The following is a 56,368-nucleotide window of genomic DNA, read 5'->3' on the forward strand; positions in this document are numbered from 1 at the left end:
CGGCGCCGGCCGGCGGCGTGCGGGCGGCGAACCTATCAAGAAAGCAGGAGGCATGACCGCAGTGCAGAAGATCAAAGTGTTGTGCGTCGACGATTCGGCGCTGATCCGCAGCCTGATGACCGAGATCATCAACAGCCAGCCCGACATGACGGTGGTCGCGACCGCGCCCGATCCGCTCGTCGCGCGCGAGCTCATCAAGCAGCACAACCCCGACGTGCTCACGCTCGACGTCGAAATGCCGCGCATGGACGGGCTCGACTTCCTCGAGAAGCTGATGCGCCTGCGGCCGATGCCGGTCGTGATGGTGTCGTCGCTGACCGAGCGCGGCTCGGAAATCACGCTGCGCGCGCTCGAACTCGGCGCGGTCGATTTCGTCACGAAGCCGCGCGTCGGGATTCGCGACGGGATGCTCGACTATGCGGAAAAGCTCGCCGACAAGATCCGCGCGGCGTCGCGTGCGCGCGTGCGCCAGGCGCCGCAGCCACAGGCCGTCGCGCGCGCGGCGGACAGCCACCCGGCCGCGCCGATGATCAACAACCCGCTCGTCAGTACCGAGAAGCTGATCATCATCGGCGCGTCGACGGGCGGCACCGAGGCGATCCGCGAAGTGCTGACGCCGCTGCCGCCGGATGCGCCGGCCGTGCTGATCGCGCAGCACATGCCGCCCGGCTTCACGAAGTCGTTCGCGCAGCGGCTGAACGGCCTGTGCCGGATCGCGGTGAAGGAAGCGGAGCACGGCGAGCGCGTGCTGCCGGGCCATGCGTATATCGCGCCGGGCCACGCGCACCTGTTGCTTGCGAGAAGCGGGGCGAACTATATTGCGCAACTGTCGGACGAGCCGCCGGTGAACCGGCACCGCCCGTCGGTCGACGTGCTGTTTCGCTCGGCGGCGACGCACGCGGGCAAGAACGCGATCGGGGTGATCCTGACCGGGATGGGCCGCGACGGCGCGGCCGGCCTGCTGGAAATGAAACGCGCGGGCGCCCACACGTTCGCGCAGGATGAAGCAAGCTGCATCGTGTTCGGGATGCCGCGCGAGGCGATCGCGCTCGGCGGCGCGGACGAGATCGTGTCGCTCGCCGAGATGAGCCGCCGCGTGATGGCGCGCCTGGCGACGATGGGCGACCGTGTGCAGCGCGTTTGAATGGAATGCCACGGGGCGCGTGCCACGATACGCGTCCTGACGGAAACGAATCTGGAAAGGAACGACGATGGACAAGAGCATGAAAATCCTGGTGGTGGACGATTTCCCGACGATGCGCCGGATCGTCCGCAACCTGCTCAAGGAACTGGGCTACTCGAACGTCGACGAGGCCGAGGACGGCGCGGCCGGCCTTGCGCGGCTGCGCGGCGGCGGTTTCGACTTCGTGATCTCCGACTGGAACATGCCGAACCTCGACGGCCTCGCGATGCTGAAGGAAATCCGCGCGGACGCGACGCTCACGCACCTGCCGGTGCTGATGGTCACGGCCGAGTCGAAGAAGGAGAACATCATCGCGGCCGCGCAGGCCGGCGCGAGCGGCTACGTCGTGAAACCGTTCACGGCGGCAACGCTCGACGAGAAGCTGAACAAGATCATCGACAAGATGGCGAAGGCCGGGAGCTGACGTGAACGAGCCGATCCATGCCGCGCTGACGGGTGCGGGGTTCAGCGCCGACGGCCACGCCGAAGGCGCCGATTTCGCAAGCGACCGCATCCTCGCGCGTATCGGCCATGTCACGCGCACGCTGCGCGATTCGATGCGTGAGCTCGGGCTCGACAAGCACGTCGAGCGGGCGGCGGAAGCCGTACCCGATGCGCGCGACCGGCTGCGCTATGTCGCGACGATGACCGAGCAGGCCGCCGTGCGCGTGCTGAACGCGATCGAGGTCGCGAAGCCGATGCAGGCGCGCATCCAGAACGAGGCCGAGGCGCTCGACGCGCGCTGGGCGCAGTGGTACGCGGCACCAATCGAGCACGCGGAAGTGCGCGCGCTGATGGACGATACGCGCACGTTCCTGCGCACGCTGCCCGAATCGACGTCGGCGACCAGCGCGCAACTGCTCGAGATCATGCTCGCGCAGGATTTTCAGGACCTGACCGGGCAGGTGATCAAGAAGATCATGGACATGGTCTACCTGATCGAGCAGCAGCTCCTCACCGTGCTCGTCGAGAACATCGCGCCTGAGCGGCGCGAGCAGTTCGCGGCTACCGCGGCTGCGTTCGCGGCCGAGCAGATGAGTTCGACCGGGAGCCCCGAGTCGCTGCTGAACGGCCCGCAGATCGCGCCGGAAGGCAAGACCGACGTGGTCCAGGACCAGGGGCAGGTCGACGACCTGCTCGCCAGCCTGGGCTTCTGAGCCTGCCGCATGCATCGGCGCGCCGCGTGTCGCGGCGGCGCACGATGCATGCGTCCCATGTTCCCCGCACCCCATTCCCGCGCGCGTCTCACCCGTGAGGCCGAGGGTCGTCCTGCGTCAAATTGACACTTCGACACACGCAGCAGGCATACTACGCGTCAGTAGCAACGTAGCGTCATTCGTACGATTTCATATGTTTGCTGGTGGCGCGGGCCCGATGGCCGCACCACCGGCAACGAAGCCAGTCCCTTGGGGGGGAACGTGAAGCTGAAACGCTTGGGCTGGGCTGTCGCGCACGCGACGGCTGCAATGGGTGTGCTGTGGAGCGTCCACGCATACGCGGAACTGGGCGGCGCGCCGATGTCGCCGCCGGCGGACGATCAGGCCGCAACCGTGCGCGCGTTGCAGCGCGCAATGCGTTCGGCAGACGGCGTGCAGACGAGCACGGCCGCCTATACCGTCCGCGAGATCACGCTCGGATCGGGCACCGTCATCCACGAATACACGTCGGCCGCCGGCAGCGTGTTCGGCCTCGCGTGGCAAGGGCCGACGATGCCGGATCTCGCTTCGCTGCTCGGCAGCTATTTCCCGCAGTACACCGCAGGCGTCCAGGCGGCACACAAGGCGCGCGGCTGGCGCGCGCCCGTGTCCGTCGACACGAGCGGCCTCGTGATCCGGACAGGCGGCCACATGGGCGCCTTCTCGGGCCAAGCGTGGCTGCCGGCGGCGCTGCCTGCCGGCCTGACCGGCACCGACATCCAGTGACAGCGGGAGAGCGATCTTGAGCATTCCTCGTACATTCAAGCGCTGGCTCGGCGTGCTGGGCCTCGCGGCGGCGACGGCCGTCCTCGTGACGGCATGCGGCGGCGGCGACGGTGGCGGCAGCAGTTCGGGCAATAACGGCAACAATGGCAACAACGGTAACGGCGGCTCGGACGGCAATTCCGGGAACACGGCCGTCATCACCGTCAACGCCGGCGTCGCGAACGTGATCAACATCCCGACCATCAGCCTGAAGGTCTGTGCGCCGGGCACGTCGAACTGCCAGGTGGTCAACAACGTGCTCGTCGATACCGCGTCCTACGGGCTGCGGCTCGTCGGCAGCGCCGTGTCGGGCGTGCTCGGCAGCCTTCCGCAGGTGACGAGCGGCGGCGCGCCGGTTGCCGAGTGCGGCAAGTTCGTGTCGAGCTATACGTGGGGTTCGGTGCGCACGGTCGACCTGTCGATCGGCTCCGAGCAGGCGAGCTCGCTGCCCGTGCAGATCATCGGCGACCTCGGCACGACGAACGTGCCGAGCTCGTGCACGAACGGCGGCGCGTCGGCCAACACGGCGAGCGCGCTCGGCGCGAACGGGATCCTCGGCATCGGGCCGGCGCCGGTCGACTGCGGGACGACCTGCGCGACGTCCACGTCGACGAACAACAACTACTACGCATGCCCGAACGGCGACAACGCGAACTGCACGATTGCGCTCGTGCCGGTGGCGCAGCAGGTGGCCAACCCCGTGCATCATTTCGCCGACAGCAGCGGGGTGAGCGTGAGCATGCCGACCATCTCGAGCAACGGACAGGCGAGCGCAACCGGGACGCTGACGTTCGGCCTGCCCGACCTGACCGGGAAGACCGTGATGACGTCGACCACGACGGGCGACGTCAACGCGGCGTTCCTCGGGCGCAACGTGACGGCGTTCTTCGATACGGGTTCGAATGCGTACTTCTTCAACGATTCGTCGCAGACGGTCTGTTCGAAGAACACGCAGTTCTACTGCCCGACGGCGTCGGCCACCTATTCGGCGACGCTGACGGGCCAGAACGGCGTGAGCGGCACGGTATCGATGCCCGTCGTGAACGCGGATTCGCTGTTCTCGAACCCGTCGACGTTCGCGTTCAACGACATCGCGGGGCCGTTCGGTTCGTCCAGCTGGCTCGATATCGGCATGCCGCATTTCTACGGCAAGACGATCTACTTCGGGATGGACAAGACCGCGAGCGGCGGCGCGGCGCCTTTCGTCGCGTTCTGACGCGGCACGGCGGGACGCAGGAACAAGGGGGCGAGCGATCGCCCCCTTTTTTTGTCCGGACGCGGTGCGTGGTGCGACGGGGCCGACTGGCGCGCCGCATACGCGCCCGGCGGCGGAGCCGGCGCGCCTGCGCAGCCGGCTATTGGCACGCAGGCGAGCGACAGCCACGGCACGAGCGGATGGCGGAGCATGGTGCGGTTCGACCGGAATCGGGAATCGGGAATGGCGAAGGGTAGCGCGCTTTGCACACCTGCGTCATGCCGGCCCGTTAATCGAATACGGCACACTTTCGCCGATTATCGATCGCACCCGGATTTCATTCTGATGTAATCAAATGCCGGATTATCCCGGGCTGCAGTTTCTGTCAGGTCTTCAAGATTATTGAAATGACGCGGCATGCAAGCCGATGGTGTCGCATTCCGCTGTTGCGGCCGCTCCCGCGCCGTTCGGGCGGCGTTCGAGCGGCAATACGGCCGGGCGCACGCACTACCCGGTATGTGAAAACAGATGGAGTCCGTCGAAATTCAAACATATAATGCCGGCGTTGTTTCCGGGGTCGTCTATATAAAACAGGAGGGTAATAAGATGAATTTTTCAGAAGCCGTTCGTTCCGCACTCAATAAATACGCAACATTCGAAGGCCGTGCGCGCCGTGCCGAATACTGGTATTTCGCGCTGCTGACCTGCGCGCTGTCGATCGCCGCGCAGATCATCGGCGCGGCGGGCCGCGACGCGGGCCTGATCACGCTGCTGCTGCTCGTCGTGATCGGCCTGGCTTCGCTGGCGCTGATCATCCCGAGCATCGCGGTCAGCGTGCGCCGGCTGCACGATACGGGCCGCTCGGGCTGGTTTCTGCTGCTCGCGCTGATTCCGATCGTCGGCGGCATCCTGCTGCTCGTGTGGATGTGCTCGCGCGGCACCGAAGGTCCGAACCGCTTCGGCGAGGATCCGGTCGCGGCAGCCTGACCGACGCCCGCTCCGACGCGCGATGCCGTCGCGTCGGGGCAGGGTTTCGCGTCGCACCCGCCAGGCCGTTTCACCGCTTCTCCCTTTCCGCGCTTCTTCCTCGCTTCACGCCGTCGCCGCTGGGTCCGGAGCCGACACCCCGCGAACGCACTGATCGGCGCGTTTTTCCGCCGCGCCGCACACCGTTCCGTCCCCCTTCCAGGCCCGTTCGCGCCGGCTCGCCCGATTCCCCGAAATACCCCCCTTTCCCGGCTTTGCTCGACCGATCGGCGTTTGACGCCTCCATGAATAATCGGTGTCACTGGAAAGCGGCATTCCGCCGTACCCGACTGGAGGCCACGTGGCAGACGAGAGCGATCTCGACAAGACCGAAGCCGCCACTCCCAGGCGCCGCGAGAAGGCGCGCGAGGAGGGGCAGGTCGCGCGTTCGCGCGAGCTGGCTTCGTTCGCGCTGCTCGCGGCCGGGTTCTATGGCGCCTGGCTGCTCGCGGGCCCGTCGGGCGGGCATCTGCAGGCGATGCTGCGCGGCGCGTTCACGTTCGATCGCGCGACCGCGTTCGACACGAACCGGATGCTGTCGGCGGCCGGCAGCGCGAGCCTCGAAGGGTTCGCCGCGCTGCTGCCGATCCTCGCGCTCACCGGCGTCGCCGCGCTGCTCGCGCCGATGGCGCTCGGCGGCTGGCTGATCTCGTCGAAGACCTTCGAGCTGAAGTTCGACCGCCTCAACCCGATCTCCGGCCTCGGCCGGATCTTCTCGATCCAGGGGCCGATCCAGCTCGGGATGTCGCTCGCGAAGACGCTGGTCGTCGGCGGGATCGGCGGCATCGCGATCTGGCGCAGCAAGGACGAACTGCTCGGCCTCGCGACGCAGCCGCTCGGCGCGGCGCTGCCCGATGCGCTGCACCTGGTCGCCGTGTGCTGCGGCACGACGGTCGCCGGGATGCTGGTGGTCGCCGCACTCGATGTGCCTTACCAAATCTGGCAGTACAACAAGAAGTTGCGCATGACGAAGGAAGAAGTGAAGCGCGAGCATCGCGAGAACGAAGGCGATCCGCACGTGAAGGGGCGCATCCGCCAGCAGCAGCGCGCGATCGCGCGCCGCCGGATGATGGCGGCCGTGCCGAAGGCCGACGTGGTCGTGACGAACCCGACGCACTTCGCCGTCGCGCTGCAATACACGGACGGCGAGATGCGCGCGCCGAAGGTCGTCGCGAAGGGGGTGAACCTCGTCGCCGCGCGCATCCGCGAACTCGCGGCCGAGCACAACGTGCCGCTGCTCGAAGCGCCGCCGCTCGCGCGTGCGCTGTATCACAACGTCGAACTGGAACGCGAGATTCCCGGCTCGTTGTACTCGGCCGTCGCCGAAGTGCTCGCGTGGGTCTACCAGCTCAAGCGCTTCCGCTCGGAAGGCGGCGCGTTCCCGGCGGCGCCGGTCGATCTGGTGGTGCCGGCCGACCTCGACAAGGGCGCGTCGGTGCCCGCCGAAGACGAGCGCGAAGAAGCCGAAGACACGCTCGGCAAGGCAGGTGCGGCATGAGCACCCCGACCGGCCTGTTCGCGAAGCGCCCGAACCCGTTCGCGGGCACCAACCTGCGCGCGCTCGCGGGCCCGATCCTCATCTGCATGATCCTGGGGATGATGATCCTGCCGCTGCCCCCGCTGCTGCTGGATCTGCTGTTCACGTTCAACATCGCGCTGTCGGTGATGGTGCTGCTCGTCAGCATGTACACGATGAAGCCGCTCGACTTCGCGGCGTTCCCGAGCGTGCTGCTGTTCTCGACGCTGCTGCGCCTGTCGCTGAACGTCGCGTCGACGCGCGTCGTGCTGCTCGAAGGCCACACGGGCCCGGACGCGGCCGGCCAGGTGATCGAGGCATTCGGCCACTTCCTCGTCGGCGGCAACTTCGCGGTCGGTATCGTCGTGTTCGTGATCCTGATGATCATCAACTTCATGGTGATCACGAAGGGCGCGGGGCGGATCGCCGAAGTGTCCGCGCGCTTCACGCTCGATGCGATGCCCGGCAAGCAGATGGCGATCGACGCCGACCTGAACGCGGGCCTCATCAACGAAGAGCAGGCCCGCAAGCGCCGCCTGGCCGTGTCGCAGGAAGCCGAGTTCTACGGGTCGATGGACGGCGCGTCGAAGTTCGTGCGCGGCGACGCGATCGCCGGCCTGATCATCATGGCGATCAACGTGATCGGCGGGCTGATCGTCGGGATGGTCCAGCACGACATGACGTTCGCCGCGGCCGGCACGAACTACACGCTGCTGACGATCGGCGACGGCCTCGTCGCGCAGATCCCGTCGCTCGTGATCTCGACCGCGGCGGGCGTGATCGTGTCGCGCGTCGCGACCGACGAGGACATCGGCACGCAGATCACCGGCCAGCTGTTCACGAACCCGCGCGTGCTGAACATCACCGGCGCGATCATCGGGCTGATGGGGCTGATCCCCGGCATGCCGCACTTCGCGTTCCTCGCGCTCGGCGGCGGCGCGATCTGGCTGGCCCGCACGCAGACCAAGCGCGCGGCGGCCCGCAAGGCGGCCGGCGACCTGACCGACATCGCGCCGCCCGCGGTGCTGCCGGCGGACAGCCACGAGGCGACCTGGGACGACGTGCAGCTGATCGACCCGCTCGGGCTGGAAGTCGGTTACCGGCTGATCCCGCTCGTCGACAAGAACAGCGACGGCGAACTGCTCAAGCGCATCAAGAGCATCCGCAAGAAATTCGCGCAGGAAATCGGCTTCCTGCCGCCGGTGATCCATATCCGCGACAACCTCGAGCTGCGGCCGAACGCGTACCGGATCGCGCTGAAGGGTGTCGAGATCGGTGTCGGCGAAGTGTTCCCGGGCCAGTGGCTCGCGATCAACCCCGGCCAGGTGACGGCCGCGCTGCCGGGCGCCGTCACGCAGGATCCCGCGTTCGGGCTGCCGGCCGTGTGGATCGACGTCGCGATGCGCGAACAGGCGCAGGTGTACGGCTACACGGTGGTCGACGCGAGCACGGTCGTCGCGACGCACCTGAATCATCTGGTCGTCCAGCACGCGGCCGAGCTGCTCGGCCGCCAGGAAGTGCAGTCGCTCGTCGAGCGCACCGGCAAGGACGCGCCGTCGCTCGTCGAGGACCTCATCCCGAAGACGATCTCGCTGACGACCCTGCAGAAGGTGCTGCAGAACCTGCTCGAGGAAGGCGTGCCGATCCGCGACATGCGCACGATCCTCGAGGCCGTGTCCGAACACGCGGGCCGCGGCGACGCGTTCGAGATCACGGCCGCCGTGCGGCTGGCGCTCGGCCGCGCGATCACGCAGCAGTGGTATCCGGGCGCAGGCGAGATGCAGGTGATGGGCCTCGACTCGAATCTCGAGCGCGTGCTGTCGCAGGCGCTCGCCACCGGCGCGAACCCGGGTCTCGAACCCGGCCTCGCGCACAACCTTCTGACCGGCACGCAACAGGCGATGCTGCGTCAACAGAATCTCGGGCTGCCGCCCGTGCTGCTGGTGCAGCACGCGCTGCGCGCGATGCTCGCGCGTTTCCTGCGCCGCAGCCTGCCGCAATTGAAAGTGCTGTCGTACGCCGAAGTGCCGGACACACGCACGATCAAAGTCGTTAACGTCATCGGGGGTTCCGCTTGAACATTCGCAAATTCACCGGCGCAACGAGCCGCGACGCACTTCGTCTCGTGCGCGAGGCGCTCGGCGCCGACGCGGTCGTGCTGTCGAACCGCACGCTCGATGACGGCAGCGTGGAAATCGTTGCGCTTGCTGATTCGGACCTGGCCGCCGTGACGCCGCCGGCTGCGGCGCGCCCGCGCATCGCCGCGCCGCGCGTGCCGGAATCCGTGCCGGCCGCCGCGGTGCCGGGCATCGTGTCGCGCCCGGGCGCGGCGCTGGCCCGCCCGACGGTCAATCCGTATGCGGCAGGTGAAGGCGGGCTGCCGGACGTGTTCTCGTCGGTGTTCGGCGCAAGCGCCGAGGCAGACGACTCGGCGGCGCAACCGTCGGCGATCGATGACGACGCGCTGGCTGCGGCAGCGCCGCCTGCCGCGGCCCCGGCCGCCGCCTCCGAACCCGCACCGTGGCTCGTCGAGCACGCGAAGCGCCTGACGCAGCAGCGTGACGCGCTGATGGCGCGTGCGCAGGCGGCGCCCGCCGCGCCGCAGGCGAGCGCGCCTGCCCCGCGGGCCGCCGCGAGCGCGACGCCGCCCGACTGGGCGCGCGACATCGTGCGCGACGCCGAACGCCGGATGCCGGCCGCCGCCCGCGCGCCCGACACGAACGCGAACGCGGCCTATGCTGCGAAGACGGCCGAGCGCACGCGCCTGTCCGACGACACCGCGGCCGCGGTGGCCGACGCAGTGAAGTCGCGCATCGAGCGGATCGTCAACGATACGGTGATGCAGGAGCTCGGCGAACTGCGCGGGATGATGGAAGAGCAGTTCGACAGCCTGTTGTGGCACGACCGCCAGCGTCGCAGCGCCGTGCATGGTGCGCTGACGAAGCACCTGTTCGCGGCCGGTTTCTCCGCGCAGCTCGTGCGGATGCTGGTCGACAACATGCCGGCCGGCGACGGCGCGCAGACCTTCGAACAGGCCGCCGCATGGGCGCAGTCGGTGCTCGCGTCGAACCTGCCGGTGCTCGAAAGCGAGGATGCGCTGATGGAGCGCGGCGGCGTGTTCGCGCTGATGGGGCCGACGGGCGTCGGCAAGACGACCACCACCGCGAAGCTGGCCGCACGCTGCGTGATGCGCTTCGGCGCGAGCAAGGTCGCGCTGCTGACCACCGACAGCTACCGGATCGGCGGCCACGAGCAGCTGCGCATCTTCGGCAAGATCCTCGGCGTGCCGGTGCACGCGGTGAAGGATGCGGGCGACCTCGCGCTCGCGCTGTCCGAGCTGCGCAACAAGCACATCGTGCTGATCGACACGATCGGCATGAGCCAGCGCGACCGCGCGGTATCCGACCAGATCGCGATGCTGCACGGGGCGAACGCGCCGGTGCAGCGCCTGCTGCTGCTCAACGCGACGAGCCACGGCGACACGCTCAACGAAGTCGTGCAGGCGTACCGCAGCGCGGGCGAGCATCCGGACCTGGCCGGCTGCATCCTCACGAAGCTCGACGAGGCGACCCACCTCGGCGGCGTGCTCGACACGGTGATCCGCTACAAGCTGCCGATCCATTACGTGTCGACCGGCCAGAAGGTGCCGGAGAACCTGTACGTCGCGTCGACCAAATTCCTGCTGAAGAGCGCGTTCTGTGTACCGCGCGACGGCTCGCCCTTCGTGCCGCAAGACGAGGACATGCCGACGCTGCTCTCCGCACTGACCGCACGTTCCACCGCCGAGCTGCACGAGGTGCGATTTGGATAAACGAAACATCGACCAGGCCGAAGGCCTGCGGCGCCTGCTGGCCGGGCGCGCGTCGCGCATCGTCGCGGTGACGGGCGGGCCGGCGGGTGTCGGCTGCACGTCCACCGTCGTGAACCTGGCGGCGGCGCTCGCGTCGCTCGGCAAGGATGTGCTCGTCGTCGACGAGCGTGCCGACGTGCATTCGGCCAGCGCGACGCTGGCGGGCGCGTGGCTGCGCGACGGCGAACGCACGCGGGTCGCGGCCGGCTTCGGCCTGTGCGGCGCGGCGCGGCTCGCACGCACCGGCTACACCGATGCGCAACTGAGCGATTTCATCGACGGGCCGGCCGACATCGTCCTCGTCGACGCGCAGCTCGGCGCCGACGGTTCGTTCTCGACGCTCGCACGTGAAGCGCACGACGTGCTGGTCGTCACGCGGGTCGCCGCGCAGGCGATCACCGAGGCGTACGCGTGCATGAAGCGGCTGCATTTCGCGCATGCGCTCGCGCAGTTCCGCGTGCTGACCAATCACGTCGGCAGCCACGCGGACGCGAAGGTCGCGTTCGACAACCTCGCGGGCGTCGCGAGCCGCTACCTGACGGTGTCGATCGCCGACGCGGGCTGCGTGAGCGCCGATCCGCTCGTCGAGCACGCACGCGAGCTGATGCGTGTCGTGGTCGACGCGTTCCCGTCGTCGGCTGCCGCGCGCGACTACCGGCAGATTGCCGCCGACCTGCTGTACTGGCCGATGCGCCCGCATTCGGGAGCGGGCCGCGCCGTGCACGCGGGCGGCAAGCCGTCGTATGAGGCGGGCGCGGCACACGCCGCGTGAGGGCCACCGGAAGGAGAGAGCCATGATGTACAACGCTCAAGGAAAGATGTCCCAGGCCGACGTGCTCGCGCAATATGCGCCGCTCGTGCGACGCCTCGGGCTGCAGCTCGTCGCGAAGATGCCGGCGAGCGTCGACCTCGACGACCTGATCCAGGCCGGCATGATCGGCCTGATGGACGCGGCCGGCCGCTACAAGGAAGACCAGGGCGCGCAGTTCGAGACCTACGCGACGCAGCGCATCCGCGGCGCGATGCTCGACGAGCTGCGCAGCAACGACTGGCTGCCGCGCAGCCTGCGCAAGACGTCGCGCGAGGTCGAGCACGCGGTGCACCAGGTCGAGCAGCATCTCGGCCGCTCGGCGAGCGAGACCGAGATCGCGCAGCACCTGAACATGCCGCTCGACGAATACCAGGGGATGCTGCAGGACCTGCACGGCAGCCAGCTGATCTACTACGAGGATTTCGACCGTGCGGCCGACGACGAGCCGTTCCTCGACCGCTACCGCGTCGATCACGCCGATCCGCTGTCGGCGCTGCTCGACGAGCACCTGCGCGAAGCGCTCGTCGAGGCGATCGAGCGGCTGCCGGAGCGCGAGAAGCTGCTGATGTCGCTGTACTACGAACGGGGTCTGAATCTGCGCGAGATCGGCGCGGTGCTCGAAGTGAGCGAATCGCGCGTGTGCCAGCTGCACAGCCAGGCCGTCGCGCGCCTGCGCGCGCGGCTGCGCGAACAGGCGTGGGTCGGCGCGGAGTCCTGACCCTTTCCTGACGGCCGCGCGCGACGGCGCCGCGCGCTTGCGTCGTGTGTGCGCCGCGCTTGCGCATTCTGCGCGCCGATTTGCTACAATCCTCTCCGCTTTCCGAGGAGCGTTGCGACGGACCATCCTGCGTCCGCCAGGCTCGGAAGGCTTCACCAAGCAGCCGCGCGGCACAACCGCGCCGGTTCCGCTTCCTGAACGGCGCTCACGTCACCAATCTAGAAACTTTTTAGAAAGGAGGGCGTGATGAACGCCATGATCGATTCCAAAGCTTCCAACGATTACGTCGTCGCCGACATGGCGCTGGCCGGCTGGGGCCGCAAGGAACTGAATATCGCCGAGACCGAAATGCCGGGCCTCGTGCAGATCCGTGACGAATACAAGGCACAGCAGCCGCTGAAGGGCGCGCGCATCGCCGGTTCGCTGCACATGACGATCCAGACGGGCGTGCTGATCGAGACGCTGAAGGCGCTCGGCGCGGACGTCCGCTGGGCCTCGTGCAACATCTTCTCGACGCAGGACCATGCCGCCGCCGCGATCGTCGAAGCCGGCACGCCGGTGTTCGCGTTCAAGGGCGAATCGCTCGACGAATACTGGGAGTTCTCGCACCGCATCTTCGAATGGCCGAACGGCGAATTCGCGAACATGATCCTGGACGACGGCGGCGACGCAACGCTGCTGCTGATCCTCGGCGCGAAGGCCGAGAAGGACCGTTCGGTGATCGCGAAGCCGACCAACGAGGAAGAAGTCGCGCTGTACAAGTCGATCGCGAAGCACCTCGACGCGGACCCGACCTGGTACTCGACGCGCCTCGCGCACATCAAGGGCGTGACCGAGGAAACCACGACCGGCGTGCACCGCCTGTACCAGATGGAAAAGGACGGCCGCCTGCCGTTCCCGGCGTTCAACGTGAACGATTCGGTCACGAAGTCGAAGTTCGACAACCTGTACGGCTGCCGCGAATCGCTGGTCGACGGCATCAAGCGCGCGACCGACGTGATGATCGCGGGCAAGGTCGCGGTCGTCGCGGGCTACGGCGACGTGGGCAAGGGCTGCGCGCAGTCGCTGCGCGGCCTGGGCGCGACCGTGTGGGTCACCGAAATCGACCCGATCTGCGCGCTGCAGGCGGCGATGGAAGGCTACCGCGTCGTGACGATGGAATACGCGGCCGACAAGGCCGACATCTTCGTGACGGCGACCGGCAACTACCACGTGATCAACCACGATCACATGAAGGCGATGCGCCACAACGCGATCGTCTGCAACATCGGTCACTTCGACTCGGAAATCGACGTCGCGTCGACCCGTCAGTACCAGTGGGAAAACATCAAGCCGCAGGTCGACCACATCATCTTCCCGGACGGCAAGCGCATCATCCTGCTGGCGGAAGGCCGCCTCGTGAACCTCGGCTGCGCGACCGGCCACCCGTCGTTCGTGATGTCGAACTCGTTCGCGAACCAGACGCTTGCGCAGATCGAGCTGTTCGTGCGCGGCGGCGAGTACGAGAACAAGGTGTACGTGCTGCCGAAGCACCTCGATGAAAAGGTCGCACGCCTGCACCTCGCGCGCATCGGCGCGAACCTGTCCGTGCTGTCGGACGAGCAGGCTTCGTACATCGGTGTGCAGAAGGATGGCCCGTTCAAGCCGAACCACTACCGCTACTGATCCGATGCGCCGCTGCCGCGGTGCCGTGCGCGCGTCGCCGACGTGCCCACGGTACGGCGGCACGGCGCCGGATCGCCGGCTGCCGCGGCGCGCCTTCGGGCACCCGCGGCAGCCGGCGGCGGCTACTGATCGTACCGATCGACAACCGAACCGGAGCACTCCATGAGCGTCATCCTCACCTGGGTCATCAACGCGCTCGCGCTGCTGATCATCACGTACCTCGTGCCGTCGATCCACATCAAGAGCTTCGGCACGGCGCTGATCGTGGCGGTCGTGCTCGGCCTGATCAACACGGTGATCCGCCCGGTGCTGATCCTGCTGACGCTGCCTGTCACGATCGTCACGCTCGGGGTGTTCATCCTCGTCGTGAACGCGTTGTGCTTCTGGTTCGCGTCGTCGCTGCTGAAGGGCTTCGAGGTGTCGGGCTTCTGGTCCGCGTTCTTCGGTTCGATCCTGTACAGCATCGTGTCGTGGCTGCTGTCCGCACTGATCTTCGGTCAGCGCGACATCGGCTGAGGCCTGAGCCTGTTCCCACCGAATCATGAAACCGATCGAACTCTCGTTTGAATTCTTCCCGCCGAAGACGGCGGAAGGCGTCGAGAAGCTGCGCGCCACGCGTGCGCAACTGCTGCCGCTGAAGCCGAAATTCGTCTCCGTGACGTTCGGCGCCGGCGGCTCGACGCAGCAGGGCACGCTCGATACCGTGCTCGACATGCAGAAGGACGGCCTCGAGGCCGCGCCGCACCTGTCGTGCATCGGCTCGTCGCGCGACAGCCTGCGTGCGATCCTCGACCAGTACCGCTCGTACGGCATCCGGCATATCGTCGCGCTGCGCGGCGACCTGCCGTCCGGGATGGGCGCGGTCGGCGAGCTGCGCTATGCGTCCGAGCTCGTCAGCTTCATCCGCGCCGAGCATGGCGACTGGTTCCACATCGAGGTCGCCGGCTATCCCGAGTACCATCCGCAAGCACGCTCGCCGAAGGCCGATCTCGAGAATTTCGCGCGCAAGGTGAAAGCCGGCGCGAATTCCGCGATCACGCAATACTTCTTCAACGCCGACGCGTATTTCCGCTTCGTCGACGATGCGCGCAAGCTGGGCGTGGACGTGCCGATCGTGCCGGGCATCATGCCGATCACGAACTTCTCGCAGCTGATGCGCTTCTCCGAGATGTGCGGCGCCGAAGTGCCGCGCTGGGTCGCGCGCCGGCTCGAGAGTTTCGGCGACGATCGCGAGTCGATCCGCGCGTTCGGCGCGGACGTCGTCACGAGCCTGTGCCAGCGTCTGGTCGACGCGGGCGTGCCCGGGCTGCACTTCTATACGCTGAACACGGCGGCCGCGACGCGGACGATCTGTGAACGGCTCGTCGTGTAAGCGCGCTCACGCGATTGCATAGGGAAAAGCCCCGCCGGTTTGTGCCGGCGGGGCTTTTTTTCGTGGCCTGCGGAGCGGGGCCGCGTGCGTCAGCGCTGCGCCTGCATCAGCGGCGGGCGGCGGTCGAACCACGGCCGCGCCAGTTCGAGCTGCCGGGCGAGCCTGAGCAGCAGCCCGTCGTCGGTGTGGCGCGCGGCGAACTGCACGCCGATCGGCAGCCCGCGCGCGTTCCAGTAGAGCGGCACCGACATTGCCGGCTGGCCGGTCAGGTTGAACAGCTCGGTGCAGCCGGCCCACTTGAACGCCTTTTCCGACGACTTCGCGAGCATTTCCTTCAGCAGCGGCTTCACCGGCAGCGCGGCGAGCACCTTCATCTGCGCCGATTCGAACGGCGTCGGCTGCAACTCGCCGATCTTCACCGGCGGGCCCGCGAGCGACGCGCACAGGATCGCGTCGTAGCGCGACACGAGGCCGGCCACCTGCACCGTGAGCTGGCGCTGCCATTCGAGCACGTCCGGCAGGCGCGTGCGCGCGAGGCGCCTGCCGACCACGGCCATCGCCCACGTCGCGGCCTCGAATTCGCCGCGCTTCGGCGTGCGGCCGGTCAGCGCGCGCGCGCCGAGCACCATCTCCTCGGCGATCGTCGCCCATAGCGTGAGGAAGGTTTCGGCCGCGCGCGCGTAGTTGACGTGCAGCGTCGCCGGCTCGACATGGTGGCCGAGCGATTCGAGCAGCGCGGCCGCGTCGTCGAGCGCCGCGCGCGTGTCGCCGGCGAGCGCCGGCGCGAGCATCGGGTCGAGCACGAGGCCGATCCGCAGCGGGCCGGGCGGCGTGTCGAGCTCGCCGAGGAACGTGCCGGGCGAGCCGGCCGGCAAGGTCTGGCCGGTCGTCACGTCGAGCAGCAGCGCGCTGTCGCGCACGCTGCGCGTGACCGCATGCTGGACGACCAGCTCGCCGTTCGAAGGCAGGTCGACGAGTACCGGGTTGCGGCTCGGCTTCAGTCCGAACAGCCCGCAGCACGATGCCGGAATGCGGATCGAGCCGCCGCCGTCGGACGCATGCGCGATCGGCACGATGCCGGCCGCGACGGCCGCCGCCGCGCCGCCGCTCGAGCCGCCGGGCGTGTGATCGAGACTCCACGGGTTGCGGCACGCGCCGAACAGCTCGGGTTCCGTGTACGGCATCTGGCCGATCTCCGACGTGTTGGTCTTGCCGAACACGTTGAGACCGGCCGCGCGGCTTCGCGCGATCACCGGCGAATCGTCGGCGGGCACGAAATACCGGTAGTGCCGGCTGCCCATCGACAGCGGCAGCCCGGCCACCGCCGCGCCGAGATCCTTCACGAGATAGGGGACGCCGGCGAACGGCGCGTCGGCGCCGCCGTCGGGTGTGGCGGCCGCACGCTGGCGTGCGGCTTCGTAGTCCTGCAGCACGATCGCGTTGATCGCGCTGTTGACCGCTTCGGCCTGGCGGATCGCGGCGTCGAGCAGTTCGCGCGGGCTCGCCTTGCGTTCGCGTACCAGCGTGGCGAGGCCGATCGCGTCATGCGCGAGATAGTCCGAGTGCATCGCAGTCACCCCCGTTGTGACCCGTGGCGATGACGGCAGCATAACGCGGGCCCGGTGCGCGGGCCCGCGGCCGGCCGTTTTTAGAGGTGCTCGGCGAGGAAGGTCAGCGTGCGGCCGTGCGCGAGCGCCGACGCGCGCTGGTTGTACGACGCGCGGTCCGTGCAGTTGAAGCCGTGCTCGGCGCCCGGATACACATGGAACGACGCATGGCCGTGGCCGGCGAATGCGGCCTTCACCTGTTCGACGGCCGTGAGCGGGATTCCATGGTCGTTTTCCGCGTAGTGGAACAGGATCGGCTGCGTGACCTTGCCGGCGAGGTCGAGCGCGTTCTGGATGCCGCCGCCGTAGTAAGCCACTGCCGCATCGATCTTGCCGGTCGCGGCCGCGCGGTACGCGAGCTGGCCACCGAAGCAGTAACCGATCGCGGCGATCTTGCCGGCCACTTCGGGGCGCGCGCGCAACGCATCGGCGGCCGCACCGATGTCCGCGACCGCGAGACCCACGTCGGTCTTTTTCATCAGCTCGATGCCTTTGTCGCGATCCGCGCCTTCGTAGGTCAGCTCGACGCGCGGCTGCGTGCGCCAGAACACGTCCGGCGCGAGCGCGACGAAGCCGTCGGAGGCGTACTGGTCGGCGACCGCGCGGATGTGCGAGTTCACGCCGAAGATCTCCTGGATGATGATGACGGCAGGGCCCTTGCCGCGCTTGGGCAGTGCGAGATAGCCGCCGAAGCTGTCGTTACCGGTGGGGATGTCGATCCATTGGGCAGTCACGTTCTGAACTCCTGGCGAACGGGGTGCGCGATGCGCCCCCCGGGGTGGAACAGGCCCTAGAGTGTGCCACCGATCCCGTGTCATTGCAGGGTACGCGCCCGCTTCTCGCGCAGCGATCGTTTCGATCTCGATTATTCATTTTTCGGCGCTGCGCCACTTCGATAGAGTCGATGTGCCGGCCTTTACAAAGCGCTTTCGCGCATCGTCATCGAAGGATTCGCCATGTCTGCCCGTCTGTTTTCCACGCCTTTTTCCGAACGCTTCGGCCTGCGCCTGCCGCTCGTGCAGGCGCCGATGGTCGGCGCGACCACGACCGCGATGGTCGCCGCCGCCTCGAATGCCGGCGCGCTAGGCAGTCTCGGCGCCGGCGCGTTCGCGCCCGAGCGCCTCGCGTCCGAAGTCGAAGCCATTCGCGCGGCGACCGATCGCCCGTTCGCGATCAACCTGTTCGTGCAGCCGGACGCCGCGCCCGACGCGGCGACCGTCACCCGCGCATTGGCCGCGATCGACCCGCTGAACGCGGCGCTCGGATTGCCGCCGGGCACCGCGCCCGCGCGCTACGCCCCCGACTTTCGCGCGCAGCTCGATGCACTCGTGGCGTTGCGCGTGCCCGTGGCGAGCTTCACGTTCGGCGTGCTCGATGCCGCCGACGTCGCGCGCCTGAAGGCCGCCGGCACCTACGTGATCGGCACGGCGACGCACGTGGCCGAGGGGCTCGCATGGCAGGCGGCCGGCGCCGACGCGCTGTCCGCGCAAGGCGCCGAGGCGGGCGGCCATCGCGGCACGTTCATCGGTTCCGCCGATGACGCGCTGATCGGTACGCTCGCGCTCGTGCCGCAACTGGTCGACGCGACCGGCCTGCCCGTGCTTGCCGCGGGCGGCATCATGGACGGCCGCGGGATCGCGGCCGCGCTCGCACTCGGCGCGCAGGGCGCACAGCTCGGCACCGCGTTTCTCACCTGCACGGAAAGCGCGATCGCGGCGGACTGGAAGGCGCGCCTGCTCGCGAGCGCAGATACGTCGACGCAGGTCACGCGCGCGATCACCGGCCGCCACGCGCGCGGGCTGCGCAACACGCTGATGGCGCGGCTCGGCGAGCGCATGGCCGACGTCGCGCCGTACCCGGTGCAGAACGCGCTGACGCAGCCGCTGCGCCAGGCCGCCGCACGCGCCAACAACGGCGACTACCTGTCGCTGTGGGCCGGGCAGGGCGCACCGCTCGCGCGACGGCGCGGCGACGCGCTGACGACATCGCAGCTCGTTGACGCGCTCGATGCCGAATGGCGTGCGGTGGCGGCCTGAATCGTTCATATCGGACGATGAAACGCGCGTTGTCACGCGCGTTTCACTCAATGATCACGGGCACAAAATACCGAATCGAAATGCCCCCGGAATGTTTTGAAACGACCTTTCGGCAGGCCGCCGATAATTAGCGGAAACCCTTATCAGGCGGGGCTTGCAGCGATGTTCGAGTCATCATTCCAAAGTACGCATATCGGTAGTGTTACCACTACCCCAAAAAAGTCCCACAAATTAATTTGATCACCTACACTTGCGCGCAAGTACGGACGGGCGGCTGCTAAAAGCGGCGGTTTTCACGTGCTTGATGCCAAGTGCATGAACGATGCAACCGGCGAATCGTCCAGTGATTGCAAACACAGGGATGGCAGCGGGGCACCGGGCGATGGCGTTTATTGGGACCGAAACTGGAGACTTACATGAATATCAAGATGCAAAAGCTGCTGCCGATCACCGCTGCGGCGATGCTGTGCGTTGCAGCTGCAAGCAACGCGGCCGCCGATCAAGTCGTCAAGATCGGCCACGTCGCGCCCTTGACGGGCGGCATTGCACACCTGGGCAAGGACAACGAGAACGGTGCGCGTCTTGCAGTCGAGGAGATCAACGCGAAGGGTCTCACGATCGGCGGCCAGAAAATCACGCTGCAACTCGACCCGCAGGATGACGCCGCTGACCCGCGGCAGGCCACGCAGGTCGCGCAGAAGCTCGTCGACGACAAGGTCGTCGCGGTGGTCGGCCACCTGAACTCGGGCACGTCGATCCCGGCCTCGAAGATCTACAGCGATGCGGGCATCGTGCAGATCTCGCCGTCGGCGACCAACCCGGCCTACACGCAGCAGGGCTTCAAGACCACGTACCGCGTGGTGGCCACCGATGCGCAGCAGGGCCCGGCACTCGCGAACTACGCGCACTCGAAGGGCATCAAGAGCGTGGCCGTGGTCGACGATTCGACCGCGTACGGCCAGGGTCTCGCGAACGAGTTCGAGAAGAAGGCCAAGGCGCTCGGCCTGAAGGTGATGTCGCATGACGCGACGAACGACAAGGCGGTCGACTTCCGCGCGATTCTGACCAAGATCAAGGGTGAGAATCCGGACGCGATCATGTACGGCGGCATGGACGCCACCGGCGGCCCGTTCGCGAAACAGGCGAAGCAGCTCGGCCTGCGCGCGAAGATCTTCGCGGGCGACGGCGTGTGCACGGAAAAGCTGGCCGACCTGGCCGGCGACGCGACCGACAACGTGGTGTGCTCGGAAGCCGGTGCTTCGCTCGAGAAGATGGCGGGCGGCGCAGCGTTCAAGGCGAAGTACGAGAAGCGCTTCGGCCAGCCGATCCAGATCTACGCACCGTTCACGTATGACGCCGTGTACATCATCGTCGATGCGATGAAGCGCGCGAACTCGACGGATCCGGCGAAGATCCTCGCCGCGATGCCGTCGACGAACTACTCGGGCGTGATCGGCACGACGACCTTCGACTCGAAGGGCGACCTGCAGCACGGCGTGATCTCGCTGTACAACTACAAGAACGGCAAGAAGTCGCTGCTCGACGAAGTGAAGATGTAACCCGACAAGCGGTCAACAGAAGGGGTGAAAGCGCGCATGCGGCAACGCATGCGCGCTTTCTTTTTGGGCCGGCGCCCGCCGCGCCCCGTCAGATCTTCAGCCGCGCGAGCACCTTCGGCGCGACGGCCGCGACGAGCGCCGCGCACAGCGCGACGACGGACAGGCCGATCGTCAGGTTCGCGGCCTGCGCGACGGCGCCGATCACGACCGGACCGAACAGCATGCCGAAATACGCGAGCCCGGCCACGTGCGCGAGCCCTTCGGCCGCGTGGATGCCTTTCACGCGCGCGGCGGCCGCGAACAGCACCGGCATCATGTTCGCGAGGCCGAGACCCATCAGCGTGAAGCCGATCAGCACCGTGGCCGGATACGGCAGCAGCAGCGCGCCGATCATCCCCGCGCAGGCGAGCGACGCGCTCGCGAACACGAGCTGCGGGGCGCCGAAGCGGGCGCGCACGGCGTCGCCCGCGAAGCGCGCGATGGCCATCCCGCCCGAGAACGCGGCATAGGCGGCGCTGGCGAGCGCGGGGCTCGCCGCGACGACGTCGCGCATGTAGACCGTCGCCCAGTCGTACATCGCGCCTTCGGCGATCAGCGCGACGAGCGCGATGCCGCCGAGCATCCACAACGCCGGCGAGCGCCAGCGGTTGCCGCCGCCGTGCGCGTGTTCGTGGTGCGGCACATGCGGCAGCACGGCCGGGCTGGCGACCACGAGCACCGTCGCGCTGGTCGCCGCCGCGAGCGCGAGATGCACGGCCGGCGCCATGCCGGCCGACAGCAGCGCGCCGCCGGCGGCCGCGCCTGCCATCCCGCCGATGCTGAACATGCCGTGCAGCGACGACATGATCGGCCTGCCGATCGCGATTTCGACCGCGCTGGCCTCGGCGTTCATCGCGACGTCGAGCGTCGCCATCGAGAAGCCGAACAGCGCAAGCACGGCGAGCAGCATCGGGTAGTCGGGCACGACGAGGATCAGCGCCGCGCAGGCCGACATCACGAGCCCGCCCGCGAGGCACGCGGTGCGCGAGCCGACGCGCGCGATCCAGCGCGCGATGGTCAGCATCGCGGCGATCGAGCCGACGGCGACCGCGAACAGCGCGATCGACAGCAGCCCGGGGCTCAGCGCGAACTTGTCGCGCACGGTCGGCACGTGCACGCCCCACGACGCGAACATCATGCCGGCGACGAAGAACAGCGCCATCGACGCCGCGCGCGCCCGCTGGCGGGCCGGAAGCGACAGCACGCGATGCGCGTCGGGCGGCATGGCGAACGGGGACGACGATTCGGGGGAGGAGGATTCGGACACGGCAACGCTCGTCAAAAGTCATGCACGGGCGCACGCGGCGCCCGTCGGATCCGTCCGATTCTATCGAACCGCTTACGATCGTGCCGGGCGATGGCCGTTTGGCCGATGATCCGGCGATTGCCCGGCGACCCGCGTTCGGCCGCATAGGCCGTTCGGACGATGCGCGGCGCGGCGCGCCCGCGGGTAACATCGAAGCGCATGGCGTGCCCGGCGCGCCACCCTTCGACCGCAGGAGTCCTCTTGAACATCGATCCCGCTCTCGCCGTGCATCTGCTGCACCGCTGCGCGCTCGGCACGCTCGCCACCCATTCGCGCGATCCGCAGGGTTTCCCGTATCCGACGGTCGTCCCGTTTGCACCCGATGCAAGCCATCGTCCCGTGATCCTCGTGAGCGGCCTCGCGGAGCACACGCGCAATCTGGCCGCCGATCCGCGCGCGGGCTTCCTCGTCGTCGACGCACCCGGCGGCGATGTGCTGAATGCCGAGCGCGCGACGCTGCTCGGCCGGTTCGTGCCGCTCGGCGACGATCCGCACGTCACCGCGCGCTACTGTCGTTATGAGCCGGACGCCGCGCGCTATCTCGCGCTCGGCGATTTCACGTTCTGGGCGCTCGACGTCGAGCGGCTGCGCTATATCGGCGGTTTCGGGCGCATGGGCTGGGTCGACGGCACGCATCTCGATGGGCTGCCGCCGCTCGCGTTCGACGAGGAACGGGCGTTATGGGACGCGTACGATGCTGGCGATGCGCGCCGCGACGGGCTCGAATTGCTCGGTGTCGATCGCCACGGCGCCGACTGGCGACATGACGGCCGCCGCGTGCGTACGCCGTTCGATACGCCATTGGCCGATGCGGGCGAATTGCGCGAGCGGCTGATTGCACGCGCGCGAGACGTGACCTGACGTCGCGGATGCCGGCTTGTCCGCGCCTTGTTCGTTTGGCGAGTCGCGCCATCCGATTTTCGCAAAGCTGTCGTCTGATGAAAGCTTCGATTTTTTTGAATGCAGGGTAATTGCGTATGTTGATAGACTTAATAGGAAATGGCTAATGTCCTAATCTCTGTGTAGGAACGTGAAAATTTGAGAAAAGGCCGCGACCGGTCAAAATGACACACGTGAATTTCAATTGAGCTCGGGATTTTCATGAATCTCGCTTCTATCAAATCTTTTTTGTGCTAATCTCTGCCTTCAAAAATCCGAGGCACATATATTTCATGAATGGTGAGCTGGCTGCAGACCGGCGCCATTGGTCAGATAGAAAGGGAAACTATGTCTTCTTACAAGGACCTGCTGGCCCAGCGGGAGAAGCTGGAGAAGCAAATCGAAGAAGCGAAGTCGCGTGAATACGCTGAAGTGCTGAATGACGTGAAGCAGAAAATCGCCGACTACGGCTTTTCGCTCGCCGAACTCGGTCTCAGCCGCGCGAAGGCAGGCAAGGTTGGCCGTCCGCGTGCAGGTGTTGCCGCGAAATACCGCGATCCGGAAACGGGCGCGACGTGGTCGGGCCGCGGCAAGCCGCCGCGCTGGATCGCGGGCAAGAACCGCGAGCAGTTCGCAATTTAAACGTTTGTTTAAATTACCTGCTCTTCAAAAGAGCCGCGTGTCCGTTAAGGAGCGCGGCTTTTTTGTTTTCGGCGGCCGCCACGCCCATCGCGCTGTCATGAAAATGTAATGATCCGCTGTGAATGGAAATGCGACCCGTTCGCATAAGCGATTGATTTAAATAAGAAATTTGTGGGTATTGGCACGGTTCACGGGGTGCCCTTGATAGAATTGGGTATCGCACACCGATATCCCATATTTCATGTCCACGTTTTCCGGCGACGCGCAGAGCGCAGATAAGCACGCGGTTGCACGCAAGAGCACGTTCGTCAGTATTGTGCTGAATGTCGTGCTTGCGACATTTCAGATCGTCGTCGGCGTGATTGCGCATTCGCAGGCGTTGATTGCTGACGGGGTACATTCGGTTTCAGATTTGATCTCGGATTTTGTCGTGCTGGTTGCGAATCGACATAGCGGCGCATCGCCGGATGCCGACCACAATTACGGACACAGCCGCTACGAGACCGTCGCATCGCTGTTTCTCGGCGCGATCCTGATTGCGGTCGGCGTCGGCATGCTCTGGCGGGCCGGCGACCGTCTCGTTAATCTTGAAAACATTCCGGCGATACATTTTTCCGCGCTGCTCGTCGCGCTGACGGTGCTCGTGTCGAAAGAGGCGCTGTTTCGCTACATGCTGCGCGAAGCGCGGCGCGTGCGCTCGGCGATGCTCGTCGCGAACGCGTGGCATGCGCGCTCGGATGCCGCATCGTCGCTCGTCGTCGCGATCGGCATCGTCGGCAGCCTGGCCGGCGTGAAACTGCTCGACCCGATCGCGGCGGCGATCGTCGGCTTCATGGTCGCGCGCATGGGCTGGACGTTCGGCTATGACGCGTTGCAGGACCTCTCCGACCGTGCGCTCGATACGACCGATACGGCCGAGATCCGCGCGCTGCTCGCGGCGACGCCCGGCGTGCGCGACGTGCACGACCTGCGCACGCGCAAGATGGGCGATGCCGCGCTCGTCGACGCGCACATCCTGGTCGATCCGAAAATCTCCGTCTCCGAAGGGCACTACATCGCCGAGACCGCGCGTGCGCGCGTGCTGACCGACTCGCGCGTGCTCGATGCGCTGATCCACGTCGACCCGGAGAACGACGCGGCGCGCCGTCCCGCGCTCGCGCTGCCGCCGCGCGGCGAGATCGCGGCACGGCTCGAGGCGGCGCTCGCGCAGCGCGGGTTGCGTGCGGCGGCAATCAACCTGCATTACCTGAGTACGGGGCTCGAGATCGACGTGACGCTTGCCTGCGATCCGCACGACACCGACGCGGCGCTGGCCGGCCGGCTCGACGCCGATGCGTTGAAGCGCGAGTTCGGCGCGCGCCGGATCGGCTTCACGCGCACGATGTCCGCGCAGGCGTGACCTGCCGCGGGCACGCGCGACGTTCGGCCGCCAGCGCGTGCCGGTGCGTTACAGCGGCAGTTGCGTGTCGAACTTGATTTCGCGTAGCACGACGCTCGTGCGCACCTGCGACACGGCAGGGATCTTGAAGATGCGTTCGTGCAGGAACACGTCGTAGGCCTTGATGTCCGGCGCGACGATCTTGAGGATGTAATCGGCTTCGCCGGTCGTGCTGTAGCACTCGGTGACTTCCGGGCAGGTCGCGATCTCGCGCTCGAACTGCTCGACGCCGCCTTCGTTGTGGCGGGTCAGGTGCACGTGCGCGAGCGCGCAGACGTGCAGGCCGAGCTTCTCGCGATCGAGCAGCGCCGTGTAGCGCTGGATCACGCCCGACTGTTCCATGTCCTTGATGCGGCGCCAGCACGGCGTGCTCGACAGGCCGACCTGGTCCGAGATTTCCTGGACCGAACGGCGCGCGTCGAGCTGCAACAGGCGAAGGATTTTTTGCGAAAAGGAATCGAGCGTCACCTGCGCCTCCATGCGGCAACTACAACACGCTGAATGTTAGAGGGCCGGGAAAGGAAAGGCAATCAGGCGTCGCGTTGTTGAGCAAGATTCGCTAATTTGCTCGCGGATCAGTGGGGTTTTGTCCCGCCCCTGCGTTTTCCGATCGATCGGTGTCCGATACCGCGAGGCCCGCGATCGCGGCCTGCTGGCGGCGCAGGTCGGCCAGCATGTTGCAGAACAGCGCGCCTTGCTCGATCGCGTCGTCGAGCGCGACGTGCGTGTGCGGATGGTCGTCGAACCAGTGCTTCGGAAAACGCGGCTTGATCGCCTTGCGGTACGGCAGGCCCGTCATCGCGAACGCGAGCGTCTTGATATCGAGCGCCGACCACGAGAACGGGCAGCGCCCGGCGAAGCGCATCATGTACCAGAACATGAACGTGAAATCGAAGCCGGCCGGCATCGCGACGAACACCGGCTTGCCGGGCAGCGCCTCGACCCAGTCGACGTACGCGACCAGCGCTGCGTCGGGCGCTTGCAAATCCTTCCGGCACGCGGCCCATGCTTCGGGCTCGGTCTTCCACCACGCTTCCTGCACCGGGTGCGCTTGCGCGCCCGGCAGCGTTTCGAGGTTGGCCGAGAACGTCGCGATCAGCTGCTTGTCCTCGGTGTAGGCGGCCGACGCGAAGCTCAGCATCGAGTGCGGGCCGGGAATCGGGCCGTCGGCCTCGACATCGGTGCTGACGTAGATTTCCTGGATGGCGGTCTGGTTCATCCGAACACCTTGTCGGACACGAACGGGTTCGTGCGGCGCTCGTCGCCGAACGTCGACACCGGGCCGTGGCCCGGCACGAACGTCACGTCGTCGCCGAGCGGCCACAGCTTCTCCTTGATCGAGCGGACGAGATCCTCGTGATTGCCGCGCGGGAAATCGGTACGGCCGATCGAGCCGGCGAACAGCACATCGCCGACGATGGCGACGCGATGCGCGCGGCTGAAGAACACGACATGGCCGGGCGTGTGGCCGGGGCAGTGATAGACCTCGAGCGTCTCGTCGCCGAACCGCACGGTGTCGCCGTCGTTCAGCCAGCGGTCGGGCTCGAAGGTGTCGGCGGCCGGAAAGCCGAAGCGTTCGCTTTGCATCGGCAGCTTCTCGATCCAGAAGCGCTCTTCTTCCTGCGGCCCCTCGATCGGTACGCCGTAATGCGTCGCGAGCGTCTTCGCGCCCGCGCAGTGATCGATGTGCCCGTGCGTGAGCAGCACCTTCTCGACCTGCACGTTCTGTCGCGCGACTTCCTGTTCGATCCGGTCGAGGTCGCCGCCCGGATCGACGACGGCGGCGCGGCCCGTCTTCTCGCAGACGAGCAGCGAGCAGTTCTGCTGGAACGGCGTGACCGGAATGAGCGTGACTTTCATGGAGGCACCGGCGGCTAAAAGGAGCGATTGTACCGGTCGCGCGTGCTGCCTGCCGCCCGCGTGGTGCATCGCGCGACGCGTGTCTCCGGGCAATCCCGGAGCATGTCGATTGTTACCGCCATAGAGAGAATCAATGGTCCGGCCGGGCCGCTTTTCGAGATGGCGTTTTGATTTATGTATAATGCGCCCCATTGCGCGTGAATTTCACGCAATTCGCTGGTGTTTCGGCCCCGTTAAAAAGGGGCGTCGAAATCACCGTCAAGCATCAGCCGCCGGGGAGTCCGGCGGTGTATCCAGCACCGAGCATTCGGTGCTCACGTCTTGTCCGGCCGGGTGCTGCGCGCCCGCCTGCGGCCCTGCTGCCGCGCCGCCGGATGAGGCCTGTGCCGCCGTTCCTGTGCGTTGGTCGTAGCGACGCGCGCGAACGTGAAGCCATGTTCGATGGCGGCATGTGGGGTCTGGTCAGGCTGTTGGGGACAGGTTGCGCCAGACGTGAAAGCTAATCAGGACGGTTGCGGCATAGACGAAAGCCGCGCCCATGCTAGCCGCCTGCTCGTATCCGAGCGGGGCGTGCACGCATTTGCCGTCCGGGCCGCGTATGTGCGCTGTGAAGCAGCGTCGTGAAGGAGCGGCCCGAACCAGAAGGCGACACGTCGATGAACGTACGATTTCCGAGTCGATTCGGGACCATTGCATTATTTTTTGCGTTGACGGGCTGTGCGGTGCCACCCAGCCAGACCACCGGTAGCGCGAACCAGAAGAACGCGGTCGACAAGACGGCCGCTGCCGCCAAGGCGGACAACGACAAGCAGCAACTGAATTTCGATTCCGCGCTGGCATCGATGCCGGCTGCCGACAGCAAGGACGCGAAGAAGCCGTCGCTGGCCGACGCCGAGCCGATCGACGGCAAGGATGTGTCCGACTTCCGCCAGACGGGGCGCGCCTCCTGGTACGGGCGGGATTTCCACGGTCGCCGCACCGCGAACGGCGAGCGTTTCAACATGAACGCGCTCACTGCCGCGCACCGCACGCTGCCGCTGTCGTCGTACATCAAGGTGACGAACGCGTCGACCGGCAAATGGGTCGTCGTGAAGGTCAACGATCGCGGGCCGTTCAAGCGCGGCCGCGTGCTCGACCTGTCGTATGCGGCCGCCAAGTTGATCGGCCTCGTGCACGCCGGCACGGGCCGCGTGAAGATCGAAGGGCTGTCGCCGCAGGAAGCGCGCGAGGCACGCGACGAGATGCTCGCGTCGGTCTCGACGAAGTAACGCGGCGGATCCGTCCGCTCATGCAAAAGGGCTGCCCTCGGGCAGCCCTTTGTCTTTCCAGCGACGCGCGATGCCGGCGCCGGTTTTCCGGTGCCGGCCGGCTCGCGCGTCAGCGCTCATCCTTCAGCGCAAGCGCTCGCGCATACAGTGTGTTGCGCGACGCGCCCGTCAGCGCGGCCGCGAGCTTGGCCGCGCTCTTCACCGGCACCTCTTCCAGCAGCAGCTTGAGCAGCGCGTCGTGCGCGGTGACGTCGGCTTCGCCGCTCGTCGCCGGCGCGCCTTCGACGACCAGCACGAACTCGCCGCGCTGCCGGTTCGCATCGCCGGCGAGCCAGGTCTGTCCTTCGGCCAGGGTGCCCTGGAACAACTGCTCGTGTAGCTTGGTGAGTTCGCGCGCGATCAGCAGCCGGCGCGCGGGGCCGAACACATCGGCAAGCGCGGCGACGGTTTCGGCGATCCGGTGGGGCGCTTCGTAGAACACCAGTGCATACGGGTGCGATACCAGCGCCTGCAGCGCGGTCGCGCGCTGCTTGGCCTTCGGCGGCAGGAAGCCCGCGAACGTGAACGCGCCGGCCCAGTCGCCGGCCACGCTCAGCGCGGTCACCGCCGCGCTCGCGCCCGGCAGCGGGATCACCGCGAAGCCGGCGGCGCGCACCGCGTCGACGAGCCGCGCGCCGGGGTCCGAGATGCCGGGCGTGCCGGCGTCCGACACGTAGGCCACGCGTTCGCCGGCGCGCAGCAGTTCGACCACGCGTTGCGCAGCTTCGCGTTCGTTGTGCTCGTGCACGGCGACGAGCGGCTTCGAGATCCCGTAGCGGGCGAGCAGCTGGCCCGTGTTGCGGGTGTCTTCGGCCGCGATGCGATCGGCGAGGCCGAGCACGTGCAGTGCGCGCAGCGTGATGTCGGCGGTGTTGCCGATCGGCGTGGCGACCACGTAGAGCGCGGCGCTCGGGTAGTGCTGCGTATGCGCGAGTTCGAGGAGGGCAGTCATGGCAGGCAATGCGCGCAATCGCGGCGCAGGCGGAACAAGGACGGCATTGTGCCACGCGGAGGCGGCGCGGCCGGATGACGGGCGCGGTTTGCCGCGCGCGGGCGACAACTTTTCCGGTGCGGCACGATCCAAACCGGTCGGCGCGGCATTCGAGCAGCGCGCGCGGCAGTTTCTCGAACGCCGTGGCCTCGTCTTCGTCGCGGCGAATGTGACGATGCGCGGCGGCGAGCTCGATCTCGTGATGCGCGAGCCCGACGGCATGCTCGTGTTCGTCGAGGTGCGCGCGCGGCGCAGCATCCGGCATGGCGGCGCGGCCGCGAGCGTCGGCTGGCGCAAGCGGCGGCGTCTGGTCGCGGCCGCGCTCCAGTTCTGGGCGCGGCACGGCGCCGGCGCCGCGTGCCGCTTCGACGTCGTCGCGTTCGAGGCCGGCCGGCTCGCGTGGCTGCGCGATGCATTTCGTGCCGACGATGCGTAGCGGCGAGCTGTGACGAGATGTAAAGAGTTCTTGCCGGACCCCCGGAGAGGGCGCCGGAGTACGGTAAACTCGCCGCACCCACGATGTCGCGCGATGCGTGCCACGCGCCCAGTTCACCAGGAATCGATGTCAGTCGAACGTATTCAGCAACATTTCCGCGACAGTGCCGCGCTTCACGCCGAAGCGGCCGACGCGCTGTCGCTGCCGATCGCAGCCGCGGTCGATGCGATGTTCGCCGCGCTGGCGAACGGCAACAAGATCGTCGCCTGCGGTGACGGCCCGTCGGCCGCCGCCGCGCACTACCTCGCCGTGTCGCTCGTCGGCGGCTTCGAGCGCGAGCGCCCGGGCCTGCCCGCGATCGCGCTGGCCACCGACGCGTCGCAGGGCGGCCTCGCGGGCGCGGTGTCCGCCGAGCAACTGTTCGCGCAGCAGGTGCGCGTGCTCGGCCAGACCGGCGACATCCTGCTGGTGCTCGATCCGGCCGGCGCGTCGCCGCGCGTGCTGGCGGCGATCGACGAAGCGCACGAGCGCGAGATGACCGTCGTCGCGCTGACGGGCGGCGACGGCCATGCGGTCGCGGCTGCGCTGCGTGATACCGATATTCCGATCAGCGTGCCCGCCGTTCGCGCGGCGCGCATCCACGAAGTCCATCTGCTGACCATCCACTGCCTGTGCGACGGCATCGACGCGATGCTGCTGGGTGAGGATTGAACGAAGGAGAGCCGTCGATGAATCAAAGCCGCGTCAAACAGACGCTCGTCAGAACCACGCTGCTGGCTGCGCTGACGGCGGGCCTCGCCGTGTCGCTGCAGGGTTGTGTGCTCGGGGTCGTGGGCGCAGCGGCCGGCGGCGGCGCGCTGATCGCGACCGATCGTCGTACGCTCGGCGCGCAGACGGAGGATCGCGAGATCCAGGTCAAGGCGCTCTCGCAGATCAACAGCGGGCTGCCCGACCAGTCGCACGTGAACGTGACGGTGTTCAACCGCCGCGTGCTGCTGACGGGCGAAGTGCCGAACGATGCGTCGAAGCAGCGCGCCGAGGAAATCGTGCGCGCCATCAACAACGTGAACGGCATCGTCAACGAGCTGTCGGTCGAGCCGGCGTCGTCGCTGTCGTCGCGCGCGAACGACTCGTATCTCGAAGGGCGCGTGAAGTCCGAGCTGATCGCGACGAAGGGCATCTCGGCGAACTACTACAAGGTCGTCAGCGAACGCGGCAACCTTTACCTGATGGGGCTCGTGACGGTCGACGAGGGCAATCGCGGCGCGGAAGCGGCCAGCCAGGTGCCGGGCGTGGAGAAGGTCGTGAAGGTGTTCCAGTACATCCAGCCGCAGGACGCGCAGGCACTGCAGAACGCATCGCCCGCGAGTGGCGCATCCGGCGCGCAGGCTGCCGCCGCGCCGGCGGATACCGCGACGGTGGGCGCCGTGCCCGACGCGTCGGTGCAATCCACGCCGTTGCAGTCGCCCGCGCCGATCTCGAATTCGTCGAGCGTGCATCCGGGTAACCCGAAGGCCCCGTCGCAATGAAGAGCATGCAGATGAAGCAGATGAAACAGTGGATGGTGCAGGGCGTCGCGGCCGCGGCGCTCGTGGTGGGTACGCTGGGCGCCGCGCACGCGGATGTCGGCGACGGCCTGAAGGTCGCGCGCGGCAACGCGTGCATGGGCTGCCACGCGGTCGACCGCAAGCTCGTCGGCCCGTCGTTCAAGGATATCGCCGCCCGCTACAAGGCCGATCCGCAGGCCGTGGCGAAGCTGTCGAAGAAGGTGAAGGAGGGCGGTTCGGGCGTCTGGGGCGCCATTCCGATGCCCGCGCACCCCCGCATGAGCGACGCCGACGTGCGTTCGGTGGTCGAATGGGTGCTGGCTGGCGCGCCGTCAAAGTAAGGTTTCAGGGGCGATTCAACCCCTATTGCCAAGCGCGGAAATGCGTGTGTATGATGGTTGACTGTTGGGGCGGTAGCTCAGCTGGGAGAGCGTCGCGTTCGCAATGCGAAGGTCGGGAGTTCGATCCTCCTCCGCTCCACCAATAGATCCGAAGGGCTCGATCGCAAGATCGAGCCTTTTTATTTTCCAGCATGCCGTGCGTAACGCGCTCGCATCGAGTATTGCCTTCGACGCGGCCCGTTCCTACTCGCGTCGCGATCGCGTGCCGGGGCGGCCGGCGCGCGCTTTGCCGCGCGGTAGTACCACCCTCACCCCCGCCCGAAACTCGGCCGCTTCGGATCGTACGTCCACCCCGGCACGAGGTAGCGCATCGCGACCGCGTCATCACGTGCGGTACCGCCCACCTCCTTGTACAGCGCATGTGCGGCCTCGACCTGCGCCATGTCGAGCTCGATCCCGAGCCCCGGCCGCTCCGGCACGGCGACCTGGCCGCCAACGATCGCGAGCGGCTCGCGCGTGAGCCGCGCGTCGCCTTCCTGCCAGATCCAGTGCGTGTCGATCGCGGTGATCGTGCCGGGCGCGGCCGCTGCCGCATGCGTGAACATCGCGAGCGACACGTCGAAGTGGTTGTTCGAGTGCGAGCCCCACGTGAGCCCCCAGTCGCGGCACAGCTGCGCGAGCCGCACCGACCCCTGCATTGTCCAGAAATGCGGATCGGCGAGCGGGATGTCGACCGCCTGCAGCCGTACCGCGTGATCCATCTGCCGCCAGTCGGTCGCGATCATGTTGGTCGCGGTCGGGATCCCCGTCGCGCGACGGAATTCGGCCATCACCTCGCGGCCCGAATAGCCGCCTTCCGGCCCGCACGGATCCTCCGCATAGGCGAGCAGGTGGCCCTGCCCGCGGCACAGCGCGACGGCCTCGTCGAGCGACCACGCGCCGTTCGGGTCGAGCGTCGCGCGCGCGTCCGGGAAACGTGCCTTGATCGCGGCGATCGCTTCCATCTCGTCGGCGCCGGCCATCACGCCGCCCTTCAGCTTGAAATCGGCGAAGCCGTAGCGATCGACCGCGGCTTCGGCCTGCCGCGCGATCGCGGCCGGCGTGAGCGCTTCCTCGTTGCGTAGCCGGAACCACGGGGTATGCGCCTGCGCTTCGTCACGATACGGCAGGTCGGTGCGGCCGCGATCGCCGATATAGAACAGATAAGCGAGCATCGGCACCGCGTCGCGCTGCTGGCCTTCGCCGAGCAGCGCGGCGACCGGCACGTCGAGGTGCTGGCCGAGCAGGTCGAGCAGCGCCGCCTCGATCGCGGTGATCACGTTGTCGAGCCGCAGGTTGATCTCATGTGGCTGGCGCAGCACCGCTGCTTCACCGGCCGACGTCACCTCGTGCCGGATCGTGCGGCCCGCGCCCGGGCCCGCGCCGGACAGCGCCGCGCGCACCGTGTTGAGCGTCGCCTGGTAGCGTCCGATCGACTGGCCGACCACGAGATCCGTCATGCGCTCGAGCGCATGACGGATGCCTTCGCCGCCCGGCACTTCGCCGACGCCCGTGCGTCCGCTGCTGTCGTCGAGGATCACGAGGTTGCGCGTGAAGTACGGTGCGTGCGCGCCGCACAGGTTGAGCAGCATGCTGTCGCGGCCGGCGACGGGAATCACCTGCATGCGCGTGACGTGCGGGGTGCCGGCACGGCGGGATTCGGACATCGGTTCGCTCCTGGTTCCGGTGGTGCGCGGGCCGCCGGCTGCGCCGTCGCGGCCCGTGCCGTTCATTGAAGCTCGACGCGGCGGATCTCGCCGACGACGAACAGGTAGCAGATCACGGCGACGAGCGCGTGCGCGACGACGTAGACCAGCGCGCCGTTGAACGAGCCGCTGCGGTCGACGATATAGCCGATCGCGATCGGCGTCGTGATGCTGGAGAGGTTGCCGCACGTGTTGAGCAGCGCGCCGCTCAAGCCCGCGATCTGGCGCGGCGCGGTGTCGGCGTTGACGGCCCAGCCGAGCGCGCCGAGTCCCTTGCCGAAGAACGACAGCGCCATGAACAGCACGACAAGCACGTGCGAATCGGTGTAGTTGCAGACGATCATCGACATCGACAGCAGCATGCCGAACACGATCGGCACCTTGCGCGCGACCGACAGCGAGCGGCCCTGCTTGAGCAGCCCGTCGGACACGACGCCGCCGAGAATCCCGCCGAGGAACCCGCACACGGCCGGGATCGACGCGACGAGCCCCGCGTTGAGGATCGACATCCCGCGCGCCTGCACGAGATAGACGGGAAACCAGGTGATGAAGAAATAGGTGAGCGCGTTGATGCAGTACTGCGCGACGTACACGCCGATCAGCATCCGGCTCTTCAGCAGTGCCTTCACGTGGCGCATCGACGGGCCGCCGTCGCGCCCGCCCGTCGCTTGATCGATGTTGACGAGCGCGCCGCCTTCGGCGAGGTAGTCGAGTTCCGCGCGGTTGATGTTCGGGTGGTCCTTCGGGTCGTACATCGTGCGGTTCCATACCAGGACGAACGCGAAGCCGAGCACGCCCATCACCGCGAACACCGACTGCCAGCCGAACGCGTGCACGAGCCAGCCCATCAGCGGCGCGAACACGACAGTCGCCGCGTACTGCGCGGCATTGAAGATGGCCGACGCGGTGCCGCGTTCGGCGGCCGGGAACCATGCGGACACGATCCGGCTGTTGGCCGGAAACGAAGGCGCCTCGGCCGCGCCGACGAGAAAGCGCAGCCCGAACAGCAGCGCGAACGCGGCCGCGCCGCCGAAGAAGCCGATCGAGCCCTGCAGCAGCGTGAACAGCGACCAGAAGAAGATGCTGAACGCATAGACGATGCGCGACCCGTAGCGGTCGAGCAGCCAGCCGCCGGGCAATTGCGCGACCACGTACGACCAGCCGAACGCGGAGAAGATGAAACCGATCTGCACGTGGCTCAGGTGCAGCGCGCGGGCGAGGCTCGGGCCCGCGATCGCGATCGCCGCGCGATCCGCGTAGTTGATCGTCGTGACCGCGAACAGGACGGCCAGCACCAGCCAGCGCACGCGCGTGCGTCGGGCCGTTGCCGACGCGGACGCCGACAGCGCTTGAAGCGGATTCATGACTGTCTCCTCCGAAGGGCGGAAGGTGCCGTCGTGCGGCAGGCGCGTCGGTGCGCGCCATTCGTGTGGGTAACGCCGGCCGGAGGCCGGACGCCGATGCGGGCGGGCAGGGCGTCCGGGTCATTCTGTCATGTCGAAATGTGCGCTTTCATGCCAATTGCTGACTTGATCGATTCACGATTTGAATCGATTGATCGGGCGACCGCTCAGACGCGTGCGTCGTCCGAGGCGGTGCCGTGATGGCGCGCCACGTGCTGCGCGAGAAACTCGACGGCGGCGCGCACGCCGGGCAACTGGCCACGCCGGTGCGGCATCAGCAGCGTCGTCGTGACGGTGCCGGCGCGCCAGCCGGGCAACACGCGCACGAGCGCACCGGACGCGAGCGCGGCGCCGGCGATCCAGTCGGGCAGGCACGCGATGCCGAGGCCGGCCGTCGCCGCCTGCAGCAGCAGTGTCGATTCGTCGGCCTGCAGGCGCAGGCGCGGCGTCACGTCGACGGTGTCCCCGCCGCGTTGGAGCCGCCACGGCTGCTGGCCCGGGTGCAACCCGTCGTGCTGCGCGAGATCGGCGGGCGCGTCCGGTGTGCCGGCACGCGCGAGATAGGCCGGTGACGCCACGGCGACGATCGGCGATGCCGCGAGCGGCCGTTGCACGAGCGCGGAGTCGGGCAGCGGCGTGAAATGGCTGCGCACCGCGATGTCGAAGCCTTCCTGCGCGATGTCGACGAGGCGGTCGCTCGCGTGAATCTGCAGCAGCAGTTTCGGGTGCGCGATCGCCAGCGCAGGCAGGCACGGCGCGAGGATGTGCTGCGCGACCGGCACCGAGCTCGTGATCCGCACGACGCCGGTCGGCTCGGCGGCTTGTCGCAGCACCGCGTCGCGTGCGCTTTCGGCCTCGATCACGGCCGCGCGTGCATGTTCGAAGAACTCGGTGCCGACCGGCGTGAGCCGGAAGCTGCGCGACGTGCGATGCACGAGCCGCGCGCCGAGCGTGCGCTCGAGCTCGGCAACGCGTTTGCTGACCGTCGATTTCGGCAGGTCGAGCCGGCGCGCGGCGGCCGACATGCTGCCGGCGTCGACCGCCTGCACGAACAGGTAGAGATCGTTCAGATTCACTTCCAGCGTCCACAAAGAGAAACGACGGGTTTCAATTTTAGTGGCTACTGCGCCATCGTTCGCCATGGGAGCATGACTGCTCGTTCAACTTCTGCGGAATCTCCCATGTCTCCCATCCTTCTCTACGGCGTTCCCGCCGGCTGCTCGTTCGGCTCGATCGTTGCGCTCGAATGGATCGGCCGCCCGTACCGGCTGTCGCGCGTCACGATGCCGGGCATCGTGACGCGCGACGCGTTCCTCGCACTGAACCCCGTCGCCGAGACACCGGCGTTCGTGACCGCAAACGGTGACGTGCTGACCGAAAGCCTCGCGATCCTCGGCCACATCGGCGCGCAGGCGCTCGACAGCGGCCTCGCGTTCCGCCAGGGCAGCGCGGAATTCGACCGGCTGAACCGGATGCTGGCGTGGCTGAACACGACGTTCTTCAACGCGTTTGGCGCGCTCTGGTATGTGTACGAACACGACACCGAAGGCGCCGAGAAAGCGGCGTTGCAGGCGTACGGCCGCGGCAAGGTGCTGAAGGCGCACCGGCAGCTCGAGGCGATGCTCGCGCGCGGAGACGGCCCGTGGCTGCTGGGCGCACGGCGCACGCTGGCCGACGCGTACTTCGCCGGGATCGCGCGCTGGGCCGACTATCACGCGGTGTTCGAGCCCGGGGCATTCCCGCGCATCGCCGCACTGCGTGCGCGGCTCGCCGACGATGCCGGCGTGCACTTCGCGCAGGCGATCGAGGAAAACCTGCCGCTGCCGGCGTCGTCGGCGTTCGAAGGGCATGTATCGGTCGACGATGCGCTGGCAAGCGCACGCGACATCGCGATTCCGGCCCGCGCGATCTGATTGGCGTCGTGATCGCCCGAAGGGATGGAACGCGCTGCCGCTATTTTTTTACCCGGATAATATTGACATCCAATTTATACCCGGATAAAAATGGCGATATTCCGATTCCAGCCCGCGGGCGCCCACGATGACCACCACCACACTTCTTCCTTCCTACACGGCCTTCGACGGCCATCGCCGGCTCGCGTCGGGCCCGCTCGCGACGGTCGCGCTCGCGGTCCGGCAGGCTGCCGGCGATGCGATGCCCGGCACGATCCTGATCTTCGACGATGCGACGGGCCGCTCGATCGATCTCGACCTGCGCGGCACGGCGGACGAAATCCGCGCGCGCTACGCGCCGCCGTCGGGCGACGCCGCGGGTGCCGCCGGCGAGCCGGCCGGCGCGGGTGAACAGCGTGGCCGCGGCCGGCCGAAGCTCGGCGTCGTGTCGCGCGAGGTCACGCTGTTGCCGCGTCACTGGGAATGGCTGGCCACGCAGCCCGGCGGCGCGTCGGTCGCGTTGCGCAAGCTCGTCGAGGACGCGCGACGCACGTACGCGCAAGCCGACCGGCAACGCGACGCGCAGGCGCGCGCCTACCACTTCATGTCGGCGATGGCGGGCGACCTGCCCGGGTTCGAGGAGGCCGCGCGGGCGCTGTATGCGAACGACCCGGCGCGGCTCGCCGAGCTGATCGCCGGCTGGCCCGACGACGTGCGCGACCATGCGCTCGCGCTGGCGCGCGGCGAGCTGCCGCCGTCCACCGAAGACTGCTGAAAGGAGCATCCGACGCCATGACCGCATTCGATCTGAACCGCGGCGCGATCGCGCCGGTTGCCGACGAAGTCGATCTCGTCGACCTGCGCGTGACCGGCGCTATCCCGCGGGAACTCGACGGCACGCTGCTGCGCAACGGCCCGAACCCACCGGGCGGCCGCTTCGAAGGGAACGACGTGCTGTCGTGGTGGCCGGAAGCCGCGATGCTGCATGCGATCGCGTTCGAACGCGGCCGTGCGGCCGGCTACCGGAACCGCTGGGCGCGCACGCAGCGCTGGGCCGCCGTGCATGCGCCCGCGCAGGCGCCGCGGTTGCCCGACACCAATCCGAACGTGAGCGTGCTGCAGCACGCCGGCGAATTGCTTGCGCTGGCGGAGGGCGGCGCGCCGCTCGCGATTACGGCCGCGCTCGATTCGCTCGGCGTGCCGGCGCGGCACGCAAGCCTCGGCGGCGGGATGACCGCGCATCCGAAGGTCGATCCGGTGACCGGCGAGCTGATCGCGTTTCGCGCGGACTGGCGCGCACCGTGGCTGCGCTACGGCGTTGCCGACGCGCAGGGCGTGCAGCGCGTCGATATCGAGATCGACCTGAGCGCGCCGTCGATGATGCACGACCTCGCGATCACGGAAACCCGCAGCCTGCTGCTCGACCTGAGCGTCGGCTACGACTTCTCGCTGCTGAAGCAGGGCCACCGGATGCCGCTGCGCTGGCACGACGACCGGCCCGCGCGCATCGGCGTGATCCCGCGCCACGGCGGCGCCGTGCGCTGGTTCGGCGTCGAGCCGTGCTTCATCCAGCACGTCGTGAATGCATACGATTGCGACGAATCGTGCATCGTGCTCGATGCGGTGCGCTATCCGTCGTTCCTGCGGCTCGATGCGGGTACGGGCCGCTTCGCCGACAACCCAGTCGGCGAGCTGTGGCGCTACGTGATCGATACGGCGAACGGGCTGATCGACGAAGGGCCGCTCGCCGACGGCGGCATCGAGTTGCCGCGCATCAACGAAAGCCGCACGGGGCGCCCCTATCGTTACCTGTATGCGGTCGAGCAGCCTAACAACGCGGAAATGCGCGGCGTGATGCGCTTCGACCACGCGCGCGGCACGACGACGCGCTACGCGGTGCCGGCCGGCGACCAGAACGGCGAGCCGGTGTTCGTGCCGCGCCCGGGCGGCGTCGACGAGGACGACGGCTGGCTGCTGGTGATGGTCTACCGCGCGGCGACGGATACGAGCGACGTCGTGATCCTCGATGCGCGTGCGATCGACGGCGGGCCGGTCGCGACCGTGCACCTGCCGCGCCGGGTGCCGGCCGGGTTCCACGGCGCGTGGGTGCCGCGCGCGCGCTGAGCGGCGGGGCCGCGCGTCACTGCGCGCGCAGCGCGTCGACGATCTTCAGCCGCGCGGCGCGCAGGGCCGGCAGGAACCCGCCGACGAGCCCCATCACGAGCGAGAACAGCAGCGTCTTCACGACGATCGCGGGCGTCAGCACGAAGCGGAACGACAGGTCGGCGAAGGTTTGAAAGTTGGTCGTCGAGAACGACGCGAACTGCATCAGCGACGCGCACGCGAGCCCTGCGACGCCGCCGACGAAGCCGAGCAGCAGCGCTTCGAGCAGGAACGCGGCGAGCACGCTCATGCGCTTGAAGCCGAGCGCGCGCAGCGTGCCGATCTCGGCGACGCGGTTCGCGACCGACGCGTACATCGTGATCATCGCGCCGATCATCGCGGCGATCGAGAAGATCGTCGACAGCGTGATGCCGAGGATGTTGATGAACGTCGACAGCGCCTTCGACTGGTCGCCGTAGAAGGTCTGCTCGCGCTTCGCCTCGTCGGTGAGGCGCGGGTCGACGTCGATGTCGGCCTTGAAGCGCGCGAAGCCGTCGGCGCCCGGGATGCGCAGCACCATCGACGAGTAGCTGGTGCGCCGGAACGACTGCATCAGCTGGTCGACGTCGCCCCAGATCTCCGAGTCGAAGCCGCTGCCGCCCGCGTCGAAGATGCCGACGATGGTCCAGTCGCGCTGCGCGAAATGCAGGCTGTCGCCGAGCTGCGTGCCGCTGAACCCCTTCGCGATCGCGCTGCCGACGATGATCTCCGACGAGCCGGGCGTGAACATGCGGCCGGCGACGAGCTTCACGTGCGGGCGCAGCGCGAGGCCGGCCGGCGACACGCCGCGGATCACGACGTTCGACGGCTTGCCGGACGACGTCTTGACCAGCGAAATCAGCACGACCGCCTCCTTCGATACGAGCGGCCGGCCGTCGGGGCCGAGCGCGACGGCCGGGTGCATCTCGAGCGCGTTGGCCTGCTGGTGGTCGATCGAACTCTGGATCTCGGTTTCGGCGCCCTTGCGGATCACCACCGCGTTGTCGGGTTCGCCGGTCGACACGAGCGTCTTCGTGAGCCCCGCGTCGAGCATCTGCACCGTCGCGAACACGAAGATCACGAGCGCCATCCCGCCGGCGGTCAGCGCGGTGGTGAGCCGCCTGGTCCACAGGTTGCGCGCGATGTAGTTGAGCGGGATCGCCATGCTTCTACCCGATCGCCCGCAGGCCTTCGACGACGCGCACGCGCGCCGCCTGCCACGCCGGCACAAGCGCCGCCGCGAAGCCGACCGCGACCGAGCACGCGGCCTGCAGCATGACCGTCTCGGCCGACACCTTGAACACCGGGAAGATGCCGCCGGCCGCCTGCTTGAACAGGCTCGCGGCGGGCGGCGTCGCGAGGATCCCGAGCCCGCCGCCGGCCACCGCGATCACGACCGATTCGCCGAACACGATCAGCGCGAGGAAGCCCGGGCCGAAGCCGAGCGCCTTCAGCGTCGCGTATTCGGCCGTGCGTTCGCGCGCGCTCATCGCCATCGCGTTGGCCATCACGGCCATGATGATCAGGATCACGACGTACGACACGACGCGGATCGCCGCGATGATCTGGTTCGACATCGCGACGAAGCCGAGCTGGAACGCCTGCTCGGTTTCGGTCAGCGTCTCGGCGAGCGAGTTCTTGAACACCGCGTCGACGTTGCGCGCGATCGACGCGCCGTCGTCGGGGTTCGCGACGCCGAGCACGAAGACGCCGACCTGGTCGGCCTGTTTCGGCGTGCGCTGGCGCACCGTCTCGTTCAGGTAGTCCCAGTGGAACACCAACTGGCGCGTGATCGTCGAGTCGTCGCGGCCGTCGAAGATCCCGCGCACGACGAAATCCCAGGTGCCCGGATAGATCGTGCCCTTCAGCGGGATCACGTCGCCGATCTTGAAGCCGAACTGCGTCGCGAGCTGGCGCCCGACCAGGCAGCCGCGCCGGTCGCGGTTGTAGTCGGCGCGCTGCGGGTCCGGGACGATGAATTCCGGGTACAGGTCGAGATAGTTGTCCGATACCGCGAAGCTCGCGAAGAAGTTCTTCGGGTCGCGGTAGATGCCGCCGAACCAGTTCGAGCGGACCACGGCCGTCACGCCTTCGACGCCGCGAATCCGGTTCTCGTCGCTCACGGGCAGCGGAAACACGAGCGAGATCGCATTGCGCGTGACAAGCCGCCCGCTGGATGCGGCGGCCGCGCCCGCGTACCACGCATCGACCACGGTGTGCAGCAGCCCGAACGCGAGCACGGCGATGGTCAGCCCGAGCACGGTCAGCAGCGTGCGCAGCCGGTGCCGCAGCGCGTTGCGCGCGATCAGCTTCAGCACGTACATCGCGCGCGCTCCCGCGGCCGGTCAGCCGGCGTGCCCATCGATCAGCTCCCCTTTTTCCAGATGCACGAGCGAGCGCGCGGCGCCGGCCGCGTGCGCGTCGTGGGTCACCATGATGATCGTCTTGCCGAGCTCGGCGTTCATCCGCTGCAGCATCGCGAGCACGTCGGTGGCCGACGCGCGGTCGAGATCGCCGGTCGGCTCGTCGGCGACGATCAGCACGGGATCGGTGATCAGCGCGCGTGCAATCGCGACGCGCTGCTGCTGGCCGCCCGACAGCTCGGACGGGTAATGGCTCGTCCGGTCGCCGAGATTCACCATGTCGAGCACGAGTTCGACGCGTTCGCGCCGCTCGCGGCGTGACAGGTGCGTGAGCATCAGCGGCAACTCGACGTTCTCGAACGCGGTGAGCACCGGCATCAGGTTGTAGAACTGGAAGATGAAGCCGACGTTCGCCGCGCGCCATTCGGCCAGTTGCGCCTCCGCGAGCAGCGAGATGTCGAGCCCGCCCACGCGCAGCTCGCCGCTGTCGGGCCGGTCGATGCCGGCCACCAGGTTCAGCAGCGTGCTCTTGCCGGAACCGGACGGCCCCATCAGCGCGACGAAGTCGCCTTCGCCGATGTCGAGCGTGATGTCGGTCAGCACCGGCACGATCTGGTTGCCACGCCGGTACGACTTCGCGACGTGGCTGATTTCGACGAGGGGCGGCGGGGCGTCGTTCACGCGTGCGCTACTTCTTCGCGACGGTCACTTTCGCGCCGTCCTTGAGCTTCTGGCCCGGCGCGAGGACGACCGTGTCACCGGGCTTCACGCCGCGGATCGCGACGAGTTCGCCGATCCGCATGCCGGCCGTCACCGCCACTGCGTGCACGACGTCGTCCGTCACGACGAACACGACCGGCCGCCCGTCGCGCTCCACGACCGCGCTCGCCTGCACGGCCGTCACGGGCCGCCGGTCCTGCGCCGACACGGGCTTCGACAGGAACGCGATCTTCGCGCTCATGTCGGGCAGCACGCGATCGTCGCGGTCGACGAAGCGCACCTTCACGAGCACGGTGGCTTTCGAGCGATCGACGGTCGGCACGATGCGCGACACGCGGCCCGCGAAGCGCATGTCGGGCAGCGCGTCGAGCTGGATCTCGCACGGCTGCTCGGCGCGGATCTTCGCGATGTTCGATTCGGCGACGTCGGCCTCGACCTCGAGCGTGTCCATGTCGGCAATCGTCACGACGGCGCCCTTGCTGTCCGACGCGGACGAGAACGGCGTGATGTTGTCGCCGACGTTCGCGTGCTTCGCGAGCACGATGCCGTCGAACGGGGCGCGGATCACCGTCTGGTCGACCGCGACCTGCGCGGCCTGCGCGTTGGCCTCGGCGGACGCGATCGCGGCCTGGTCACTGTTGACGGACGCGCGCGCCTTGTTCACGCGGGCCGTGTCGGTATCGAGCTGCGCGGCCGGCACGGCGCCCTTTGGCGCGAGCACCGAGGTGCGGCGCAACGCGATCTCCGCGTCCTTCAGTTCGGCCTGCTCGACGCCCAGGTTGGCGCGGGCGACCTTCACCTGCGCGAGCGCCTGCGCCAGCGAGGCTTCGACGTCGCGGCTTTCGAGGCGCGCGATGATCTCGTCCTTCTTCACGCGCGTGCCTTCCAGTACGCCGAGCCATTCGACGCGCCCCTGGCCCTTCGACGCGACCGCGGCCTTGCGCTGCGGCACGACGTAGCCGGTCGCATTGAGCTGCGTGTCGTTCTGGTACGGGTAGGCGGACGTGACGGCAGTGGTTTCGACGGCCGGCCGGCCGGTCAGCGCGAGGCCGGCGGCGATCGCGACGATGACGGCCGCGGCGGCGACCGCATAGCGGAGCCACCGGCGCCGGCGGGGCGCCGGTGCGAGCGGACGCCGGTCGATCTTCAGTTTGTCCAGGTTGTGATCGGGCAATTTGAGCGCCTCGAGACGGCGGCGGCCTGGTGACCTGCCGCGATCCGGTTTCCGGGGAAAGGGACGGATGGACGCCAGTATAAGCGTCGCCCCGACGGCGCGCGAGCGGGTTGTCGGCGGCGCCGCAGCCGCCGCCGGACCGGTCGCCGGCAGGGGAATAGGCGTGCTCCCCCGGGGAAACCCGAGGGGGCACGCAACGTGTCAACTTGCCGCGAACGCGGTGCGTTATGGAACCAGTGCGTCAGGTTTTGTCGCGGCGGAACGGCGAAAGCCGGCCGCGTGGCCTGGGGCTCCGATGCGAATGCCTCGCATCCTTACTTACCGGTACGTTTGACTTTTTCTCCGCTAAAGGAAGAACAATGAAGAAGACGCTCGCTTCGATCATGACCGCAGCATTCGCACTCGCATCGGTTTCGGCATTCGCACAGGAGACGGCATCGGCGCCGGCAGGCGCGATGGCACCGGCTTCCGCACCGATGAAGAAGGATCACAGCAAGCCGAAGCACACGCTGAAGCACCACGGTTCGGCCAAGGGCAAGGCGAAGGCCGCAGCCGCATCGGCAGCCGGCACGAACGACGCAGGCGCAGCCAACTAAGCGCTTCGACCGGGGCCGGCATCGCCGGCCCCAGTCGCGAGACCCCGCATGTTCACGCATGCGGGGTCTTGTTTTTTCAGGCGCCGGGTTCGCCGGGCAGCGGCGCTGCCGGCGGCGTGCGCATCGCGTCGACCACCGTGCGCATGCGTCGCCAGTGCGAGCCTTCCCAGAACACGCGCCGGCATACGTCGCACGCGGCGAAGCGCCGGTGCCGCTGCCGGACGCCGGCCGGCACGCGCGGCGCTGCAGCCGCCGCGTCGAGCGGATGCAGCGGCGCATTGCAGCGTAGGCACAGCCGGAACGGTCGCATGTGCGGCGCGAGATCGAGCCGCTCGAACAGTTCGCGCAGCTGGTCGGCTGGCTGCAGTGCGTGCAGGTAGCAGCCGCGCTCGACCGCGCGCCGCTTGAGCAGCTCGCGGTCGCGGGTCAGCACGATCCGGCCCTCCCGCGCGGCGAGCGCCGCGAGCTCGTCGTCGCGGTAGTGGTTGTCGTAGCAGGTGTCGAAACCCGCGAGGCGCAGCAGTTGCGCGAGGCCGCCGAGATGCGCGTCGGCGACGAAGCGCCATTGCGCCGGCGGCGGCACGGCGGCCCCGTTTGCCGCTGGCTGCGCGTGTTCCGGAAAGGCTTCAACCCGATCGCCTTCGTCGAGCGGCCGGTCGAGCGTGGCCGGCGCATCGTTCACGCACAGCCGGCCGATTTCCGTATGCGGGACGCCGAGCGCCTCGATCGCGTGCTTCAGCGTCGCGTCGCGCGCGCATGCGTGCCCGAACGCGCGGTCGCGCTGCGCGCGCGGGAGAAAGGCGTTCAGCTCGTCGTGGAAGCGGAAGGTCGCGGTCGGCATGCGCGCAGTATGGCACCGCGCATGGCCGGCTGCGCGCCCTGCAGCCGCGGCGCATCTGTGTTTAACTCCCCGCTTCACGGAGCGAAGGAGCGGGAAATGGATCTCGGATTTATCGGGCTGGGTGAAATGGGGCAGGCAATCGCAACGAACCTGCTGAAGGCCGGGCACACGGTGCGGGTCTGGAACCGGTCGCGCGAGCGCGCCGAGCCGCTCGTTGCCGTCGGCGCGCAGATCGTCGACACGCCGGCCGACGCGTTTCGTGGCGACGCGGTGTTCTCGATGCTGGCCGACGACGCCGCGGCGCGCGCGATCTTCGACGATGCGCTGCTCGCACAGGCGCCGCGCGGCCTGATCCACGTGAACATGGCGACGGTGTCGGTCGCGCTGGCCGAATCGCTCGCGCACGCGCATGCGTCGCGCGGCATCCATTACGTCGCCGCGCCGGTGATGGGGCGGCCCGACGTCGCGGCCGCCGCGCGCCTGACGATCATGGCGGGCGGCCCGGCCGAGGCGATCGACCGCGTGCAGCCGCTGTTCGACGCGATCGGCCAGAAGACCTGGCGGTTCGGGTCGCTGCCGCAGCACGCGAACGTCGCGAAGATCGCCGCGAACTTCACGCTCGCGTCGGCGATCGAGACGCTCGGCGAGGCCGCTGCATTGCTCGGCGCGCATGGCGTCGCGATGCGCGATTTCCTCGACGTCATTACCGGCAGCGTGTTTCCGGGCCCCGTCTACGAAGGCTACGGCGGCATGATCGCCGAGCGGCGCTACGAGCCCGCGCGCTTCAAGGCACGCCTCGGGTTGAAGGACGTTCGCCTCGCGCTGGAAGCCGGTGACGCCGTGTCGGTGCCGCTGCCGGTGGCGAGCGTCCTGCGCGACAACCTGCTCGATGCGCTTGCACACGGCGGCGGCGAGCAGGATTTCGCGGTGCTCGGCGAGGTCGCGCTGCGCCGCGCGGGCCGCTGATCCGTCGCGCGACAGCAGGCCGGCGCACCGGCATAATCGACGTTTCGTTTTCCCTTACATCGAGGCAGAGGCGCGCATGAACTTGCATACGTGGTGGCTTTTCGTGGCGACGGTGTTCGTCGTGTCGGCGATTCCGGGCCCGAACATGCTGCTGGTGATGACGCACGGCGCGCGGCACGGGCTGCGGCGTTCGACGTGGACGATGGCCGGTTGTCTCACCGCGCTGGTGCTGATGCTGTCGGTGTCGGCGGCGGGCCTCGGCGCGGTGCTCGAAGCATGGCCGGCGATGTTCAATACGCTGCGCTTTGCGGGCGCGGCCTACCTGATCTACCTCGGCGTGAAGGCGTGGCGCGCCCGCGTCGACGGCGAGCAGCCCGCCGCCGACGTCGAAACCGTGTCGCGCCAGGCCGCGCCGGCATCGCGTGGGACGCTGTTCCGCAACGGATTCCTGGTCGCGGGCAGCAACCCGAAGGCGATCCTGTTCGCGGCCGCGCTGCTGCCGCAGTTCATCAACGCGGCCGAGCCGACGCTGCCGCAGTTCGGCATGCTCGTCGTCACGTTCGCGGTGATCGAGGTGAGCTGGTATCTCGTCTACGCGTCGTTCGGCACGCGCATCGGCGCGACGTTGAAGAGCCAGAGCGTGGCGAAGATCTTCAACCGGCTGACGGGTGGGCTGTTCGTCGGCTTCGGCGCGATGATGGCGCTGGTCCGTCACTGATTTCGCACTGACACCGGTGCACCGAACGCCCCGTCCCTCGCAAGAGGGCGGGGCGTTCTGCCTTTCGGGCCTGCGTCACGCTTGGCCTACGCACGCGGGCGCGTCAACGCCGTTGCGCCGGCCCGGCGTCCGTCCGTGAGCCCGAAGGCGGCGGCCGCGCCGGCGAACGCGAACCCCACGCCGCATACCGCGCTCCATCCACCCCAGTCCCACGCGGTGCCTGCGAGCACCGCGCCGAGCGCGCCGCCGATGAAGAACAGCCCGACGAACAGCCCGTTCAGGCGGCCACGCGCGGCCGGGTTGAGCAGGTTGATCTCGCGGCGGCCGATTGTCTGGTCGACGATGACGCCCGCGTCGAGCAGCGCCGCGCCACCGGCCAGCAGCGCGAGCGCGAGGTTGCGATGGGCGTGCGCGTCGAAGCCGAACCAGCCGGCGCCCGCGATCCCGAGCACGACGAGCGCTACGAGCATCGTGCCGTGCGCGATCCGCTGCGCGGCCGGGCCATGGCCGCGGTCGCCGGCGCGGCCCGCGAGCGGCGTGACGATCGCACCGCTCGCACCGGCGAACGCGAACAGCGCAATGCCGTGCAGGTCGAGGCCGAACGGCGGCTGCGCGAGCCGCAGCCCGACCGCGGTCCAGAATGCGCTGAACGCGGCCATCGCGAGCGCGGCCGACAGCGCATGCCGGCGCAGCACCGGCTCGTCGGCGAGCAGGCGCCCCATCGATGCAAGCAGCGCGCGGTAGCCGGCCGTGATCGACGGCGTGCGCGACGGCAGGCGCAGCGCGAGCACGACGGCGATTGCGGCGTTCGCGAGCGCGGCCAGCACGTAGAACCCGCGCCAGCCGGCCGAGCCCGCGATCAGGCTCGCGAGCGGCCGCGACAGCAGGATGCCGAGCATCAGCCCGCTCATCACGTTGCCGACCGCGCGGCCGCGCTGCGCCTCGGGTGCCATCGACGCGGCCATCGGCACGAGCATCTGGATCACGCTCGACGCAGCGCCGGCCGCGAACGTCGCCAGCAGGAACACGGTGCCGGACCGCGTGAACGCCGGCAGCGCGAGCGCGGCCGCGCACGCGGCCAGCGTCGTGACGATCAATCGACGGTTCTCGAGCAGGTCGACGAGCGGTACGAGCAGCACGAGCCCGGCCGCGTAGCCGAGCTGCGGCAGCATCGCGACGAGGCCGGCCAGGGCGGGCGGCAGGTGCAGGTCGGCGCTGATCGGGCCCGTCAGCGGTTGTGCGGCGAACAGGTCCATCACGATCACGCCGACCGTCGCGGCGAAGAACAGCGTCATGCCCGCGCTCAATGCGGGCGGCGTGCTGACCGGCGTGCGAACGGCGGCGGGGCAAGGGGTGGCAGGGCAGTTCATCGGAAGCCTGGCGAGTGGGTCTAAGAAGTACCCATCGTAGGTGCCCGATGTTTATGCGACAATTGAAATATCAATAACATGATTATGCGAGTTTGTTTTGAATACGCGTGATCTCCAGGCATTCGTCGCGGTGGTCGACAGCGGGTCGATGGTCGCCGCGGCCGCGAAACTCCACCTGACGCAGCCGGGCTTGACGCGGCGCGTGCAGAACCTCGAAACGCTGCTCGGCATGCCGCTGCTTGAACGGCAAAGCAAGCCGCTGAAGCCGACCGCCGCCGGGCGCGACGTCTACGCGCTCGCGCGCAACGTGCTGTGCGCGGTCGACGCGCTGATGGCGGCGGGCGCGCCGGACAGCGAGCCGTCGGGCGAGCTGCGCATCGGCGTGCCGCCGTTCCTGTCCGAGCTGGCGCTCGAGCAGCCGATCGACCGGCTGCGTGACGCATTTCCGCGCCTCACGCTGCGCGTGACGGCCGGCTGGTCGCCCGCGTTGATGCAGGGCGTCGAGCGTGGCGCGCTCGACGTCGCGGCCGTGATGGTGCCGGCCAGTGCGGCGCTGCCCGACGCGTTCGTCGCGACGCTGCTCGGCACGCAGCCGACGGTGCTCGTCGCCGCGCACGACTTTCCGCTGCCGGACGGTCCGCTGTCGATCGACACGCTGTCGAGTTTTCCGTGGGTGCTGAGCCAGGACGGCTGCGGGATGCGTTCGGCGCTGAGCCGAATGCTCGGTGCGGCCGGGCTGCCGTTCGACGTCGCGGTCGAGGCATTCGGTTCGGAGTTGCAGCTGTCGCTCGTCGCGCGCGGCGCGGGCATCGGTATCGCCGCGCCGAACGCGCTGGCGCGCAGCGCGCATCGCGATGCGCTGAGAGTGGTGGAAACGGTGGGGCTCGAGACGCGGATCAACGTGTGGATCGTGCACGGCGCACTGCCGGGCCGGCTGGCGCGGCCGGTCGCGCTGCTGCGCGATGCGCTGGGCGAAGTGCTCGACCGGGAAAACAGGGTGGGGTCAGATGCAATGAAGCCAGTCTAGAGGCGAACTTCGAGGGAAAATCCTTATTTTCTCTACGGAAATGTTGCATTGCGGAAACCGATTCGCTATAGTTGCACCTGTCTCCTCCATGTCTCCTCTGATATGGATTCAGCCCGCCTCTTAGGCGGGCTTTTTTTTGCCTGCGATTTTGTCGCGGCCGTCCATTCGTCGTCCGTCGCCGCGCTCAGAACTTGTACGTCATCCCGACGTAGCTGATGATCGGGTCGGCCTTCAGGTCCGATTTCGACTCCGAGAGCACCGTGCCGTCGGCTGCCTTGATCGTCACCGTCGACGTCGTCTTCAGCGGGATGTACGTCACCGACGCGATCAACCCGAAATGCTCCGTCATGTTGTACTGCAGCCCCGCGTTGAACACCGGCTGCCACGACGACGACGCCTTCGCCTCCACCGACGTCGTACCCGGCTTGCCCGCGCCCGCGGCGAGAACCGCGCCGAGGTTGTCCTGCGTCTGCTTGATGAAGTTCGTGTTGAGCTGCAGGTCGCTGAACCAGTTGTACGACACGCCGAGGCCGAGGAACGGCCGGAACTTCGCGGTCGCCTGCCCGAAGTAGTACTGCAGCAGCACGGCCGGGCTCCATTGCCGCACGCTCTTCACGATCGGGTTGACCGACGCGAGCCCGATGTTCTGCGTGCCGAGCGCGCCGGCGGGGCCGGGTGGCTTGATCGTGCCCTGGCCCGACACCTTGAACACCGGCGGCACGCCGGCCACCGACGTCACCGCGATATGGTCGGTCAGGAAGTGGCTGACCGTCAGGCCGACGGTGTCGGCGCCGCTCGTGTGCAGCCCGGTGCCCGGCGACGTGAACGACGGCGGCAGCCGCAGCGGCGTGTTGATCGGCGTCGGCGCGACGTTGGTCGTCATCGGCGTGCTGCTCTGCTGCGGCATCACGTGGAACCAGCCCAGCGTGACGACGTTGCTGCCGGCGCTCTGCGCGTGCGCCGCGAGCGGCGCCAGCACGGCGGCGCCGGCCGCGGCACGGAGAAGGGTTTTCTTCATCACGGCTTCCCCCTCCGCTTACTGGACGAACGCGCCGATCGTGAAATACGGCGTCGATCCGGCGTTGTCGAGGAACCCGAACACGCCACCCGTGAAGATGAACTTGCCGGTCGGCGTCGAGCTGCTTGCACCCGTGTGGATCGTCGTGACCGTGCCCGGCACCTTCTGCGTGTAGTCGAGATCGAGCGCGGTCGCGAGTGAGGCCTGCGACGCGTTGAACGGATCGAGCAGCGTCGCCTGGTTGTTCGTCAGCGCGGTGGTGCGGTAGTCGAACTGGCTGTCGACGCCGATGTACTCGCCGTTCTGCGAGCCGACCGCGATCGTCGTCTGCGGCGCGAGGATCGAGATGCTCGATTCGTCGTCGGCGGTGAGACCCGGCACACCGTTGCTGTCGGGCGTCGGGTTCGGGTTCGCGACGCCGGTGCGCACGAGGATCGGCACGAGCTGGTTGCGCAGCTTGCCGACGATCATGAAGCCCTTGCCCTGCGGCGTCGCCGACAGCGTCGGCTTCAGCTGGCTCGCGTAGTTGTTCGACTGGAACGCGCCGCTGCCGTCCGCCGACTGCACGAAGTTCGTGCCTTGCTGCGTGCACGCGCCGCCGGCGAACTGGCCGGTCGTGTCGCACTTGGTCCAGCTGCCGTCGGCGTTGATCGTCACCTTCGCGTCGATCGACGCCGGCGCGAAGTTCTGCGACGGCACTTCACCGAAGCCCACGTGACTGTATGTGCCCGCAACCTTCGTGATGTCGGTCTCGATCGACGAGAAGCCGATGAACGGGTAGTACGGGAATTTCGTGTCGGGCACCGCGGCCTGGCCGAGCACGCCGTTGAACTGGATTTCCTTGCCGGGAATCGTGCCGCCCGCGACGCCCATGCCGACGAAGATGCGCGCCGGGCGCGACGGATCGAGGCTCGCGCCGTTCAGGCGGAATGCGCACTGGTTCAGCTTGTTGGTCGGCAGCAGCGTTTCCTGCGTGAGCGTGCCGCTGTCGACGGTGCCCGCGCGGGTCGGCACGACGGTGCCGGTCGTCTGCGGCACCGCCGATTCGACGTACGTGACCTGCCAGGTCATCTTGGTCGTGTCGAGCTGGACCTTGGCGAGTTCGCCGCTACCCGCGCCGCCCGTAAACACGGTGCTGTAGTCGAGCGAGGCAGGACAGAGCCGGTCTTCGACGAGCGGAGGCGGGTTGTCGTCGCCGCCGCCGCAAGCAGAAAGAAGGGGGGCGGCAAGGGCCGCCGCCAGAATGAGGTTGCGCTTCATGTTGCTCCTCCAGATTTGTCTTGTGTGGCGGCCAGCTCCCTGTCGGCCGCTTCTGTTGGTTGTGCTCGTCCTGCCTGCGCCGTGCCGCGCGCTCGTGCGTTACGCGACGGCGGTCGGCCCGCCGTCGCGCCCTCGTTCGCTACTTGCTGATCTGCGCACCCACGCCGAAGTACGGTGTCGACGACGTGGTCGAATTCGCCGACGTCGACTCGACGCCGCCGTTCACCGTGCCCTGGATCAGCGCCGCATACAGCCCGCCCGTTGCGATCACCACGCCCGAGGCGGCGCTACCGCTCTTCGGAATCGTCGTCGCGTTGAGCAGGCCCGGCGTCGCCTGGCCGTAGTCGAGCGTGAAGCCGTCTTCCTCGTCCTGCGTACTCGGGTTGATGAACGATGCGTTGCTGCCGCGGATCAGCGCAGCGGTGTACTTGAAGTTCGAGTCCGCGCCCGCGTAGCCGCCGTCGATCGCACCCGACGTGATCGCCGTCGCCGCGCCGAGCACCGCGATGCCCGATTCGTCGTCGACCTGCGCATCGGTATGCAGCGGCGGCGTGCCGAGGTTCACGTTGCCCGTGCGCACGATCACCGGCACCGTCGCGCCGTTGAGCTGGCCGATCACCATGTGCGCGGTGGCCGACTTGCCGGTCGCGCCGACGATCGGCAACTGCGTTTGCGGCAGCGTCTGCGGCGCCTTCGTGCTGTCGAAGTAGCCGCCGTTCGCGGTGTTCACGGTCCACGGGTTGCCGGTCGTCTGGCAGCCGCCCGAACTGGTCGACGTGCAGGCGCCGTTCGCGTCGAACGTTTCGCTCGAGTTCGTACCCTTCGTCGCGTAGTTGCCCGACGGCACGAGGTGGTAGATCAGCGCGTTGTACGTGCCCGGCAGCTTCGAGAGGTCCGTCGTCGTGTTCGCGAAGCCGAGGAACGGATAGAAGTCGAAGTGGCGGTTCGGCACCTGGCCGACGTTTTGCACGAGACCCGGGATGATCGTCAGCCCGTCGTACTGGATCGTCGCGCCCGGAATGCCGCCGCCCGCGACACCCATGCCGACCAGCAGCATCGGCGGGTTTGCCTGGTTGAAGTCGGCGGCCGTCGAATAGGTCGTGCCGTTCGGCGCCTTGCCCGTGCCCGGCGTGAGGATGAATGCGCAGCGCGTCTGCTCCGCGGTCGGCAGTGTGCCGGTCGGCGGGTGCATGACCGCACCGGTGATCGTCGTGCCTGCGCGGCTCGGCGTGACCGTGCCGGTCGCGAGCGGAATCGGCGATTCGAGCCACTTGAGCGTGTAGGTCATCGCCACGGCGTCGATGTTGACGCTGACGATCTCGCCGCTACCGGCGCCGCCGAGGTACGTGCTCTTCACGATGTCGGCGTTGGCCGGGCACAGCGAACCGTTGGCGGGCTGTGACGGCGGCGGCCCTTGCGTGCCGCAGCTCGATCCGGAACATTGGGGCGCATTGATCGGCGCGGGTGCGCCGCCGTCCCCCCCACCACATGCAACCAGGAAAGGGGCAATGGCAAAGGCCGTTGCCACCCCCTTCGATAAGGTGTGCGACATGCCGCTGTCTCCAATCGTTTAATTGTGCGAGCTAATGTCGCCGCCTTGATTTTTGCTGTCAATTGATGAACCCGTCTAAAAAAGGCGATTGAAACGGGTATCGTGTTTTGAATCCTTGTCTGGTGCGGCATTCAGTAAGAATTAAAACGTGAGACAGGCTGCCGGAAGCGGCCGGAGTGGGGGATGTACGACGCCGGACAGGCCGGCGAAGAGCCTTCCTGCGTATAACGGCAGCGTTTAAAGCGGCGGGTATCCGGTTTATCCCTATTCGGGATTGACTGGATAAGGAAGGGGTGGGATTAATTCACTGGTAATCGCGCAATGGAAAGCTTGTAAATATTTGTAAATGCGCGATCCGGGATTTTTTATATATTGCCTGATACGAGTAAATAAAAAGCCGGCCAGTGGCCGGCTTTGCATTGCATGCGATGTTGAATCAGCGTTTGAGACCCGCGTCCTCGGCCGCGCCGATGCTCAGGTTCATGCACTGGATGGCGGCGCCCGATGCGCCCTTGCCGAGGTTGTCGAGGCGCGCGACCGTGACGAAGCGTTCTTCGTTGCCGAATACGAACAGGTCGACCCGGTTCGTGTCGTTGTTCGCCTGCACGTCGAAGAAGCCGCCGTCCAGGTTCGCGTCCGCATCGAACGGCGCGACGCGCACGAATGCTTCGTCCGCGTAGTACTCGGCGAACACGCGCTGCACGTCCTGCGGCGTCGTGCGCTTCGCGAGCTGCTCGGGCGTGAAGTAGGTCGTCACCGCGAGCCCCTTCAGGAACGGGCCGACGATCGGCGTGAAGATCGGCGGGTTCGCGAGGCCCGTGTGCGCGGCCATTTCCGGCAGGTGCTTGTGCGTGAGGCCGAGCGCGTACGGACGCGGGCTCGCGAGCTTGCCGCCCGGCGCCGCGTTTTCGTAGTCGGCGATCATCGACTTGCCGCCGCCGCTGTAGCCGGTGATCGAGTAGCTGTGCGCGGCGAACGTGGGCGCGACGATGCCTGCATCGACGAGCGGACGCATTGCGAGCACGAAGGCCGATGCGTGGCAGCCCGGCACCGCGATGCGCTTCGACGTGCGAATCTTCTCGCGCTGCGCGCGGGTCAGCTCCGGCAGACCGTATGCCCAGTCGGCGCTGGTGCGGAACGCGGTACTCGCGTCGATCAGCGTCGTGTTCGGATTCTCGACGAGCGACGCCGATTCGCGCGATGCGACGTCCGGCAGGCACAGGAACGTGACGTCCGACGCGTTGATCAGGCGGCGGCGCTCTTCGACGTCCTTGCGCTTCGCTTCATCGATGCGCAGGATCTCGATGTCGCTGCGTGCCGACAGGTATTCGAAGATCTTGAGGCCGGTCGTGCCTTCCTGGCCGTCGACAAAAACTTTGGTGCTCATTTCGCTCTCACTGAATGAAACGGGGGCCCGCGCCCTGAATCCGCCATTTTAAGACGTCATCCGGCGCGCCTGCACCGCGCGGGGCGAAAAAAAGACGGCCGGCGGACCGTCTTGTGTCCCTTTGGTGCCCGGCGGCGCGGGCGCCAGGGCGTGCTCAGCCGCGGCCGGCGACCCAGCGGGCGGTCGCTTCGGCAACACGCCGGCCAAATGCCTTGCCGGTCTCGAGGTCGCCCGGCAGCGGGCCCTCGTCGGGCGTCGAATCCGCCGGCGACTGCGCGAGCAGGCCCGTCGAGCCGCCTAGGTAGTTGATGTCGTTGCGTGTGGCCGCCTTCGAGTTGGCCGGCATCAGGCTCGTGCCGACCCACACCATCCCATGCTGCATCGACAGCGTGACGAAATATTGAATCGTCGAGAACTTGTCGCCGTTCATCGTCGCGGAGTTCGTGAAGCCCGCGGCGATCTTGTCCTTCCATTTCTGCGTGAACCACGCTTTCGACGTCGCATCGGCAAACTGCTTGAACTGTGCCGACGGGCCGCCCATGTAGGTCGGCGCACCGAAGACGATCGCGTCGGCCGCGTCGAGCGCGGCCCAGCCCGCGTCGTCGACGTCGCCGACGGCGAGCAGGCGAACGGTCGCGCCGGCTTCCTGCGCGCCCGTGTGCACGGCCTCGGCCAGTTTCTGCGTGTGACCGTAGCCGCTGTGATAGACGATGACGATGTTCGACATGAAGCGCTCTCCAGAAAGGAACGGGAACGGCGGCCGCAGGCGCGCCGCGTCACGCGTCGCCGGCGGGGCGGCGCGACGGATGCGCGGCGTGGCGCCGCGCCCGGTGACGACCAGTCTAGCAAGCCGAAATGACGGGAAAACGCTCGCTCGCAGAGTCTGTCATGTTGCGGCGGCCGGCAATCGCGGTGCGGCGGCGCGCAATGCCCGGCGCCCGATGCGCATTACTGCCCGTAGTTGACCGTGAGTTGCGCGGTGCCGATCGCCAGCGTGCCGATCTCGTGCTCGAACATCGGCGCGGGGCGGCCCTGCGCGACGCGCAGGTCGCCGCCCTTCAGCGCATAGACGGTGATCACGTAGCGGTGCGGCTTGCCGGGCGGCGGGCACGGGCCGCCGTAGCCGTCGATCCCGAAGTCGTTGCGCGCCTCGCTCGCGCCGATGCGCCGCAGGAATCCGGACGCGCTCGCGTCGGCGGGCAGGCTCGTGACCGTCGCAGGAATGCCCGCCACGGCCCAGTGCCACCAGCCATGCCCCGGTGCATCGGGATCGAAGACCGTGACCGCGTAACCGTGCGTGCCGGGCGGCGGGTTGTGCCAGGTGAGTTGCGGCGAGCGGTTGCCACCCTTGCAGTCGCCGCGGTCGAACACGTTCGCGGCGGGGACGCGCCCGCCCGGGCTCAGGTCGTCGCTCGTCACGGTGAACGGACCTTCCGCGTGCGCGGGTAGGGCAGCGAGGGCGACGGCGTAAAGGAGGGCGGCGAGGAATGGCGACGGGCGACCCGATGGCGCAGGCGGAGTGATCCGGCGATCCACACGCATATGGCGCTTCTCCCGTCACGTGGGCCGGACCGATGCGTCCGGCATTGTTGGCGTAGTGCGTTGCCTGCGCAGCTGATGGCAGCGATGGATCAAGTCTAGCATTAGGGTTCGATGAGCGATGCACGCCGCGACCCGCGGTCGCGATCGTTTCCTGCGCGGATCGACGGGCGAAAAAAAACCGCCCGCGATGAAGCGGGCGGCTGGTTCAGCCAGGACGCCGGCCAGCGGGCCGACGCGGCGTCAGTCCTTCGGGGACGTCGCGCCGCCGTGCGCAGCCGACCACTCGGCCGGTGCGTGCAGGAATTTCTCGACTTCGTCGAGCGTCTTCGTCTCGAAGTAGCCCGATGCCTTCGCGACGCGCAGCACGTCCCACCACGTGGCGAGCGCGTGCAGGTCGACGTCGATGTCCTTCAGGACCGACACGCTTTCCTTGAAGATGTTGTAGTGGAACAGCACGAAGCAGTGGTTCACCGTCGCGCCTGCGGTGCGCAGCGCGTTGACGAAGTTGATCTTGCTGCGGCTGTCGGTCGTCAGGTCTTCCACCAGCAGCACGCGCGAGCCTTCTTCCAGATGGCCTTCGATCTGCGCGTTGCGGCCGAAACCCTTCGGCTTTTTGCGCACGTACTGCATCGGCACCATCATCCGGTCCGCGATCCATGCCGCGAACGGGATGCCGGCCGTCTCGCCGCCCGCCACCGCATCGATCTGCTCGAAGCCGATGTCGCGCGTGATCGTCGTTTCAGCCATTTCCATCAACGCGCGGCGCACGCGCGGATACGAAATCAGCTTGCGGCAGTCGATATAGACGGGGCTTGCCCAGCCGGACGTGAAGATGAACGGTTTTTCTGCATTGAAGTGCACTGCCTGTACTTCGAGCAGGATTTTGGCGGTCGTATCCGAGATCGACTGACGATCGTAGCCTGTCATGGGCATTCCTTGGGTGATGAGCGAAGAGCGGGCGCGGGCCCGGTGGCGCAGCAAGGGGAACCTGCCCAGGGGGCCGGGGCGCGATCGGACGGCCAATCGCATCGCTGCGCGCGTAGCCGGCTATTTTACCCGATTCAGACCGGTTTTCGGCGGAATTCGCGCAGGTTCGCCACGCGGCTCACCACCGGCGAAACAAGCGGGGCCGGACCGACCACGTGCTGATGCGGAGGATGCGGCGCTGCACCAACATGCGCCATGCGCGGGGTGTACACTAGGCGACCCTTAGAAATCGTTCAGTACTTTGTACTTTCCTCTTGCCACCCGCCAAGGTTCGATGGCGTGCCGATCCGGCGCGTCGCGTGCCGTCTCGCAGTCGACCACCCCCTCGATTCAAGCAGACGCGGCCGAAGGTGCTGTGTACTGAACCGTCAATATTTCGC

General features: G+C 67.9%; 55 protein-coding genes, 1 tRNA gene and 1 riboswitch (1 of these 57 running past the window's edge). Of the genes, 33 read left to right on the forward strand and 23 right to left on the reverse strand.

All coding sequences use genetic code 11. The features are described from left to right. The 15 genes from cheD to metF all read left to right on the forward strand — a co-directional run. Positions 1-56, forward strand: the 3' end of a protein-coding gene (gene cheD, locus ACPTTC_RS01040) for a chemoreceptor glutamine deamidase CheD (RefSeq protein WP_226199372.1). The gene continues 670 nt to the left of window position 1, outside the view; 56 of the gene's 726 nt are visible here — the last part of the coding sequence; its start codon lies off the left edge, out of view; its stop codon occupies positions 54-56. Next, the gene (locus ACPTTC_RS01045) at positions 53-1,144 is read left to right on the forward strand and encodes a protein-glutamate methylesterase/protein-glutamine glutaminase (protein WP_226199377.1); all 1,092 of its coding nucleotides are present in this window, start codon (positions 53-55) and stop codon (positions 1,142-1,144) included. The genes cheD and ACPTTC_RS01045 overlap by 4 nt, the downstream gene beginning before the upstream one ends. Before the next feature lie 67 nt (positions 1,145-1,211). Next, the gene (cheY, locus tag ACPTTC_RS01050; protein ID WP_011350601.1) at positions 1,212-1,607 is read left to right on the forward strand and encodes a chemotaxis response regulator CheY; all 396 of its coding nucleotides are present in this window, start codon (positions 1,212-1,214) and stop codon (positions 1,605-1,607) included. 1 nt (position 1,608) lies between these two features. Further along, positions 1,609-2,340, forward strand: a complete 732-nt coding sequence (cheZ, locus tag ACPTTC_RS01055) for a protein phosphatase CheZ (protein WP_226199379.1) — start codon at positions 1,609-1,611, stop codon at positions 2,338-2,340. Between the two features lie 261 nt (positions 2,341-2,601). Further along, positions 2,602-3,105 (forward strand): DUF2844 domain-containing protein, encoded by a 504-nt coding sequence (locus ACPTTC_RS01060; protein ID WP_175958267.1) that lies wholly within the window; start codon positions 2,602-2,604, stop codon positions 3,103-3,105. Between the two features lie 16 nt (positions 3,106-3,121). Next, a complete protein-coding gene (locus tag ACPTTC_RS01065) occupies positions 3,122-4,360 on the forward strand; it encodes a DUF3443 family protein (RefSeq protein WP_423391321.1) in 1,239 nt (412 codons plus the stop codon). A 585-nt stretch (positions 4,361-4,945) separates the two neighbouring features. After that, complete coding sequence (locus ACPTTC_RS01070; RefSeq protein ID WP_226199385.1) at positions 4,946-5,326, forward strand: DUF805 domain-containing protein; 381 nt, start codon at positions 4,946-4,948, stop codon at positions 5,324-5,326. Between the two features lie 340 nt (positions 5,327-5,666). Further along, positions 5,667-6,863, forward strand: a complete 1,197-nt coding sequence (gene flhB / locus ACPTTC_RS01075) for a flagellar biosynthesis protein FlhB (RefSeq protein ID WP_423391322.1) — start codon at positions 5,667-5,669, stop codon at positions 6,861-6,863. Next, positions 6,860-8,959, forward strand: a complete 2,100-nt coding sequence (gene flhA, locus ACPTTC_RS01080) for a flagellar biosynthesis protein FlhA (RefSeq protein WP_423391323.1) — start codon at positions 6,860-6,862, stop codon at positions 8,957-8,959. The genes flhB and flhA overlap by 4 nt, the downstream gene beginning before the upstream one ends. Continuing rightward, entirely contained in the window at positions 8,956-10,692 is a 1,737-nt protein-coding gene (gene flhF / locus ACPTTC_RS01085) for a flagellar biosynthesis protein FlhF (RefSeq protein WP_423391324.1), read from the forward strand. Before flhA ends, flhF begins: the two co-directional genes overlap by 4 nt. Further along, positions 10,685-11,503: a MinD/ParA family protein gene (locus tag ACPTTC_RS01090; protein WP_423391325.1), complete on the forward strand. Its 819-nt coding sequence runs from the start codon at positions 10,685-10,687 to the stop codon at positions 11,501-11,503. The genes flhF and ACPTTC_RS01090 overlap by 8 nt, the downstream gene beginning before the upstream one ends. 22 nt (positions 11,504-11,525) lie before the next feature. After that, positions 11,526-12,260: an RNA polymerase sigma factor FliA gene (locus tag ACPTTC_RS01095; protein ID WP_006484033.1), complete on the forward strand. Its 735-nt coding sequence runs from the start codon at positions 11,526-11,528 to the stop codon at positions 12,258-12,260. 98 nt (positions 12,261-12,358) lie between these two features. Then, positions 12,359-12,474, forward strand: a riboswitch (S-adenosyl-L-homocysteine riboswitch). Between the two features lie 32 nt (positions 12,475-12,506). Continuing rightward, positions 12,507-13,925 (forward strand): adenosylhomocysteinase, encoded by a 1,419-nt coding sequence (gene ahcY / locus ACPTTC_RS01100; protein WP_423391326.1) that lies wholly within the window; start codon positions 12,507-12,509, stop codon positions 13,923-13,925. 162 nt (positions 13,926-14,087) lie between these two features. Next, complete coding sequence (locus ACPTTC_RS01105; RefSeq protein ID WP_011882923.1) at positions 14,088-14,441, forward strand: phage holin family protein; 354 nt, start codon at positions 14,088-14,090, stop codon at positions 14,439-14,441. Between the two features lie 25 nt (positions 14,442-14,466). Then, the gene (gene metF, locus ACPTTC_RS01110; RefSeq protein ID WP_175969896.1) at positions 14,467-15,297 is read left to right on the forward strand and encodes a methylenetetrahydrofolate reductase [NAD(P)H]; all 831 of its coding nucleotides are present in this window, start codon (positions 14,467-14,469) and stop codon (positions 15,295-15,297) included. A gap of 89 nt (positions 15,298-15,386) precedes the next feature. Here the strand turns inward: metF and ACPTTC_RS01115 are convergent, their stop codons facing one another. Then, a complete protein-coding gene (locus tag ACPTTC_RS01115) occupies positions 15,387-16,865 on the reverse strand; it encodes an amidase (protein ID WP_423391327.1) in 1,479 nt (492 codons plus the stop codon). Positions 16,866-16,945: 80 nt separating this feature from the next. After that, positions 16,946-17,638: a dienelactone hydrolase family protein gene (locus ACPTTC_RS01120; protein ID WP_175958258.1), complete on the reverse strand. Its 693-nt coding sequence runs from the start codon at positions 17,636-17,638 to the stop codon at positions 16,946-16,948. 222 nt (positions 17,639-17,860) lie between these two features. Between ACPTTC_RS01120 and ACPTTC_RS01125 the strand changes: the two genes are divergently transcribed. Continuing rightward, on the forward strand, positions 17,861-18,940 hold the full coding sequence (locus ACPTTC_RS01125) for an NAD(P)H-dependent flavin oxidoreductase (RefSeq protein ID WP_423391328.1): 1,080 nt from the start codon (positions 17,861-17,863) through the stop codon (positions 18,938-18,940). 416 nt (positions 18,941-19,356) lie between these two features. Then, positions 19,357-20,499, forward strand: a complete 1,143-nt coding sequence (locus ACPTTC_RS01130) for a branched-chain amino acid ABC transporter substrate-binding protein (RefSeq protein WP_226199408.1) — start codon at positions 19,357-19,359, stop codon at positions 20,497-20,499. Positions 20,500-20,587: 88 nt separating this feature from the next. On the opposite strand, the gene ACPTTC_RS01135 is transcribed toward ACPTTC_RS01130, so the two are convergent. Continuing rightward, positions 20,588-21,763 carry an MFS transporter gene (locus tag ACPTTC_RS01135; protein ID WP_423393301.1) on the reverse strand — a complete coding sequence of 392 codons (1,176 nt, stop codon included), beginning with the start codon at positions 21,761-21,763 and terminating at the stop codon, positions 20,588-20,590. A gap of 282 nt (positions 21,764-22,045) precedes the next feature. On the opposite strand from ACPTTC_RS01135, the gene ACPTTC_RS01140 reads away from it, so the two are divergent. From ACPTTC_RS01140 to ACPTTC_RS01150, 3 genes are all read left to right on the forward strand, one after another. Further along, positions 22,046-22,705 carry a HugZ family protein gene (locus ACPTTC_RS01140; protein ID WP_423391329.1) on the forward strand — a complete coding sequence of 220 codons (660 nt, stop codon included), beginning with the start codon at positions 22,046-22,048 and terminating at the stop codon, positions 22,703-22,705. A gap of 366 nt (positions 22,706-23,071) precedes the next feature. Then, a complete protein-coding gene (locus ACPTTC_RS01145; protein ID WP_006491875.1) occupies positions 23,072-23,365 on the forward strand; it encodes an H-NS family nucleoid-associated regulatory protein in 294 nt (97 codons plus the stop codon). A 241-nt stretch (positions 23,366-23,606) separates the two neighbouring features. After that, entirely contained in the window at positions 23,607-24,764 is a 1,158-nt protein-coding gene (locus ACPTTC_RS01150; RefSeq protein ID WP_423391330.1) for a cation diffusion facilitator family transporter, read from the forward strand. A gap of 48 nt (positions 24,765-24,812) precedes the next feature. Here the strand turns inward: ACPTTC_RS01150 and ACPTTC_RS01155 are convergent, their stop codons facing one another. From ACPTTC_RS01155 to ACPTTC_RS01165, 3 genes are all read right to left on the reverse strand, one after another. Continuing rightward, complete coding sequence (locus tag ACPTTC_RS01155) at positions 24,813-25,283, reverse strand: Lrp/AsnC family transcriptional regulator (protein ID WP_006477376.1); 471 nt, start codon at positions 25,281-25,283, stop codon at positions 24,813-24,815. A 79-nt stretch (positions 25,284-25,362) separates the two neighbouring features. Continuing rightward, a complete protein-coding gene (locus ACPTTC_RS01160) occupies positions 25,363-26,022 on the reverse strand; it encodes an exonuclease (RefSeq protein ID WP_423391331.1) in 660 nt (219 codons plus the stop codon). Continuing rightward, positions 26,019-26,663: an MBL fold metallo-hydrolase gene (locus ACPTTC_RS01165; RefSeq protein ID WP_175958251.1), complete on the reverse strand. Its 645-nt coding sequence runs from the start codon at positions 26,661-26,663 to the stop codon at positions 26,019-26,021. Before ACPTTC_RS01165 ends, ACPTTC_RS01160 begins: the two co-directional genes overlap by 4 nt. Before the next feature lie 656 nt (positions 26,664-27,319). Between ACPTTC_RS01165 and ACPTTC_RS01170 the strand changes: the two genes are divergently transcribed. After that, a complete protein-coding gene (locus ACPTTC_RS01170; RefSeq protein WP_423391332.1) occupies positions 27,320-27,931 on the forward strand; it encodes a septal ring lytic transglycosylase RlpA family protein in 612 nt (203 codons plus the stop codon). 109 nt (positions 27,932-28,040) lie between these two features. Here the strand turns inward: ACPTTC_RS01170 and rsmI are convergent, their stop codons facing one another. After that, a complete protein-coding gene (gene rsmI, locus ACPTTC_RS01175) occupies positions 28,041-28,922 on the reverse strand; it encodes a 16S rRNA (cytidine(1402)-2'-O)-methyltransferase (protein WP_423391333.1) in 882 nt (293 codons plus the stop codon). A gap of 46 nt (positions 28,923-28,968) precedes the next feature. Here rsmI and ACPTTC_RS01180 point away from each other — a divergent pair, with 46 nt between their 5' ends. The 5 genes from ACPTTC_RS01180 (at position 28,969) to ACPTTC_RS01200 (ending at position 31,427) form a co-directional block, all read left to right on the forward strand. Continuing rightward, positions 28,969-29,397, forward strand: a complete 429-nt coding sequence (locus tag ACPTTC_RS01180; protein WP_175958291.1) for a YraN family protein — start codon at positions 28,969-28,971, stop codon at positions 29,395-29,397. 126 nt (positions 29,398-29,523) lie between these two features. After that, the gene (locus ACPTTC_RS01185) at positions 29,524-30,108 is read left to right on the forward strand and encodes an SIS domain-containing protein (RefSeq protein ID WP_226199431.1); all 585 of its coding nucleotides are present in this window, start codon (positions 29,524-29,526) and stop codon (positions 30,106-30,108) included. 17 nt (positions 30,109-30,125) lie between these two features. Next, complete coding sequence (locus ACPTTC_RS01190) at positions 30,126-30,926, forward strand: BON domain-containing protein (RefSeq protein WP_226199434.1); 801 nt, start codon at positions 30,126-30,128, stop codon at positions 30,924-30,926. After that, positions 30,923-31,285 (forward strand): c-type cytochrome, encoded by a 363-nt coding sequence (locus ACPTTC_RS01195; protein ID WP_175958246.1) that lies wholly within the window; start codon positions 30,923-30,925, stop codon positions 31,283-31,285. The genes ACPTTC_RS01190 and ACPTTC_RS01195 overlap by 4 nt, the downstream gene beginning before the upstream one ends. A gap of 66 nt (positions 31,286-31,351) precedes the next feature. Continuing rightward, positions 31,352-31,427, forward strand: a tRNA-Ala gene (locus ACPTTC_RS01200). Between the two features lie 166 nt (positions 31,428-31,593). Here ACPTTC_RS01200 and ACPTTC_RS01205 read toward each other — a convergent pair. The 3 genes from ACPTTC_RS01205 to ACPTTC_RS01215 all read right to left on the reverse strand — a co-directional run bounded on the left by ACPTTC_RS01205 (position 31,594) and on the right by ACPTTC_RS01215 (position 35,575). Next, a complete protein-coding gene (locus ACPTTC_RS01205) occupies positions 31,594-32,991 on the reverse strand; it encodes an enolase C-terminal domain-like protein (protein ID WP_423391334.1) in 1,398 nt (465 codons plus the stop codon). Between the two features lie 62 nt (positions 32,992-33,053). Then, the gene (locus tag ACPTTC_RS01210) at positions 33,054-34,394 is read right to left on the reverse strand and encodes an MFS transporter (protein ID WP_423391335.1); all 1,341 of its coding nucleotides are present in this window, start codon (positions 34,392-34,394) and stop codon (positions 33,054-33,056) included. A gap of 206 nt (positions 34,395-34,600) precedes the next feature. Next, a complete protein-coding gene (locus ACPTTC_RS01215; RefSeq protein WP_423391336.1) occupies positions 34,601-35,575 on the reverse strand; it encodes a LysR substrate-binding domain-containing protein in 975 nt (324 codons plus the stop codon). Between the two features lie 39 nt (positions 35,576-35,614). Here ACPTTC_RS01215 and ACPTTC_RS01220 point away from each other — a divergent pair, with 39 nt between their 5' ends. From ACPTTC_RS01220 to ACPTTC_RS01230, 3 genes are all read left to right on the forward strand, one after another. Continuing rightward, positions 35,615-36,346, forward strand: a complete 732-nt coding sequence (locus ACPTTC_RS01220; protein WP_423391337.1) for a glutathione S-transferase family protein — start codon at positions 35,615-35,617, stop codon at positions 36,344-36,346. A 127-nt stretch (positions 36,347-36,473) separates the two neighbouring features. After that, positions 36,474-37,100: a DUF2239 family protein gene (locus ACPTTC_RS01225; protein WP_226199456.1), complete on the forward strand. Its 627-nt coding sequence runs from the start codon at positions 36,474-36,476 to the stop codon at positions 37,098-37,100. Between the two features lie 17 nt (positions 37,101-37,117). Further along, positions 37,118-38,449, forward strand: a complete 1,332-nt coding sequence (locus ACPTTC_RS01230) for a carotenoid oxygenase family protein (protein WP_423391338.1) — start codon at positions 37,118-37,120, stop codon at positions 38,447-38,449. Between the two features lie 16 nt (positions 38,450-38,465). Here the strand turns inward: ACPTTC_RS01230 and ACPTTC_RS01235 are convergent, their stop codons facing one another. The 4 genes from ACPTTC_RS01235 to ACPTTC_RS01250 are packed head-to-tail and all read right to left on the reverse strand — an operon-like array spanning position 38,466 to position 42,724. Next, entirely contained in the window at positions 38,466-39,632 is a 1,167-nt protein-coding gene (locus tag ACPTTC_RS01235; protein WP_423391339.1) for an ABC transporter permease, read from the reverse strand. Positions 39,633-39,636: 4 nt separating this feature from the next. Continuing rightward, positions 39,637-40,791: an ABC transporter permease gene (locus ACPTTC_RS01240; RefSeq protein WP_423391340.1), complete on the reverse strand. Its 1,155-nt coding sequence runs from the start codon at positions 40,789-40,791 to the stop codon at positions 39,637-39,639. 21 nt (positions 40,792-40,812) lie between these two features. After that, positions 40,813-41,511: an ABC transporter ATP-binding protein gene (locus tag ACPTTC_RS01245; protein WP_011350637.1), complete on the reverse strand. Its 699-nt coding sequence runs from the start codon at positions 41,509-41,511 to the stop codon at positions 40,813-40,815. A 7-nt stretch (positions 41,512-41,518) separates the two neighbouring features. Continuing rightward, entirely contained in the window at positions 41,519-42,724 is a 1,206-nt protein-coding gene (locus ACPTTC_RS01250; RefSeq protein ID WP_423391341.1) for an efflux RND transporter periplasmic adaptor subunit, read from the reverse strand. A gap of 359 nt (positions 42,725-43,083) precedes the next feature. Here ACPTTC_RS01250 and ACPTTC_RS01255 point away from each other — a divergent pair, with 359 nt between their 5' ends. Continuing rightward, positions 43,084-43,320, forward strand: a complete 237-nt coding sequence (locus ACPTTC_RS01255) for a hypothetical protein (RefSeq protein WP_226199469.1) — start codon at positions 43,084-43,086, stop codon at positions 43,318-43,320. 76 nt (positions 43,321-43,396) lie between these two features. Here ACPTTC_RS01255 and ACPTTC_RS01260 read toward each other — a convergent pair whose 3' ends face one another. Next, on the reverse strand, positions 43,397-44,161 hold the full coding sequence (locus ACPTTC_RS01260) for a Mut7-C RNAse domain-containing protein (protein ID WP_423391342.1): 765 nt from the start codon (positions 44,159-44,161) through the stop codon (positions 43,397-43,399). A gap of 21 nt (positions 44,162-44,182) precedes the next feature. Between ACPTTC_RS01260 and ACPTTC_RS01265 the strand changes: the two genes are divergently transcribed. Continuing rightward, positions 44,183-45,127, forward strand: coding sequence for an NAD(P)-dependent oxidoreductase (locus tag ACPTTC_RS01265; protein WP_423393302.1), 945 nt, complete (start codon positions 44,183-44,185; stop codon positions 45,125-45,127). A 76-nt stretch (positions 45,128-45,203) separates the two neighbouring features. After that, entirely contained in the window at positions 45,204-45,845 is a 642-nt protein-coding gene (locus ACPTTC_RS01270; protein ID WP_175958306.1) for a LysE family translocator, read from the forward strand. A gap of 86 nt (positions 45,846-45,931) precedes the next feature. Here the strand turns inward: ACPTTC_RS01270 and ACPTTC_RS01275 are convergent, their stop codons facing one another. Further along, positions 45,932-47,215: an MFS transporter gene (locus ACPTTC_RS01275; protein WP_423391343.1), complete on the reverse strand. Its 1,284-nt coding sequence runs from the start codon at positions 47,213-47,215 to the stop codon at positions 45,932-45,934. 97 nt (positions 47,216-47,312) lie between these two features. Between ACPTTC_RS01275 and ACPTTC_RS01280 the strand changes: the two genes are divergently transcribed. After that, positions 47,313-48,242: a LysR family transcriptional regulator gene (locus ACPTTC_RS01280; RefSeq protein WP_423391344.1), complete on the forward strand. Its 930-nt coding sequence runs from the start codon at positions 47,313-47,315 to the stop codon at positions 48,240-48,242. A gap of 184 nt (positions 48,243-48,426) precedes the next feature. On the opposite strand, the gene ACPTTC_RS01285 is transcribed toward ACPTTC_RS01280, so the two are convergent. The 7 genes from ACPTTC_RS01285 to ACPTTC_RS01315 all read right to left on the reverse strand — a co-directional run bounded on the left by ACPTTC_RS01285 (position 48,427) and on the right by ACPTTC_RS01315 (position 55,928). Then, positions 48,427-49,260, reverse strand: coding sequence for an OmpW/AlkL family protein (locus tag ACPTTC_RS01285; RefSeq protein WP_175969945.1), 834 nt, complete (start codon positions 49,258-49,260; stop codon positions 48,427-48,429). Between the two features lie 18 nt (positions 49,261-49,278). Then, positions 49,279-50,520 carry a DUF2957 domain-containing protein gene (locus ACPTTC_RS01290; RefSeq protein WP_423391345.1) on the reverse strand — a complete coding sequence of 414 codons (1,242 nt, stop codon included), beginning with the start codon at positions 50,518-50,520 and terminating at the stop codon, positions 49,279-49,281. Positions 50,521-50,659: 139 nt separating this feature from the next. Then, complete coding sequence (locus ACPTTC_RS01295; RefSeq protein ID WP_423391346.1) at positions 50,660-52,072, reverse strand: DUF2957 domain-containing protein; 1,413 nt, start codon at positions 52,070-52,072, stop codon at positions 50,660-50,662. A 436-nt stretch (positions 52,073-52,508) separates the two neighbouring features. Then, complete coding sequence (gene argC / locus ACPTTC_RS01300) at positions 52,509-53,459, reverse strand: N-acetyl-gamma-glutamyl-phosphate reductase (RefSeq protein ID WP_174918426.1); 951 nt, start codon at positions 53,457-53,459, stop codon at positions 52,509-52,511. A 154-nt stretch (positions 53,460-53,613) separates the two neighbouring features. Beyond that, complete coding sequence (locus tag ACPTTC_RS01305; protein WP_175969948.1) at positions 53,614-54,186, reverse strand: flavodoxin family protein; 573 nt, start codon at positions 54,184-54,186, stop codon at positions 53,614-53,616. 221 nt (positions 54,187-54,407) lie between these two features. Continuing rightward, a complete protein-coding gene (locus ACPTTC_RS01310; RefSeq protein WP_423391347.1) occupies positions 54,408-55,001 on the reverse strand; it encodes a YbhB/YbcL family Raf kinase inhibitor-like protein in 594 nt (197 codons plus the stop codon). Between the two features lie 240 nt (positions 55,002-55,241). After that, complete coding sequence (locus ACPTTC_RS01315; RefSeq protein WP_011350651.1) at positions 55,242-55,928, reverse strand: orotate phosphoribosyltransferase; 687 nt, start codon at positions 55,926-55,928, stop codon at positions 55,242-55,244. Between the last annotated feature and the right edge of the window lie 440 nt (positions 55,929-56,368).

The organism is Burkholderia mycopellens, assembly GCF_964265025.1.
In the GTDB taxonomy this organism is placed as follows: Bacteria; Pseudomonadota; Gammaproteobacteria; order Burkholderiales; family Burkholderiaceae; genus Burkholderia.

Coding starts and splice junctions, on each gene's coding strand:
- ACPTTC_RS01265 (WP_423393302.1), top strand. CDS start 44,183: ATGGCCGGCTGCGCGCCCTGCAGCCGCGGCGCATCTGTGTTTAACTCC.
- ACPTTC_RS01190 (WP_226199434.1), top strand. CDS start 30,126: ATGAATCAAAGCCGCGTCAAACAGACGCTCGTCAGAACCACGCTGCTG.
- ACPTTC_RS01095 (WP_006484033.1), top strand. CDS start 11,526: ATGATGTACAACGCTCAAGGAAAGATGTCCCAGGCCGACGTGCTCGCG.
- ACPTTC_RS01130 (WP_226199408.1), top strand. CDS start 19,357: ATGAATATCAAGATGCAAAAGCTGCTGCCGATCACCGCTGCGGCGATG.
- rsmI (WP_423391333.1), bottom strand. CDS start 28,922: ATGACTGCCCTCCTCGAACTCGCGCATACGCAGCACTACCCGAGCGCC.
- ACPTTC_RS01160 (WP_423391331.1), bottom strand. CDS start 26,022: ATGAACCAGACCGCCATCCAGGAAATCTACGTCAGCACCGATGTCGAG.
- argC (WP_174918426.1), bottom strand. CDS start 53,459: ATGAGCACCAAAGTTTTTGTCGACGGCCAGGAAGGCACGACCGGCCTC.
- ACPTTC_RS01310 (WP_423391347.1), bottom strand. CDS start 55,001: ATGCGTGTGGATCGCCGGATCACTCCGCCTGCGCCATCGGGTCGCCCG.
- ACPTTC_RS01295 (WP_423391346.1), bottom strand. CDS start 52,072: ATGTCGCACACCTTATCGAAGGGGGTGGCAACGGCCTTTGCCATTGCC.
- ACPTTC_RS01170 (WP_423391332.1), top strand. CDS start 27,320: ATGAACGTACGATTTCCGAGTCGATTCGGGACCATTGCATTATTTTTT.
- ACPTTC_RS01305 (WP_175969948.1), bottom strand. CDS start 54,186: ATGTCGAACATCGTCATCGTCTATCACAGCGGCTACGGTCACACGCAG.
- ACPTTC_RS01290 (WP_423391345.1), bottom strand. CDS start 50,520: ATGAAGCGCAACCTCATTCTGGCGGCGGCCCTTGCCGCCCCCCTTCTT.
- ACPTTC_RS01235 (WP_423391339.1), bottom strand. CDS start 39,632: ATGGCGATCCCGCTCAACTACATCGCGCGCAACCTGTGGACCAGGCGG.
- ACPTTC_RS01195 (WP_175958246.1), top strand. CDS start 30,923: ATGAAGAGCATGCAGATGAAGCAGATGAAACAGTGGATGGTGCAGGGC.
- ACPTTC_RS01205 (WP_423391334.1), bottom strand. CDS start 32,991: ATGTCCGAATCCCGCCGTGCCGGCACCCCGCACGTCACGCGCATGCAG.
- ACPTTC_RS01145 (WP_006491875.1), top strand. CDS start 23,072: ATGTCTTCTTACAAGGACCTGCTGGCCCAGCGGGAGAAGCTGGAGAAG.
- ahcY (WP_423391326.1), top strand. CDS start 12,507: ATGAACGCCATGATCGATTCCAAAGCTTCCAACGATTACGTCGTCGCC.
- ACPTTC_RS01220 (WP_423391337.1), top strand. CDS start 35,615: ATGTCTCCCATCCTTCTCTACGGCGTTCCCGCCGGCTGCTCGTTCGGC.
- ACPTTC_RS01230 (WP_423391338.1), top strand. CDS start 37,118: ATGACCGCATTCGATCTGAACCGCGGCGCGATCGCGCCGGTTGCCGAC.
- ACPTTC_RS01260 (WP_423391342.1), bottom strand. CDS start 44,161: ATGCCGACCGCGACCTTCCGCTTCCACGACGAGCTGAACGCCTTTCTC.
- ACPTTC_RS01215 (WP_423391336.1), bottom strand. CDS start 35,575: ATGGCGAACGATGGCGCAGTAGCCACTAAAATTGAAACCCGTCGTTTC.
- cheY (WP_011350601.1), top strand. CDS start 1,212: ATGGACAAGAGCATGAAAATCCTGGTGGTGGACGATTTCCCGACGATG.
- ACPTTC_RS01315 (WP_011350651.1), bottom strand. CDS start 55,928: ATGACAGGCTACGATCGTCAGTCGATCTCGGATACGACCGCCAAAATC.
- ACPTTC_RS01150 (WP_423391330.1), top strand. CDS start 23,607: ATGTCCACGTTTTCCGGCGACGCGCAGAGCGCAGATAAGCACGCGGTT.
- ACPTTC_RS01210 (WP_423391335.1), bottom strand. CDS start 34,394: ATGAATCCGCTTCAAGCGCTGTCGGCGTCCGCGTCGGCAACGGCCCGA.
- ACPTTC_RS01255 (WP_226199469.1), top strand. CDS start 43,084: ATGAAGAAGACGCTCGCTTCGATCATGACCGCAGCATTCGCACTCGCA.
- ACPTTC_RS01115 (WP_423391327.1), bottom strand. CDS start 16,865: ATGCACTCGGACTATCTCGCGCATGACGCGATCGGCCTCGCCACGCTG.
- ACPTTC_RS01185 (WP_226199431.1), top strand. CDS start 29,524: ATGTCAGTCGAACGTATTCAGCAACATTTCCGCGACAGTGCCGCGCTT.
- ACPTTC_RS01225 (WP_226199456.1), top strand. CDS start 36,474: ATGACCACCACCACACTTCTTCCTTCCTACACGGCCTTCGACGGCCAT.
- ACPTTC_RS01105 (WP_011882923.1), top strand. CDS start 14,088: ATGAGCGTCATCCTCACCTGGGTCATCAACGCGCTCGCGCTGCTGATC.
- ACPTTC_RS01135 (WP_423393301.1), bottom strand. CDS start 21,763: ATGCCGCCCGACGCGCATCGCGTGCTGTCGCTTCCGGCCCGCCAGCGG.
- ACPTTC_RS01285 (WP_175969945.1), bottom strand. CDS start 49,260: ATGAAGAAAACCCTTCTCCGTGCCGCGGCCGGCGCCGCCGTGCTGGCG.
- ACPTTC_RS01070 (WP_226199385.1), top strand. CDS start 4,946: ATGAATTTTTCAGAAGCCGTTCGTTCCGCACTCAATAAATACGCAACA.
- flhA (WP_423391323.1), top strand. CDS start 6,860: ATGAGCACCCCGACCGGCCTGTTCGCGAAGCGCCCGAACCCGTTCGCG.
- ACPTTC_RS01045 (WP_226199377.1), top strand. CDS start 53: ATGACCGCAGTGCAGAAGATCAAAGTGTTGTGCGTCGACGATTCGGCG.
- ACPTTC_RS01155 (WP_006477376.1), bottom strand. CDS start 25,283: ATGGAGGCGCAGGTGACGCTCGATTCCTTTTCGCAAAAAATCCTTCGC.
- metF (WP_175969896.1), top strand. CDS start 14,467: ATGAAACCGATCGAACTCTCGTTTGAATTCTTCCCGCCGAAGACGGCG.
- ACPTTC_RS01240 (WP_423391340.1), bottom strand. CDS start 40,791: ATGTACGTGCTGAAGCTGATCGCGCGCAACGCGCTGCGGCACCGGCTG.
- ACPTTC_RS01165 (WP_175958251.1), bottom strand. CDS start 26,663: ATGAAAGTCACGCTCATTCCGGTCACGCCGTTCCAGCAGAACTGCTCG.
- ACPTTC_RS01270 (WP_175958306.1), top strand. CDS start 45,204: ATGAACTTGCATACGTGGTGGCTTTTCGTGGCGACGGTGTTCGTCGTG.
- ACPTTC_RS01125 (WP_423391328.1), top strand. CDS start 17,861: ATGTCTGCCCGTCTGTTTTCCACGCCTTTTTCCGAACGCTTCGGCCTG.
- ACPTTC_RS01275 (WP_423391343.1), bottom strand. CDS start 47,215: ATGAACTGCCCTGCCACCCCTTGCCCCGCCGCCGTTCGCACGCCGGTC.